The organism is Lawsonibacter faecis (genome assembly GCF_014287675.1).
Taxonomy (GTDB): domain Bacteria; phylum Bacillota; class Clostridia; order Oscillospirales; family Oscillospiraceae; genus Pseudoflavonifractor; species Pseudoflavonifractor faecis.
The window spans coordinates 1-57,671 of sequence record NZ_JACOPQ010000006.1; the positions used below are offsets into that span (position 1 = coordinate 1).

The following is a 57,671-nucleotide window of genomic DNA, read 5'->3' on the forward strand; positions in this document are numbered from 1 at the left end:
TCAAACAGCGACATCCGGAACACATTCAGCGTCGGCACTATCATGAATATGAAAAACAGTACTGTTGCAGGCAGGATGCATAACACCAAAAACCGGTTGCGTCCTTTATGCCTCTCCATATTTGCCGCCCCCTTCTCTCAATTTAAACGGACCCCTGCGCAGAAAGGAACGGGCGGCGGTGAGTAGGTCACTACTCACCGCCGCCCGCCTACTGCCAGTCTCTATACGGTTGAGGGGGAGCGGTTACTTCAGGTTGGCGCGCATCTGGTCGCTGGCGGCCTTGATGCCGTCAACCCACTCAGCCTCAGTGATATTGCCGCTGACCATGCCGTTCATGGGGTCGAAGAAGACCTCGCGGATGCTGGCCAGACCGGCGACGGAGTCGTAAGCGGCGAAGCCGCCCAGGGCCGCCTTGGCGCCGTTGTCGTAGATGGAGTAGAAGAGCTTGTTGTCGCCCTCAAGCTTGTCGGCGATGTCCAGCACGGGCTGGATGGCGCCGCCCTTGGCGAAGATCTCACAGGCGGTGTCACTGTAAAGGAAGGCGATGAACTGCTTGGCGGCGTCCTGATGCTCGGCGCCGGCGGGAATCCAGGCCTGCTCGAACCAGGACACGCTGTACTGATCGCCGCCCTGCTCCACGGCGGGAATGGCGGTCATGCCCCACTCAAAGCCGTCGGCGCGGGGGGAGTCGGCCATCTCGCCCACGATCCATGTGCCGTTGGGCATGAAGAGGGCCTTGTTGTCCAGAACGAGCTGCTGATTCTGCTTGAAGTCCTGGTCGTTGGCCTGGGCGGGGGTCACGGGGTTGGTATAGGTGGCCATCTTGGCGATGATGTCAAAGCAGGTCTGGGCCTCGGGGGTGTCCCAAACGCCCTCGGCGTAGGTGGTGGCCTGGTTGAAGAACTCGGGACCGCCCACGCAGTACATCAGCGCGTAGAAGAACTCCTGGAAATAGCCGGTGGTGGGATAAGTAAAGAGGTAGATGCCCTCGGCCATGGCCTTGTCGCCCAGCTCCCACATCTCGTCCCAGGTGGTGGGAACCTCCCACCCCTTCTGCTCAAAGAGGCCGGCGTTGTAGAACAGGCCGCAGGGGGAGTAGAACATGGGGGCCAGATAGGTCTTGCCGTCGCCGTAGGGGTTGGTGAGGGCGGTGTCGGTAAAACCGCCGGCGATCTTGTCGGAGACCTTCACGTCCTCGCCGGGCACGGTCATGCTCAGCACGTCGGTGATTTCGGCGATCTGGTTGTCCTTGATGAACTGGTCGGTCAGGCCCTTCTCACGGCCGGTGGCCAGATGGACCACGTCGGGATACTCTCCGCCCTGCATGGCGGGCCCGATGACGTCCTCCAGACTCTTGTCGGAGGTGAGCTCCACCTTGATGCCGGTCTGGGCGGTGAAGGCGTCACAGACCTCCTGCCACATGCCGGGATAGGTATCCTCGTAGCCGGAGGCCAGGGCGGCCACGCTGATGGTCACGTCGCTGGCGGTGTTGTCGGGGGTGGTCTCAGGGGTCTTGCTGGGCTCGGTCACAGGGGTGCTGGCGCCGGGAGTGGGGGAAGTCTCGCCGCCGTTGTTGGCGCAGCCGGCGAGCAGGGACGCGGACAGGGCAAGAGACAGCCCCAGGGCCAGGATCTTCTTCAGTTTCATTTCCGTTACCTCCTGAAATTTTGATGTGTTCGATTTTGCCCGTTATCTCATACAGCGGCCTTCCGCGCGCGGGACGGGTGCGCTATTGCGCACCCTGCGCGCCTCCTTGCCCTGCAGTCGAACCGATGGGGAAATGCGTTTCTTCTTTGCCGTATGTTCCCGTTGTCCGGGACCATTATCCTGTTTTTCTTGCCTTTAGTATATCGTTTCTTCTCTTGGGAGTCTTCCAGGAAAGTACACAGTTTTTTTCAAATTTATATATTCCAGCACTCAATTTATCATTTTCCACAACCAGGACCCGCCATTTTGCGCCGCCTTGTCAATTCCTACAAAAGCGCTTCCGAGAACGTCCGCAAAACGCCCTTTCCAAGCGCCGCCGACATTTTTCTTGTTGCAGATTTTTGAGTATGCTATAATCAGATTACACACAGTCCGCGCCGCACGGATACAGGAAAGAACCTGACAAAAAGGGAGGGGCCGTCCCATGAAAGATAAAAAATCTCCCGCTCCCCAGTCCCCGGACACGCAGCTGCTGGTGGACAACGTGGTCGTCCAGGATATGCCTGCGGATTTTCATTTTGAAACCCACATGCACCGCACTGTGGAACTGCTGATCTGCCTCAGCGGAAGCCTGGTGATTACCATTCACGGCAATCACCATCAGGTCTCCGCCGGGGAGTACATGGTCATCTTCCCCGACATCCCCCACCGGGCGGACGTGCCCTGCGACGCGCCCTGCTCCATCCTGCAGACCCACTTCCACAGCAGCTCCTTCTCCGAGCTGGTGGACCGGCAGTTCCCCATGAGCGAGCTGGTGTTCTCCTTCGAGCTCTCTCTGGAAAAGCGCAAGTTTTTCCACAGCAAGAGCTCGCCCCAGCTGGTGGCCTGCCTGGAGGGGCTGCGCAGCGAGCTCTACATTGCGCAGAAAAACGCCCAGAAGATGCTCCAGCTCTACCTCACCCAGCTCAACATTCTCCTCTCCCGGGATTTGAGCGCCCACACCAGCAACGCAGCCATCTACGAAAACCGCTATCTGGTCAACGCCACCACCTTTATCAACGAGCACTATATGGAAAAGCTGACCGTCAACGAGGTAGCCCTGACGGTGGGCGTCTCCCCGCGCTACCTCACCAAGCTCTTTCACGAGCACCTCAATATGGGCGTGTCCACCTACATTACCTATGTCCGCATCAGCAAGTCCATCGACTTCAAGTATCTCAACAGCCAGTATCCGCTGACCGACCTGGCGCTGGATATGGGTTTTGGGAGCCTGCAGCATTTTTCCAAGGTCTTTAAGGAAAAAATGGGCGTATCCCCCAAGCGCTATTTCTCCATTCAAACGGTGGAGTATTAAGAAGACCCCGCGCTCAGCCTGCCAAAGAAGCCCCAAGGAGCTTCTTTGGCAGAAGGCCGCATGACGGATATTCATTTGACTGCGTGGCTTTCTCTGGCGGAGGTTTTTTTGACGGCCTGGGCGGGCGCTTCCCCTGCAAAGCGGCAGGGGAAGCGCCCGCTTTTTTATACGCCGGAAATAAAATAGTGCACATTTTTATAAAAAACACGAATCCAGTGCTCAACGGTGAAAGCGCAATCCAAATATATCCGCTATAGTACGGGTATAGGATCCCCTCCGTCTCTAAATTGGGGGTATCACACTATAAGGAGGAAGGCAATTTGGATACGCCGAGAGACAACCTGCTGCGCCTGCTGCACCGCCAGGGCTATGATACGGTCCCGCTGGAATTTGCGCTTTGTCCTCATCTGGAAGAGGTTTATCAGGCATATGAGCACAGCGACCTCCCCTACAACGAGTATTTTCAGATGCCCTGGAAGCGGATTGCGGATCTGCGTCCGGACAACGACGACCGCACCCGGTTCGCCCACTACCACGCCGCCGCCGGGCTGGACGCCGCCGGCGAGATAGACGAGTGGGGTGTGGGCCACCGTGCCACGCCGACCTCCATGCACATGACCCAGATGTTCTGTCCGCTCCGGGACGCCGACAGCGAGGAGGAGATACAGGCCTACCCGCTGCCCACCTATTCCGCAGCGCAAAACCCCGGCCTCAGTGCTGAGGTCGAGGCGCTGAAGCAGCGGGGCGTCTCCCCCGTGGGCAATATGCAGTGCACCATCTGGGAAACCGCCTGGTACATCCGTGGAATGGAAAACCTGATGATGGACATCATGTCCGAGGACCCGATGGCCGAGATCCTCCTGGACCGGGTCACCGAGATGTCCCTCAGCCGCGCCAAGCTCTACGCCCAGGCGGATGTGGATATCCTCTTCCTCGGCGACGATATCGGGATGCAGCAGACCATCATGATGAGCGAGGAGATGTACACCACCTGGATTAAGCCCAGGCTGAAGAAAATCATCGGCGCGGCCAAGGCCGTCAAGCCGGATCTGCTGGTCTTCTACCACTCCTGCGGGTACATCGAACCCTTTATCCCCCACCTCATCGAGGTCGGCGTGGACGTGCTCAACCCAATCCAGCCGGAGTGCATGGACGTGGAAAAGATTTTTCGGGAGTACGGCGACCGCCTTTCCTTCCACGGGACCATCGGCACCCAGAGCGTCATGCCCTTCGGTACGCCGGAGGAGGTCCGGGCGAATGTGAAGCGCAATCTCGACCTCGCCGGCGACAAGGGCGGCCTCTTCGTGGCTCCCACCCACCTGCTGGAGCCGGAGGTGCCCTGGGAAAACATTCGGGCCTATGTGGAGGCCTGTCAAAACTACACCCGCTGACGCGAAGCCGCTCATGCGGAAAAAGGAGCACAGCCGAAATGAGTCTTACCATCTTGCAGGAGATCTCCGCGCAGCTTCAGCGCGGAAACGCCAGAGCCGTCAGAGAGCTGGTGCAGCAGGCGATTGACGCGGGCGTTCCGGTGGAGTGCATTCTAAACGACGGACTGCTCGGCGGCATGTCCGTGGTGGGCGAGCGCTTCAAGCGCACTGAAATTTTCGTACCTGAGGTCCTGGTGGCCGCGCGGGCGATGAACCAGGGCGCCGCCCTCCTCAAACCCCTCCTGGCCTCTTCCGACGTGAAGTCCTGCGGAAAGGTCTGCATCGGTACCGTTAGGGGCGACCTCCACGACATCGGCAAAAACCTGGTGAAGATGATGATGGAGGGCAAGGGCCTGGAGGTGGTGGACCTGGGTACCGACGTGGAGCCGGAGACCTATGTCCGCGCCGCCGTGGAGCAGGACTGCCGGATCATCTGCTGCTCCGCCCTGCTGACCACCACCATGTCCGTCATGGCCGAGGTGGTCGCCAAGGTCCGCCAGGCCGGCATCCATGACCGCGTGAAGGTGATGATCGGCGGCGCGCCCGTCACTGAGACGTTCTGCGCCCAGATCGGCGCGGACCGCTACACGCCGGACGCCACCACCGCCGCAGACGCGGCGGTGGAGATCTGCCGGACGCTGGCGGAGACCGGCTGACGGTGCTTGCGCGGCATCAAACTTACATAACGGCGCTGAAAGCGGGGAGACGGCAATGCCGTCTCCCCGCTTTCCTCCTGCGCCTCTCTGTTTCAGCGGTTTCCGCGGCTCCCTCAAATTTTGCGTTTCGTACCATTTTTTGTCCAAACATACAATGAAACCGGTACCAATCGTTGTTAAATAACTAACTATTGGAAATCTCTTGAACTCTCTTCTCAACTCGACTATAGTTAAATAAAGTTAGGTATCCAATCAAATTTTGAGGGGGAATCGGGCAATGGAAACACATCTGAGCCGGGCGGAAAAGCTGGAGCTGATCCGCTCCCGGCCCGGCGGGAAGGACCGCCTGCTCTCCGTCCTGCTGGATTTGCAGGCGGCGGAGCCGTCGCACTGTATCGACGAGGAAACCGCCGTCCTGGTGGGGGCGGAGCTCGGCGTCGCCCCCGCCCGCGTGTATGACGCGGTCTCTTTCTACGCCATGCTCTCTCCCGCGCCCCAGGCCCGTTTCACCGTGGAGGTCTGCGAGAGCGCGCCCTGCCACTTTTCCCACGCCGGCCGCGCCGCCGATTTGGCGGAGCGGGCGCTGGGCGTGAGGGTGGGTGAGGACACCCCGGACGGTCTCTTCGCCCTGCGGGCCGTCCCCTGCTTCGGCGCGTGCGACAAAGCCCCGGCGGTCAAGATTGACGGGCATGTCTACGGTCCCCTGGACGAGGCCGGGCTGCGCGCCGTGCTGGCCCAGTACAAGGAGGCGGAATAAATGGCGGATTTCACACCTGTCCTGCTCACCCGGGCGGGCCATACCACTCCCTTCTCCGTGTCGGAGTATATCTCCCACGGCGGGTATTCAGCATTGGAGAAGGCGGTAACGATGACGGGGGAGGAGATCCTGAAGGAGCTGACGGCGGCCCGCCTGATGGGCCGGGGCGGGGCGGGATACCCTGTGGACAAGAAGTGGCGTCACCTCTACGGCGTGGAGGGCGGGCCCAAGTACGTCGTCTGCAACGCAGACGAGGGGGAGCCGGGCACCTTCAAGGACCGTGTGCTCCTGGAGCAGGACCCCCTCTCCGTCATCGAGGGCATGACCATCGCGGGCTACCTCTTCGGCTCCCCCCGGGGCTTCATCTACATCAGGGGCGAATACCGGGACCTCCAGCCCCTCTTTGAGCGGGCCGTGAAGCACGCCCACCGCTTCGGCTACCTGGGAAAGAACATCCTGGGCGTGGAGGGCTTCGACTTCGACATCACCGTGGTCGCCGGCGGCGGCGCCTACATCTGCGGCGAGAACTCCGCCATGCTCAACTCCATCGAGGGCAAGGTGGGCCGCCCCCGGGTGAAGCCCCCCCACCTGGCCGAGGTGGGACTCTACGGCAAGCCCACCCTGGTCAATAACGTGGAGTCCTTCGCCGCCGTGGTGCCCATCCTCAACATGGGCGGCGACGCCTACCACGCCCTGGGCACCGAATTTTCCGGCGGCACCAAGCTGGTCTCCCTCTGCGGGCACGTAAAGCGCCCCGGCACCTATGAGGTGCCCCTGGGCACCCCCATCCGCGCCATCATCGAGGACTGGGGCGGCGGGACCGACAGCGGCCGGGCCGTGGGCTTCTGCCAGCTGGGCGGCCACTCCGGCCCCATCGGCTTCCCCGAGCAGCTCGACACCCCCTACTGCTACAAAGCCGCCAAGGACGCGGGGCTGGGCATCGGCTCCGGCTCCATCGTGGTGATGGACGAGGACGTGGACCCGGTGGCCTACCTCCAAAAGGTCATGGAGTTCTTCGTCCACGAGTCCTGCGGCAAGTGCACCCCCTGCCGCCTTGGCACTACCCGGATGCTGGAGCTGCTCACCGCCTTTGTGGAGGACCGGGCCGTCCCCGGCGACGTGGAGAGGCTGGAGAGTCTGGCCGACAACATCGCCATGCTCTCCTCCTGCGGCCTGGGCCAGTCCGCCGACAAGGCGGTCAAGAGCTGCCTGAAGCACCGCCGCGCCGCTTTCGAGGCCCATATCGTCCTGAAGGGAGGGGTATCTTAAATCATGGAAAACAACCTGATCCATCTCACCATCGACGGCGTGGCCGTGGAGGCCGTCCCCGGCTCCACCATCCTCCAGGCGGCCTCCGCCGCGGGAATCAACATCCCCACCCTCTGCTACCTCAAGCACCTCACTCCCGACGCCTCCTGCCGGATGTGCGTGGTGGAGGTGGAGGGCCGTCGGGGCCTGCCCGCCTCCTGCACCGAGGAGGTCCGGGAGGGCATGGCGGTCCAAACCCATACGGAGAAGACGGCCCAGGCCCGGCGGTTCATCCTGGACCTCCTGCTCTCCAACCACTGCACCGACTGCTTCACCTGCCCCCAGAACGGCGCGTGCCGGCTCCAGGACTACTGCTGGGAGTATGGTGTGGAGCACACCAGCTATCAGGGTAAGCGGGTGGACGCTCCCAAGGACGTATCCAGCCCCTTCTTCAATTACGACCCCAACCTCTGCATTATGTGCCGCAAATGCGAGCGCACCTGCGAGTCCCTCCAGTGCCGGGAGACCATCTCCATCCAGGGCCGGGGCTTCGACACGAAGATGACCATCCCCTTCGGGCGGCGGTGGAAGGATTCCTCCTGCGAGGGCTGCGGCAACTGCGTGGCCGCCTGCCCCACCGGGGCCCTCACCGCCAAGGGCGCGAAAAAGTTCCGCCCCTGGGAGGTCAAGCGGGTCCGCACCACCTGCCCCCACTGCGCCGTGGGCTGCCAGTACGACCTGCTGGTGAAGGAGAACCGCATCGTGGGCGTGGACGCCGCCCCCGGCTCCCCCACCAACGAGGGCCTGCTCTGCGTCAAGGGCCGCTTCGGCTCCTACCAGTTCGTCCACTCCGGGGACCGGCTCAGGCACCCCCTCATCAAGGAGAACGGCGCGTTCCGACGCGCCTCCTGGGACGAGGCTCTGGATTTGGTGGCGTCCCGGATGAAGGGCATCCAGGAACAGTACGGCAGGGACTCCGTGGGCGGCTTCTCCTGCTCCCGGGCCACCAACGAGGACAACTATGCCTTCCAGAAGCTGATGCGTGCGGGCCTGGGCACCAACAATGTGGACAACTGCGCCCGGGTCTGCCACAGCGCCAGCGTTCACGGTCTGGCCACCACCTTGGGCTCCGGGGCCATGACCAACCCCATGGCGGACATCACCGAGGATGTGGACGTCATTCTCCTGGTGGGCTCCAACCCCACCGAGGCACACCCCGTCATGGGCGCCCGCATCCGCCGGGCGGTACGCCGGGGGACCAAACTCATCGTGGTGGACCCCCGGAAAATCGACCTGACCGAGGGCTGCGCACTCCACCTCCAGATCAAGCCCGGCACCAACGTGGCCTTCGCCAACGGGATGCTCAACGTCATCCTCTCCGAGGGTCTGGAGGACAGGGACTTCATCCAAAACCGCACCGAGGGCTTCGAGGCCCTGCGGGAGATTGTGGCGGAGTACACCCCGGAGCGTGTGGGCGAAATCTGCCACATTGACCCGGACGGCCTCCGCGCCGCAGCCAGGATGTACGCCGCAGCCAGGAAGGCGCCCATCATCTACTGCCTGGGCGTCACCGAGCACTCCACCGGCACCGAGGGAGTCATGGCCCTGTCCAACCTGGCCATGGCCGTGGGCAAGCTGGGCCGCTCCGGCTGCGGCGTGAATCCCCTCCGGGGCCAGAACAACGTCCAGGGCGCCTGCGACATGGGCGCTCTTCCCTACCAGTACCCCGGATATCAGAAGGTCACAGACCCCGCCGTCCGGGAGAAGTTCGAGAAGGCCTGGGGCCTGCCCCTCTCCCCCAATGACGGTCTCACCTCCACCGAGATGCTGGCCCTCTCCGCCAGGGGCGAGCGCATCCACGGCCTGTTCATCTTCGGCGAGGACCCCATGGTCTCCGACCCGGACACCGCCCATGTCCGCCGGGCTCTGGAGAATTTGGACTTCCTGGTGGTCGACGAGCTCTTCATGACCGAGACGGCCCAGCTGGCCGACGTGGTGCTCCCAGGCGTGAGCTATGCCGAGAAGGAAGGCACCTTCACCAACACCGAGCGCCGACAGATGCGGGTGCGCAAGGCGGTTTCCCTGGAGGGGGAGATGCGCCAGGACTACGACATCTTCGCCGAGGTGGAGACCCGTCTGGGCCACCCCTGCCGCTATGAGAGCGCAGCCGCCATCTATGACGAGATTGCCTCGCTCACCCCCTCCTTCGGCGGCCTGAGCCACGCCCGCCTCGACGCGGGTGAGGACCTGGCCTGGCCCTGCCCCGCCAAAGACCACCCCGGCACGCCCATCCTCCATGTGGGCAAATTCGCCAGGGGCCTGGGCTGGTTCTACCCCGCCAGGTACCGCCCCTCCGCCGAGCTGCCCGACGGGGATTACCCCCTCATGATGGTCACGGGCAGGATGCTCTACCATTACAATACCAGGGCCATGACCGGCAGGGCGGAGGGCATCTGCCAGGTGGTCAATGAGTCCTACATCGAAATCAGCTCCCGGGACGCCGCCGCCCTGGGCGTCGCCCACGGCGACCGGGTAAAGGTCTCCTCCCGCAGGGGCGAGCTGGAGACCACCGCCAGGGTGGGCGACAAAGTGGGCGACGGCGAGGTCTTCATGACCTTCCACTTCCCCGACGGCAATGTGAACAAGGTCACCAACGCCGTCACAGACGACATCGCCCACATCCCCGAGTACAAGGTCTGCGCCGTGCGGGTGAGTAAGCTTGGGTGAGTCGGTTCGCTTTGGCATTCTCCGCTGGGAGGGGGGCGGCGCCCGCCCGGCGGAGGACGACGTGGTGCGTGAGGCGCCCTACTCCCTCTGGCTGAACGGCACCCTGCTGGAGCGGGGCGCCTGCTCCCCCGGCGGCTGGGAGGACCTGGCACTGGGCCGGCTCTACACCGCCGGGCTGCTCAGCGGAACGGCCGCCGTCCGTTCCCTCAGCGCCGGGGCGGACGGCACGCTCCGGGTGGAGGCGGAGGCGCAGCGCATACCCAGGCCCTTCGCGCCCCTCCCCGGCCTCGCGTGGGAGCCGGAGATTCTCATGGAGGCCGCAGGGCGGTTTCTGGAGGGCTCGCCCCTCTTCCACTCCACCGGCGGCGTCCACAGCGCCCTGCTTACCTGGCCGGGCGGCCAGTGCCGCCGGGAGGACATCGGGCGGCACAACGCCGTCAATAAGGCCGTGGGCGGCGCGCTCCGCATGGGCGCGCCCATGGGCGAGTCCGTGCTCTACACCAGCGGACGCCTCCCGCTCAGCGTGGCGGAGCAGGTCATTCGGGCGGGTATCCCCGTGGTGGTCTCCCGCGCCGCACCCACAGACGCCGCTGTGCAGCTCGCCGCCAGATGGGGCCTCACCGTCATCGGCTTTGCACGCCGCGACCGCATGAACCTCTACACCTCCCCGGAGCACTCGCACTAGCACCATCGCTCGCAACGCACTATCACTACACCCCGGGGCCGATAAGCGGCCCCGGGGCGTTCAGCATGTCAAAGAAGCCCCTCGGGGCTTCTTTGACAGCAGGCTGCATGACGGATGGGGCTCGATTTCTAGAGAAAAAGCCGCCTCATCCGTCATGAGAAGTGTCATTTCTGAGGCGCATGTCCCCAGAAATGACGGATTTTAAATTAGTTCCGCCGTCTGCGGACGGCGGAACTCTGCGAGGCTTTCTCTGCGGAGGGTTTTTTCACAGCCAATACACCCCGGGGCCGATAAGCGGCCCCGGGGCGTTCTTATTTTCCCGCTCTTCTGTTCAATTCCTCCACCAGCCAGGCCTTCCCCTCCAGCAGAGCTCTGTCCTCCGGACGGACCTGCAGGGCATAGCTGAAGCGCCCCAGCAGACGGCGGGCATACGCCGTCGGGTCCCCTTCCCAGCCCACCGAGCGCAAATGCTCCTCCAGACCGAACTTTTTACAGTAGTAAAGCTCCTGCCGCAGTGCGCGCCGGTACTCCGCAGGCACGTCCACCTTTTCATTGACCACCAGCCCGGTGACGCACTGACGCCGGCCAGCGTCCAGATACAGGGTCTTTCTCCTGTTCACCAAAAAACCCTTCTCCCGCAGCCGGGCCTCCGCATAGCGGTACGCCCCCGCCAGCCCGGCATCCCCCGAGAAGGTCAGATCGTCGCAGTACCTGGTATAGGCGATCCCCCGCCGGGCGCACCAGCCGCCCACATCCTCGTCGAAGTCCCGCATCAGGATGTTGGCGACGGCGGGGGAGGTGGGCGCGCCCTGGGGCAGCGCGTCCTGATAGTAACACAGCATGGTCAGCAGAATCCGCAGCGGCTCGGAGAAAACCTCCGCCGGAAACACCGCATCCTTCACCGCGGAATAGTTGACGCTGTCAAAAAAATGGTAGATATCCATCTTGAGCAGCCGCGCCTTCCCCACGTGGGCGGAGGCGTTGCGCACAGTCCCCGCCCCGTAGCGGTAGGCCGTGGCATAGGGGGAGAGCTCCCGGCAGGCCAGCAGATTCCGCGCGATGGACCGCTGGACCCCCTTCAGGGCCTCATCCGGCACGGTGAGGCGCCGGACGCCGCCGTTCGGCTTGGTAAGCTCCACCGTATGGTAATGGGCGGAGAGGCGGTTGCTCAGAGCATATAGGGTGTGCAGGCCCACGCCCAGATCTCTGGCCAGAGTAGGGGCCTCACGGTAGACTATCATTTGATGAGGCCCCTCCCCTCTGACTACGGAACAAAACAAGATGTATGGCGAACGGCTCAGCGGTATTTTGATGCACATGCAGTGTGCAGGAATACCGCTGTGCTGCTTCGGCTGAGCGAAGCGAATACGATAGGGTATCTGCCGCCCGGCGGCGACTCGCCGCCGGTGCCGGGTCTGCCGGACGGACGCTTTTGTTCCGTGGGGCGTATCTGATAACTGTCCTTGAAAGCCGGCCTTTAGACCGCTGTCAGATGCACCCTGACAGCATCATAGCAAAAATATCTTTCCCGTGCAATCATTATTGACGCAAATCCGGGCTTTCATCGCCCAGCCGCGCCAGCAAGGCGGCGATTTTCTCTCCGTCGGCCAGGGTGTAGCAGTCCTCCGGGGGATAGAGGGCCCCGCCGAAGTGAATATCCGGATTGCCTGCGGCGGAGCGGTCCAGGCAGGTTTTTTTCAGGGAGGCGTGGACCTGGCTGCAGCCGGTGTACGCCAGAATCTCCCGGGCGTTGCGGAGCTTCACGCCCCCGCCGGGCATGACTTGAATCCGCCCCGCGCCATACTCCCGCATGGCTTTCACCGTCTCCAGCCCCAGGGGCACGCTGGCCTGCTGCCCGCTGGTGAGGATGCGCGTCACCCCCAGCTCCATCAGGGTGTCCATGGCCGCCCGCCAGTCCGGCGTCACATCGACGGCCCGGTGGAAGACGGTCTCCCGCTCCCCCGCCAGCTCCACCAGCGCCCGGCACCGCGCTTCGTCCACCGTGCCGTCCGGGCGGAGCACCCCAAAGACAATGCCGTCCGCTCCCGCGTCCAGCATGGCCCGGGCGTCGGCCAGCATGGTCTCGAACTCCACATCCGTATAACAGAAGCCGCCCTCCCGGGGCCGCACCATGGCCATTACCGATACGCCGCACTTCTTCGCCACCAATACCTCCCCGATGCTGGGGGTCAGCCCGCCCAGGAAGAGGGCGGAGCAGAGCTCCACCCGGGGCGCGCCCGCCTTTTTCGCCTCCACGGCGTCCCCGGCGGAGCCGCAGCAGATTTCCAGGGTAATTTCGTCCATTTCGATCTTTCCCTTCCCTGTGGTTTTGTGGTATCATCCTACCATGTGAGCAATCAAAATGCAAACGAGGCGCTTTTATGGACGAGTGGACCGATTCTTTATCCGATCTGACCGCACAGCAGCGGTTCTGCATGAAATTTCTGCAAAAAACGCTCCCGAAGAGCGATTTGGACACCTATCCGGCCGGGCTTTTTTTACAATTTATCGATCACGCCCTGTTTCTGCGGGAAAGCGTGTCCTGGTGCGCGGAATTGGACGAGGAGCTTTTTCTCCACTATGTCCTCTGTCCCCGGGTGAACGACGAGGATCTCTCCTTTCACCGCGCCCTCTTTTATGGTGAAATCTGGCCCGAGGTCGCCGGTCTGGACATGGAAAACGCAGTTTTGGCGGTAAACCGCTGGTGCCACTCCCACGCCTCCTACCAGGCCCAGGACGACCGCACCGCCTCTCCTCTCACGGTATTCCGCTCAGGCAGCGGCCGCTGCGGAGAGGAGTCGGCCTTTCTGGTCGCCGCACTGCGGAGCGTGGGACTGCCCGCCCGGCAGGTCTACGCCCCCCGCTGGAGCCACTGTGACGACAACCACGCCTGGGCGGAGGTCCTGGCGGCGGGGAAATGGCGCTTCCTGGGGGCCTGCGAGCCGGAGCCGGTCCTGGACCGGGGCTGGTTCAACACCGCAGCCAGCCGGGCGCTTCTCATCCACTCCCGGACCTTCGGCGCGGGGACAAGCCCCCTCCACGGGGAGCCGCTGGGCGTGGAAAACGGCGTGGCCCGGTATAATCAGACGGCGCGGTACGCCAGGACGGAGGAACGGGTCTTTACGGTGACGCGGGGCGCTGCGCCCGCCGCCGGGGCGAAAATCCGCCTCTATGTACTCAATGAGTCGGCGCTTTATCCCATCGCTGTGCTGACCGCCGGGAGCGACGGCCGCGCCGCCGCCCGGCTGGGGCTGGGGGACGTGTGGGTTCGGGCGGAGCTGGACGGACAAACCGCCGAGGGGCTGAACGCGCTTCACCTGGAGCTGGACGCACGGGTGGACCGGCAGGCATGGACCGACTTCGACTTTCGCGCCCCGGCGGATTTTCCGGTGAATCCCGCGCCCCTGAATGAGGCGCAGAAAAAATTACGTGCGGAGGACCGCGCCTTGGGCGACGCCCGGCGGCAGGCCCGGCTTCAGGGCATGTACGACGCTGGCAGGGCCGCCGCCTGCCCCGGCTGTGATGATCTGATGCGGGAGGCCCGGGGAAACTTCGAGGAAATTTTCCGCTTTCTCAGCCGGGACGCAAATCCCCTGCGGGAAAAGCTGCTGCGCACCCTCTCCCGGAAGGATTTGAGGGACGTGACGGCGGCGGTTTTGGAAGACCATCTCCAAGGGGCCGCGCCCTTCGCCGCGCGGTGGCCGGAAAAAACGTTTCTCCCCTATGTCCTGTGTCCCAGAGTGGCCGACGAGCCGCTGACGGCGTGGCGGGGGATATTGGCACGGGGGAACGGCGGCATTCCCGCCGGAGAAACGGATAATTACGGGAACCTCTACTGGCCGCCGGACGCAGCCGTACGGGCCGGGCGGTGCAATGAGAAGAGCCGTGACGTGCTGGCCGTGGCCCGGCTGCGTGCGGCGGGTATCCCCGCGCGGCTGCGCCGGCCTGACGGCGTGCCGGAGGTCTGGCGGGAGGACGGGTTCCACGCGCTGGAGCCGGAGGAGATGGGGCGGGTCACATTTACCGCGGCTCCCGGTCAGCAGCTCACCTACCGGCTCAACTGGTCCCTCGCCCGGAAAACGGCCGGGGGCTGGAAGCTCCTGGATTTGGACAGGGGGACGGCGGCCACCCGCGGCGGGGCGGACCTGCCGGCGGGCGAGTACCGGGTGATCACCTCGGCGCGGCTGCCGGTGGGAGATCAGCTTGCCTCCATGCGGGAGTTTCCCCTCCGGGCGGGGGAAGAGGCCGTCATCCCCCTGCGGCTGAGGGAGTACGCCCTGGCCGAAATGCTCTACCGCCGCGCCCTGCCGCCCGTCCCGGCGGAGCGGATGGACGGAAATCGGACAGGAAACGCGCTGAATGAGCTGGAGCGGCCCGCGCTCCTCTTCTGGCTGGAGGACGGGGCGGAGCCGACGGAGCATGTGCTGAACGAGCTGCGGGAGCACCAGACTGCGCTCTGCGCCCTCCCGGCGGATATCGTCTTCTTTCTCCGGGGGCGGGGAGCGCTGGAGCAGCGGACCCTGAAGGAGCTTCTGAGGGATTGGCCGGGAATCGGGCTGTACTTTGACGACTGGGCCTACGACGCGGAGAGCCTCTCCCGTTTTCTGGGGCAGGACCCGGACCGACCGCCCCTGGCTGTGGCCTGGGACGGCGGCGGCGCGGCTTACGCCGACTGCGGGTACCGCGTGGGATCGGTGGCCCTTCTGGTGAGGGTGTTGGAGGAGCTGTGCCGTTGAGCGGTATGGGAACTGGGAGGCGCTATGGACATACGTCTGCACTACACTGAGCAAGGCGCGGGAGAGCCGCTGGTCCTGCTCCACGGAAATGGGGAGAGCGGGAATTACTTCTCCCACCAAATGGACTATTTCTCCCGGTTCTGCCGGGTAATTGCGGTGGACACCCGGGGTCATGGGCAGTCCCCCAGAGGGGATGCCCCCTTCACCATCCGGCAGTTTGCAGACGACCTGCTGGAATTTTTGGACGGCCTGGGCATCGAAAGGGTCCGCCTGCTGGGCTTCTCGGACGGCGGGAACACCGCACTGGTCTTCGCCCTGCGCCACCCGGAGCGGGTGGCGCGGCTGGTGCTCAACGGGGCCAATCTGAACGCGGGCGGCGTGAAGCCCTCGGTTCAGATTCCCATTGCGCTGGGCTACCGTATGGCATCCCTCGCCGCCAGGTGGAGCGCCGCCGGGCGGAAGAACGCCGAGATGCTGGGGCTGATGGTCAACGACCCGAACATCGACCCGGAGGAGCTGGCGGCGCTCCATGTCAGGACGCTGGTTATCGCGGGGACAAGGGACATGATTCTCCGGGCGCATACGAGGCTTCTTTACGAGAGCCTGCCCGACGCGGAGCTGGTCTTCGTGGAGGGGGACCACTTTGTGGCGGACAAAAACCCGGAGGCGTTCAACCGGGCGGTGGAGGCCTTTTTGAGGGAGTAACCGCCGGCGGGGCGGCCGCAAGGGCCGCCCCTGTGGATGCGAAAACACCTATAAAATAAGCGAGGCGGGACTGCAGTGCAGTTCCGCCTCGCTCTCTTTTCTGCTTTTTTCTCAGCCCGCGTCCTCGAACTGAGAATTATAGAGGTCGGCGTAGAAGCCGCCCTGGGCGAGGAGCTGATCGTGGCTGCCCTGCTCCACAATGTCGCCGTCCCGCATGACGAGAATCAAATCCGCGTCCTTAATGGTGGAGAGGCGGTGGGCGATGACGAAGCTGGTGCGGCCTTTCATCAGATTGGCCATGGCCTCCTGGATGAGGTGCTCGGTGCGGGTATCCACGGAGGAGGTGGCCTCGTCCAGAATCAAAATCTTGTTGTCGGCCAGAATGGCCCGGGCGATGGTGAGCAGCTGCTTCTGTCCCTGGGAGATGTTGGAGGCGTCTTCGTTCAGCTCCATCTGGTAGCCGCCGGGGAGGGTCTGGATGAAGTGGTGGACGTGGGCGGCCTTGGCGGCGGCCATTACCTCCTCATCGCTGGCGTCCAGACGGCCATAGCGGATGTTCTCCATAATGGTGCCCTTGAAGAGCCAGGTATCCTGAAGGACCATGCCGAAGGCCTCACGGAGCTCGGAGCGGTTGAAGTCCTTGACGTTGTGGCCGTCCACCAAAATGGCGCCGGAATTCACGTCGTAGAACCGCATGAGGAGCTTCACCATGGTGGTCTTGCCCGCGCCGGTGGGGCCGACGATGGCCACCATCTGCCCGGGAGTTACATGGGCGGAGAAGTCGTTGATGATGATTTTATCCGGGTTGTAGCCGAAGCGGACGTGTTCAAACTCAACAGCCCCCTCCAGGCGCTCCAGGGAGGCGGGATTCTCGCAGGTCTGGTCCTCCTCCTCCTCGTCCAGGAACTCAAATACCCGCTCGGCGGCGGCGGCCATGGACTGGAGCATATTGGACACCTGGGCCAGCTGGGTAATGGGCTGGGTGAAGTTCTTCACGTACTGAATGAAGGCCTGGATATCGCCCACCAGGATGACCCCGGACACGGCCAGCACACTGCCCGAAATGGCCACGGCCACGTAGCCCAGGTTGCCCACAAAGTTCATAATGGGCTGCATCATGCCGGAGAGGAACTGGGACTTCCAGGCGGAGTTGAAGAGGACCTTGTTGGTGGCGTCGAACTCCTCCTTGACGGCCTCCTCCCGGTTGAAGGCCCGGACCACGTTGTGGCCGGAGTAGACCTCCTCCACCTGGCCGTTGATATGCCCCAGGTACTCCTGCTGGGCTTTGAAGTACTTTTGAGAGTGCTTCACGACGATGCTGATGAGGAGCATGGAGACGGGCAGAATCACCACCGCAATCAGCGTCATGATGGGACTGATGGTGAGCATCATGATAAAGACGCCGATGACCATGGTCACGGAGGTGATGAGCTGGGTGACGCTCTGGTTCAGGCTCTGGCCCATGGTGTCCACGTCGTTGGTGATGCGGGAGAGGACCTCGCCCACGGTGCGGGACTCAAAATACTTCATGGGCATGCGGTTGATTTTTTCAGAGATGTCCCTGCGCATCCGGTAGGCCATTTTCTGGGAGATGCCGCTCATCAGCCAGCCCTGGACGAAGGAGAAGACGGATGCCAGGGCGTAGAGACCCAGGAGGAACAGGAGAATCTGGGCCAGGCGGGCGAAGTCGATGCCGCCGGTGCCGGCGATTTTAGCTGTGAGGCCGGCGAAGAGCTCGCTGGTGGCGGTGCCGAGAATCTTGGGCCCGAAGATGTTGAATACCGTGGAGCCGATGGCGAAGAGGAGGACGAAAATCAGCGCTACCTTAAACTTGCCCATATACTTGAGGAGCTTGCCCACGGTACCCTTGAAGTCCTTGGCCTTCTCGCCGGGCATCATGCCCCGGCCGGGGCCGCCCATGGGGCCGTGGCGGCGCTGGGCGGTATTGGTCTTGCTCTCACTCATGCGCCCTCACCTCCCAACTCAGCCTCGGAGAGCTGGCTTCTGGCTATTTCCTGATAGGTTGCGCAGGTCTGCATCAGCGCGCCGTGGGTGCCGATGCCCGCGATTTTACCCTCGTTGAGGACCACGATCTGGTCGGCGTGGAGGATGGTGGAGATACGCTGCGCCACAATGATGACGGTGGCGTCCTTCACCTTCTCGTTCAGCGCCCGGCGCAGGACCACGTCGGTCTTATAGTCCAGAGCGGAGAAGGAGTCGTCGAAGAGGAACACCTTGGGGTTTTTCGCGATGGCCCGGGCGATGCTCAGGCGCTGCTTCTGTCCGCCGGAGACGTTGGTGCCGCCCTGGGCGATGGGGCTCTGGTAGCCCTCGCTCTTGGAGTCGATAAACTCGCAGGCTTGGGCAATGGCGGCCGCCTCCCGCATGGCGTCGTCGGTGATGTCCGATCCGCCGAACTTCAGGTTGGACTCGATGTCGCCGGAGAAGAGAATGCCCTTTTGGGGCACGTAGCCCAGCAGCTCATGGAGCTTGTGCTGGGAGAGGTCCCGGATGTCCACGCCGTCCATGGTGATGCGTCCGTAGCTCACGTCGAAGAACCGCGGAATAAGATTCAAAAGGGTGGACTTGCCCGAGCCCGTGGAGCCGATGATGGCGGTGGTCTCGCCGGGCTTGGCGGTGAAGCTGATATGCTCCAGCACGTCGGCCCCCGCGTCTGGATAGCGGAAGGACACGTCCTCGAAGGACACTACTCCCTTCCAGCTCTCCTTCTCGTTGTCCTTCACCTTCCGCTTGTCGCGGATGGTGGGCGCCGTCTCCAGCACCTCGTTGATGCGGTTGGCCGCCACGCCGGCCCGGGGCAGCATGATGGAGATCATGGCGATCATCAGGAAGGCCATTACAATCTGCATGGTGTAGGTGATGAAGGCGATCATGTCGCCCACCTGCATGGTGCCCGCGTCGATGCCGTGGCCGCCGTTCCAGACGATGAGGATGGAGACGCCGTTCATCAGCAGCATCATACACGGCATCATGAATGTCATGACCCGGTTGGTGAAGAGCTGGGTCTTCTTGAGGTCCAGGTTGGCAAGGTCGAAACGCTTCTCCTCGTGCTTTTCCCGGGAGAAGGCGCGGATGACGGGGATACCGGTGAGGATCTCGCGGGAGACCAGGTTCAGCTTATCCACCAGAGTCTGCATCTTCTTGAACTTGGGCATGGCCAGGCACATAAGGACGGCCACCAGCGCCAGGGCGGAGCCCACGGCCACGCCGATGATCCAGCCCATGCCGGTGCGGGTGTGGGAGACCTTGATAATGCCGCCGATGCCGATGATGGGCGCGTAGAGCACGATGCGCAGCAGCATGACCACCACCATCTGCACCTGCTGGATATCATTGGTGGAGCGGGTGATGAGGGAGGCGGTGGAGAAGCGGTCGATCTCCGCGCTGGAGAAGGAAACCACCTTTTTAAACACGTCGCCGCGCAGGTTCATGCCGATCTTAGCGGCGGTGCGGGAGGCCAGCAGGCCCACCAGAATGGCGGCGGCCACCATCAGCAGGGAGATGCCCAGCATCTTGGCTCCGGTGAGGAGGAGGTAGTTCATCTGGATCCGGTTCAGGTCCAGGCCCATGGCGGCGTACTCGTTCTTCACGAAGAGCAGGGCCTTCTGCTCTACAATGAGCTCGGACTGGCCGCCGTACTGAGCCAGAAACTGCCCGGCCATCTCGTTGATCTGTTCCCTGGTAATCACTCCCCCGGCCACCGCGGCGCGGAGCTGGTCCATGTCCATGGCGCTGAACCGGCGGAACTGTTCCATCTGCTCCTCCGTCAGCGTTCCGCCCGCAGGCATGGCGGACGTCTGCCCGGCGTCCGTCTCACTCCGGCCTCTCTTCATGTCGAGCAGCAGCATGGGCATGCCGAAGGCCTCGTCCAGGGCGGCGACAGCGTCCTTGTCCCTCTCAGTGAGGACATAGGTGCCGTCCGCGTCCAGGGTATAGGCGGCGTCCACCAGGGCGGCGTCGGCGTCGCTCATGAAGAGCTCCAAATCCTCCAGTGTGTCGGAGCGGATCCGGTCGGGCGTCACCCGCTCGATGCCCCCCTGCTGGATGCCCACATCCACGATGTCCGACGTGTACTGCGGCAGGCCCAGGTCGCACATGGCCTGAATCACCAGCAGCAGTATAATCGCAAGCACGGACAACTTACATTCTTTTAAATAGCGAAATAGCTTTAGCACGGCATACTCTCCTTTGCCTGTTCGTCTTCAATGATGTCGGAAAGCCGGTTCCACAGATCCACCAGGGTGCGCAGGTCCTCCCCGCCCATCCGGCCCGTCACCCGGTCCATGAACTGCTCCACCCGCTTCGCCGTCCGCTCCCAGGCGGCATGACCCTGGACGGTGACGATAATGTAGGTGTTGCGGCGGTCGGACCGGTCCACGCTCCGCTCGATGAATCCCTTGCGCTCCATCCCCCGCAGCATCCGGGACGCGCCCGGGGGCGACACCCGCATATAGCGGGCCAGCTCCCAGACATACATCCCCTCGGGATGGTCCTCCATGTGCTTGCGGAGCATCCCCAGGCTGAAGAACTCCCCCTGGGTGAGGCCCTCCATCTCCATAACCTGTCCGGTGTTGAGCCGGCCAAAGCGGTGCAGGGCACGGATCAGCTCCTCCTGTATCTCCTTGTTCTCCACAGGGTTCTCACCATCTTTCGTTGCTAACTATTAACGTCGTTATTAATTATCAGCGTTATGATATAATACGCTGTTGCAGTCCCTGTGTCAACCATATTTTGCACAAAAATTGAGCCCTGGGGCCGTGCATCCTTGGCACGGCCCCAGGGCCCGCTGATTGAGGCGCGCTATTCCAACTCGAACGCACCGGTATAGAGCTGATAGTACTTGCCCTTCTGGGCGATTAGACCGTCGTGGCTGCCCCGCTCGATAATCCTGCCGTGCTCCAGCACCATAATGGCGTCGGAATTGCGCACGGTGGAAAGCCGGTGGGCGATGACGAAGACCGTGCGGCCGTACATGAGATTGTCCATCCCCGCCTGGACGATGGCCTCGGTGCGGGTATCGATGGAACTGGTCGCCTCGTCCAGGATCATCACCGGCGGGTCGGCCACGGCGCAGCGCGCGATGGACAAAAGCTGCATCTGTCCCTGGGAGAGGCTGCCCCCCGAACCGTCCACCCGGGTCTCGTACCCCTGGGGAAGCCGGCGGATAAAGTCGTCGGCCCCAGCCAGCTTGGCGGCCTCCACGCACTCCTCGTCGGTGGCGTCCAGATTGCCGTAGCGGATGTTCTCCAGTATGGTCCCCGTAAAGAGATTTACGTCCTGGAGGACGATGCCCAGGCTGCGGCGCAGGTCGCTCTTTCTGATCTTGTTGATGTTGATGCCGTCGTAGCGGATTTTACCGTCGGCAATGTCATAGAAGCGGTTGATGAGGTTTGTAATGGTGGTCTTGCCCGCGCCGGTGGCGCCCACAAAGGCCACCTTTTGCCCGGGTTCGGCGTAGAGGGTGACATCGTGGAGGACCGTCTTGCCCGGCTCGTAGCCGAAGTCCACGTCCGCCAGGCGCACGTCCCCGGTGAGCTTGGTGTAGGTGATGGTGCCGTCGCTGTGGGGATGCTTCCAGGCCCAGATGCCCGTGCGGCCGTCGGCCTCCGTCAGGTTTCCGCCGTGGTCGTACCGGGCGTTGACCAGCGTGACGTAGCCGCCGTCGCTCTCCGGCGTCTGGTCCAGCAGGGAGAAAATGCGCCCCGCGCCCGCCAGGGCCATGACCACGCTGTTGAGCTGGGAGGAGATCTGGCTCACGGGGTTGGTAAAGCTGCGGGTGAGCTGGAGGAAGGATGCGATGGCCCCCAGGCTGAGGCCGCCGCCCACCCCGCCCAGGGCGATGGCGCCGCCCACGATGGCGATGACCACGTAGAGCAGGTTGCCGATGTTGCTCATGACGGGCATGAGAATGTTGGAAAAGCGGTTGGCCTGGGTGGCGTTCCCGCACAGCTCCTCGTTGAGCGCGTCGAAGCCCGCCCTGGCCTGGGCCTCGTGGCAGAAGACCTTGATGACCTTCTGCCCGGAGATCATCTCCTCAATGTAGCCGTTGGCGCGCCCCAGGGACTGCTGCTGGGCGATGAAATACTTGCCGGAGCGGGCGGTGAGGTGCCTGGCGGAGAGCAGCATCACCGCCACCCCCAGCAACACCACCAGCGTGAGCAGCCAGCTTGTGAAGAGCATGGCCAGAAAGACCCCCGTGATGGTCACCAGCATGGAGAGGACCTGGGGGATGCTCTGGGAGAGCATCTGGCGGAGGGTATCGGTGTCGTTGGTATAGTAGCTCATCACGTCGCCGTAGGTGTGGGTGTCGAAGTATCCGATGGGGAGGGTCTCCATATGGGAAAACATCTCGTCCCGAATGGTCTTCAGGGCGCTCTGGGAGATGACCGCCATCACCCGGTTATAGATGAGGGTGGCCAGCACGCCGGCCAGGTACAGGCACGCCATCAATGCCAGCGCCTTGAGCAGCGGGGTGAAGACCGGGGCGCTCCGGAGGAGCAGGGGCGCGATATAGTCGTCGATCAGGCGCTGGATAAAAAGCGAGGAGCCCACGCTGGCCACCGCCGAGAGAAGGATACAGAGGATGACCACGACGAAGCGCCACGGCTTATCTCCCAGGACATAGCCCATGAGCCGTTTGACCGTTTTGCCTGTGGAGGGCGTTTGGGTCTTATTCATCCGCCCCGCCCCCTTTCGTCTGGGAGGAATAGACCTCCCGGTAGATGGCGCTGGACGCCAGAAGCTGGTCGTGGGTGCCCACCGCGTCCACCCGGCCGTTGTTCATTATAATAATCTTGTCCGCGTCCTGCACGGAGGACACACGCTGGGCGATAATAATTTTGGTGGTCCCGGGAATCTCCTCCCGGAAGGCCCGGCGGATGGACGCGTCGGTCGCGGTGTCCACGGCGGAGGTGCTGTCGTCCAGGATTAGAATTTTCGGGTTCTTCAGCAGGGCCCGGGCGATACACAGCCGCTGCTTCTGCCCGCCGGAGACGTTGGAGCCTCCCTGCTCGATGTAGGTGTCGTACCCGTCGGGCAGCTCGCGGATAAACCCGTCGGCCTGGGCCAGCTTACAGGCGTGGACCAGCTCCTCGTCGGTTGCGTGCTCGCTGCCCCAGCGCAGGTTTTCCTTGATGGTGCCCGAGAAGAGGACATTTTTCTGGAGAACCATGGCCACCTGGTCGCGCAGGGCGGCCACGGCGTATTCCCGCACGTCCCGGCCGCCCACCGACACCCGGCCCCCGGTCACGTCGTACAGGCGGGGAATGAGCTGGACCAGGCTCGACTTTGCGGAGCCTGTCCCGCCCAGAATCCCCACCGTCTCGCCGGAGCGGATGGTGAGACTCACCCCGCTCAGGGCGTCCCGCTGGGCCTGGGCGCTGTAGCGGAAGCGCACGTCCTCAAATACGATGCTCCCGTCCGCCACGGTCTCCACCGGGTCCGCCGGGTCGTGGAGGTCCGGCTCCTCCCGCAGCACCTCCACGATACGCTCGGCGGAGGCGCGGGCCATGACAATCATTACGAACACCATGGAGAGCATCATCAGGCTCATCAGAATCTGCATGGTATAGGTAAAGAAGCTGGTCAGGTCGCCGGTGCTGAGGCCGCCGCCCACCACCAGCCGGGCCCCGAACCAGGAGATGAGCACCATACAGCCGTAGACGGAGAACTGCATCAGCGGCGAGTTAAAGGCCAGCAGCTTTTCCGCCTTGGTGAAGTCGCGATAGATGGAGGTGGAGACCTGTCCGAACTTCTCCACCTCGAAGTCCTCCCGCACAAAGCTCTTCACCACCCGGATGCCCCGCAGATTCTCCCGCACCACATTGTTCAGCTTATCGTAGGTGCGGAACACCCGCTCGAAAATGGGGTGGGCGCGGGTCATGATGAACCAGAGGCCCACGCCCAGAATGGGAACGGCGAAGAGGAAGACCGTGGAGAGGGCGGGGCTGAGGGTGATGGAGAATACCAGCGCGCAGATGAGCATGAAGGGCGCGCGCACCGCCACGCGGACGAGCATCTGGTACGCGTTCTGGACGTTGGACACGTCGGTGGTCAGCCGGGTAACCAGGCTGGCGGCGGAAAATTTGTCGATGTTGGTAAACGAGAAGTCCTGAATTCTATCGTACATATCCTTGCGCAGGTTTTTCGCGTAACCCGCCGAGGCCACGGCGGCATAGTGGCCGGACGCCGCGCCGAACAGCAGCGCCAGCATGGCCATCGCCACCAGAATCAGTCCGTATGTCCATATCTTCGTCATATCCGCGCCGTCGATGCCCTCGTCGATGAGGCGGGCCATCAGCAGGGGGATCAGAGTCTCCATGACCACCTCCAGTGCCACGAAGAAGGGGGCCAGCAGGGAGCTTTTCTGGTAGCCGCGGATGCTCCCCATGAGTGTTTTCAGCATAAATGACCTTCTTTCTTGTTTTGCTTACAGTTCTGTACCTAACAATATGGGAGTCAATCAGGACCGCCCACAGAGCATCTGAAAAGCCATGCGCTTCGGGCTTTTCAGATACGCCTCTAAGGCGGTCCTATTCCAGGTTCTTTCGTATCCTCTCCATGATGCAGAAAAACGTATCCAGTTCCTCCTCCGTCAACCCCCGGGACATCTGCGCCTCGGTCTCCGCGATATAGCCGCTGAAGCGCTGGTGGTGTTTCATGCCCGCCTCGGTGAGCACCAGCTTTTTGAGCCTGGCGTCGTAGTCCACGCTCTCCCGCCGCAGAAGGCCGTCGCGCTCCATCAGGCCCAGGATGCCGGAGGCCGTGGAACGGCGGATGGAGAAAAACTCCTCCAGGTCCCGCTGGAAGAAGTCCCCCTCCTCCCGGTGGTCGTAGAGGAACTCAATGATGCGCCCCTGCATGGGAGTGGCGCCGCCGGCGGCACCGTGCAGGACGGCCTGCATCCGCCGGTCCAGCAGATTGGCTGCGGCTTTGATCTCCCTGCCGATATGCCGCTTGCCCAGCTCCATGGATAAGCGCCTCCCTCTTGTTAGGTAGCTAACATAATAACAGGCTTTTCCGCCATTGTCAAGCACAAAGAGGGGATGGCGTGAAAAACGTGGGGATGGCCTTCCATCCCCACGTCGGTCCTGTATTCTTCGCTGAGCTTAAATCCGCTTCCACTCCACGCCGCCCGGGGTGTCCTTGATCTCGATGCCCATAGCCTTCAGCTCGTCGCGGATGCGGTCGGCCTCGGCCCAGTTTTTGGCCTTCTTGGCCTCGGTCCGGGCGGAAATCAGGGCCTCGACCTCCCCGGCGTCCTCGCCGGCCGCTGCCTCCGCCTCCTTCTCCTTCAGCGCGGCGGCCCGGCCCAGCAGGTCCAGGCCCAGCACCTCGTCGAAGCTGGCGATGAGGCTGCGCTTGGTGGCGTCGTTCACATCGGCCTTCAGCACGTCGTAGAGGGCGGTGACGCCCAGGGAGGTGTTCAGGTCGTTGCCCACGGCGTCGATGAAGGCCGCTTTGAACCCGGCAGCCGCGTCCTCGTCCACAGCGCCCGCCTCTCCCAGCGCCGCCACCCGGGCCACCAGCTTCTCATAGGCGGCCTTGGCGTTGTCCAGGTTCTCCCAGGAGAAGGTGAGGCCCTTGCGGTAGTGGGACTGGAGGCAGAAGAGCCGGTAGACCAGGGGGTCATACCCCTTCTCCTCCAGGAGGGAGACGGTGAGGAACTCCCCCTTGGATTTGCTCATTTTTCCGCCGGCGGTGTTCAGATGGTGGACGTGCATCCAGTACTTGCACCAGGGGTGGCCCAGGTAGGCCTCGGACTGGGCTATCTCGTTGGTGTGGTGGGGGAAGGCGTTGTCGATGCCGCCGCAGTGGATGTCCAGCCGCTCGCCCAGATATTTCATGGAGATGCAGGAGCACTCGATGTGCCAGCCGGGATAGCCCACGCCCCAGGGGGAGTCCCACTTGAGGGCCTGATCCTCAAACTTGGACTTGGTGAACCACAATACGAAATCGGCCTTGCTGCGCTTGTTCTGGTCCTCCTCCACGCTGTCCCGGACGCCCACGGCCAAATTCTCCTCGTCGTGGTCGTTGAAGACATAGTACTGCTTCAGCCTGGAGGTGTCAAAGTAGATGTTGCCGCCGGCGTGGTAGGCGTAGCCCTTCTCCAGCAGGCTCTCGATGACCTTGATATAGTCCTCAATCATGCCGGTGGCGGGCTGGACCACGTCGGGGTATTTGATGTTCAGCTTCTCGCAGTCGGAGAAGAAGGCGTCGGTATAAAACTTAGCTATCTCCATGACGCTCTTGTGCTCCCGCTGGGCGCCCTTGAGCATCTTGTCCTCACCGGTGTCCGCGTCGGAGGCCAGATGGCCCACGTCCGTGATGTTCATGACCCGGGTGACGTCGTACCCGTCATAGCGGAGAAATTTCTCCAGCACATCCTCCATAATATAGCTGCGCAGGTTGCCGATGTGGGCGAAGTGGTAGACCGTGGGGCCGCAGGTGTACATGGACACCTTGCCGCTCTCATGGGGGACAAAGTCCTCCTTGGTGCGGGAGAGGGAATTGTAGAGTTTCATGTCAAACCGTCCTTTACCTAATTTTATACGTTTTTGCCCCGGGCCTGTTCATCGATATACTGCTCCAGCCACTCCAGCCGGGAGGAGAGGGCCTGCAGCTCCTTCTGCACGGGGTCGGTGACGTGAATCTGGTCCACACTGGAGGCGTAGTCCACCTTTTCGCCCGCGATGCGCACCACCCGGGCGGGCACGCCCACCGCGGTGGCGTCGGGGGGAATCTCGCTCAGAACCACCGCGTTGGCGGCAATGCGCGCGCCGTCCCCCACCTTGAAGGGGCCCAGGACCTTGGCCCCGGTGGAGACCATCACGTTATTGCCCAGCGTGGGGTGGCGCTTGCCCTGGTCCTTGCCGGTGCCGCCCAGGGTGACGCCGTGGTAGATGAGGCAGTCGTCCCCTATCTCGGCGGTCTCGCCGATGACGATGCCCATGCCGTGGTCGATGACGAAGCGGCGGCCGATGGTGGCGCCGGGATGGATCTCAATGCCGGTCCAGAAGCGGCTCCATTGGGAGACCAGACGGGCCAGAAACAGAAGGGAGCGCCGGTAGAGCCAGTGGGCCAGGCGGTGGTACAGGATGGCGTGTACGCCGGGATAGAGCAAAAAAATCTCAACGCGGCTCCGGGCCGCAGGGTCGCGGGCCTGGTAGGCCCGCAGGGTCTCGCCTAATCTGGTCATAGGATACCTCCTTACGGACGGTTATACGCAGTCACATGGGGTTTTCCGTCCAACAAAAAACGCCCCCCGTGCCAATGGCACAAGAGGCGACTTGCATCGCGGTTCCACTCTCGTTTATCACTCAAAGCCCGGTAACGGCGGCAAACCGGAGGATTTCCACACTCCTCTCGCTCCCGGACGCACTTCACGCGGGGTTCCCGTGGGACCGCTCTCAGCCGGCGACGTTCCCTCTCTGGCCGTTCAGGCCCGCGCTATTCTTTCCGTTCAACGCGATATTCAGTTCAGGGTCTCTCCCATTGTTACAGTATATTATCACGGGGGCGGATCGGTGTCAAGGGCCGCCGCAGGGACTCAACGTCAATCTGTATAGGAGCAGCAAAGAAAAAGAGAGGACGGAAAGGCGGAGCGGGGTTACCGTGAGGACCAGAGAGGCGGATGATGCCTCCCCTTGGGCAGCGGCGGCCGTGGAGCGGCCGGAGAGGTGTATGTCCCCACCCCAACATAATTTTATTTGTCTAAGCCGCAAACTTTTCCACTCTTTCCCCCGTCTAACCGGATAGTTACATGAATCCACCCCTATAACCGGGATTTCTTAAAATAAGTTAAGGAATTGTAATCTATTTGTCATGCATTTCATCTCCGCCTGTCGTATAATGGGAAGCGATTCAGCAGAGAATACAGAAAATCGGGAGGAACCGACATCCATGAGAAAGCATCTGACAAAGCTACTGGCCTTCTGCCTTGTCCTTGCCATGGCGCTGCCGCTGGCGGCCTGCGGCAAAAAGGATACGCCCAACCCCAACCCGGCCCCCACCAACTCCCCCACCGTGGACCAGCCCAGCGACACGCCGGACCCCACCGCCGAGCCCAGCCAGGAGCCCGTCCCCACGGCGGACCCGGAGGATGCGGTGCGCAGCTACTGGTCCGAGGACCAGCTCACCCAGGCCTGGGGTCCCGGGCAGGTGGTGGAGCATCTCTTCTTCCACCCCGTCATCGCCTACCCGGAGTTCGCTTTTTCCAGCGCCGTACCCCAGGACCGCCAGGAGGGCCTGGACGACTGGATGGTCACCGTGGACGAGTTCAATAAAATTCTTCAAAGCGTCTACGAGAAGGGCTACATCCTGGTCAATATGTGCGATGTGTGGAGCGAGTACACCAATGAGAACGGCGAGCAGCGGATGCAGCGCAACACCCTCATGCTCCCCGAGGGGAAAAAGCCCCTGATCATGTCCTTTGACGACGTAAATTATTACGACTATATGCTCTCCGAGGGCTTTATGTCCAAGCTGATCGTCGGCGAGGACGGGGACATCTGGGCCTATGGCGTGGACCCCTTTACCGGCGAGGAAGTCGTGACCCAGGATCTGGACGCCACCACAATCCTGGACAAATTCGTCCGGGAGCACCCCGACTTCTCTCTCAACGGAGCCAAGGGCTGCTTCTCCCTTACCGGCTACCAGGGCATCCTGGGCTACCGGACCCAGAATGATATCGACATCGCCGCCGACAGCCCCGAGCGGCCCGCCTTCGACGCCAAGCGCCAGGCTGAAATTGACGCGGTGAAGCCCGTTATCGCCCGTCTGAAGGAGACCGGCTGGACCTTCGGCTCCCACACCTGGGGCCATATCCGTCTGGCCGCCGAGGGCGAGAAGGCCGACGCCCGCCTGAAGCGGGACACCCTCCGCTGGCAGGAGGAGGTGGGCAGTCTGGTCGGCCCCACCAATATCCTCTTTTACCCCCACGGCGGCCGGCCCGACGGCGACCACGATCAGGGCGAGACCTACGGCCCCCAGTTCGTCTGGCTTCAGGAGCAGGGCTTCCGCATTTTCGCCAGCGTAGGCATCAGCTCCTACTCTCAGATTAAGACCACCATTTCCGCGGTCATCTGCGACCGCCTCCACCCGGACGGCACCACCCTGCGCAGCGGCAAAGCCCGGGAGCACTACCTCCAGTTCTACGATCCCAAGGACATTATCGACCTGGACGTTCGTCCCGACCTGGGCGTCACCTGGTAAAACCGCCCTTCCTGGTGTGCCCCCTGTATGGGCGGCACACCAGAGCCTATCGAAAAAGGGGCTGTTGCAGATCTCTTTCTGCAACAGCCCCTTTTTATCATTCATAATTCCGGCCCCGGAGCTCAAAATAGGCCTGGGGATGCGCGCAGACAGGACACACGCCGGGTGGGGACCCCGTATCTTTTTATCTGCCTGGGACGAGTGAATTGTCCCGGCATCAAGGGTTTTCGCCCCTTTTTGACTAAAACCCTTGTGAACGGCTCCCGGCGCATAAAAAAGCTCCGGCCCGAAGGCCGGAGCTTTTTTATCATTAATAGTTCTGGCCCCGGAGCTCAAAATAGGCCTGGGGATGCGCGCAGACAGGGCACACGCCGGGAGCCTCCTTGCCCACATGGATGTGGCCGCAGTTGCGGCACTTCCACATATACTCGTCGCCGCGCTTGAAGACCATGCCCTCTTCCAGGTTCTTCAGCAGCTTCAGGTAGCGCTCCTCGTGCTCCTTCTCAATCTTGCCCACGCCCTCGAACAGGAAGGCCAGCTTGGTAAAGCCCTCCTCCTGGGCGGTCTCGGCCATCTCCTTATACATCTGGGTCCACTCTTCGTTCTCGCCGGCGGCGGCGGCCTTCAGGTTGGCGGCGGTGTCGCCGATGCCGCCCAGCTCCTTGAACCACAGCTCCGCGTGCTCCTTCTCGTTGCCGGCGGTTTCGGTGAAAATTGCGGAGATCTGCTCGAAGCCCTCCTTCTTGGCCTTGCTGGCAAAATAGGTGTACTTGTTGCGGGCCATGCTCTCACCGGCAAATGCTTTCCAGAGATTGGCTTCCGTCTTGCTGCCCTTCAGTTCCATGTAAATGATCTCCCTTCAAAATTTTTCTCTATGTAAAATATGTTTTGCCCCATCAGTCGGCGTTCTTCCAGAAGCCGTGGAGGTTGCAGTACTCGTACGCGTTCACGTCCCCATCAGCGCTGAAGGCGCGCAGCTCGGGCTTGTCACCGGGTTTGGGGAACTTCAGTACCACGGTGTCGCCGCTCGCAGCGGCGATAAGCTGAATGAAATGCTCGGGAAGCATGGGGTGTTCCACGGAGCCCACCTTGACGGACACGGAATAGCCCGAGCCGTGGGCGGTCTTCTCCACCACGGGGACGTGCTTCTCCAGCGCCCCGTCGGTGGTGTTGGGGACCAGCTCCTCCATCTTCTCGCCGCAGCAGAAGACGGGGACGCCCTTATCCACAACCTTATAGACGATGTTTCCGCAGTGGGCGCAGCGGTAAAGCTTCAGTTCCATAGTCAATTCCTCCTTTGAATGTACGGTATCACATTTTGGCGGAAGATGCAATGAACAATCCGTAAAATGTGTCCGGCCTTCTATCAGTAATAGTTCCTGTTAATAGAATACCAGAGTCTTCCTCAAAATGCAAGCCCTTTTTAAAAAAATTTTACCGCTTTTATTGCGCCGGGCACGGCACATAATAATATGCGGAGAGAGAACCTAACAATCCAAAAATCATTGTTTTGCAGGAGGATACGGAATGAAACGCAACCTGACGCTCCTTGCCATGGCGCTGGCCCTCACCTTCAGCATCACCGGCTGCACCAACGACAAGGCCCCCACTGTGACCCCCAAGCCCACCACCTCCCCCAGTACCAGCGTGGCCCCCAGTACCGCGCCCACCACGACTCCCACCACGACCCCGGGCACCGAACCCACCACCACTCCCGCCACCGACGGCGTGGGCAGCACCAACATGGGCGCTGCCGCCCGTCCCAACGTGAACACCCGCAACGGTGCGTACGACAACGGCACCTACCGCTCCGACGGCGCCGGCCGGGTGGGCAACGCGGTGCGCGAGGGCGCTGAGGGTGTCGGCGACGTGGCCAAGGGCGCCGTGGACGGCGTCGGCGACGTGGTCAAGGGCGTTGGCCGGGGTGTTGAGGACCTGGGCAACGGCATCCGCAACGCTACCCGCTAAAGACGGATAAAGCCAATCAAAATGGGCTGTGGAGTATCCACAGCCCATTTTGATTGGCTTAGAACATATTTATGCCGGCGGGACCGGGGGCTACTCCCCACTGTACTCGTGGGTGAAGCTGATATCAGAGAAGCGGGTCTCGGGGTCCACGCGAGCGCCGCCTTCCCGCAGCTCCAGATGGAGGTGATCGCCGGTGGCCATGCCGGTTTTACCCACATAGCCCACCACCTGGCCCTGGGTCACGCTGTCGCCCTCGGAGACAGTATTGGCGGTCATCTGGGCATAGAGCACGGAATCCCCATCGCCGTAGCCCACCACCACATAGTTGCCGTACTCCGTTCCGTAGGCCGAGAGAAGCACCACCCCGCTGCGTGTGGCGCAGACCGCAGCGCCGCTGTCCGCCCGGATGTCGATGCCGGGGTGGCTGTGAATCAGGCCGGTGATGGGGTGAATCCGGCTGCCATAGGCGTTGGAAACGGTGCGGTAGGCGCTGTCCAGGGGGTAGGCTGGCGCCTCGTCCGCTATGGACAGGGCGTCCCAGTCGATCTCTGCAGATTTTTCGGCGATCAGAGTGGACACTGCAGCCTGCTCCGCACTCTCCCCGCCGTTCCCGGCGGGAGGTTCGGACGGGTCGGAGTCCGTAATTTCCACAGTGGGCTCAGGCTCCGTCACCACGCCGGAGAGGGCGGCAGACTCAGCGGAAGGGTCCGCCGGCCCGTCGGGAGGGGTGCTGGGGGTCTCGTCCGGGCCCGCGGGCTCCCGGGAGGGCAGCATGGGCTCGGAGACCACCACCATCGATTCGCCCGGAGCAGGCAGGTCCTCGGTATAGGCCCCCAGCAGGACGGCGCCCACACAGAGGACCGCCGTGAGGAACACCCCGGCGGCAATCGCGCCCGCCGTCTTCTTTTTAAAATTCATGATAAACTCCAATCTCTGTTTGAGCTGCTTACCGTCATCGCTCATGGAGAGGGTAAGCGCACGGGGGCGGCTGATTCCGGCGGGCCGGGCCGCGGCCAGGAGGGCGCTGCCGTATGCCCTGCGTGCAGGGCCGTCCAGTCTGGCGAGCACCGCCTCGTCGCAGGATAGCTCGCAGTCCCGTCCGATCTCCCGCCGGAGCAGGCGCACCAGGGGGTTGAACCAGTGGAGGCAGACCGCCGCCTCCAGCAGCCATTTATAGAGGGCGTCCAGCCGCCGGCAGTGCGTCAGCTCATGGAGGAGGACCGCACGCAGCTCTTTCCCGCTCTGCGCGTCGCCGGACAGGACCACCATGGGGCGCAGGACGCCCGCCTGGACCGGGGAGGCAAGGGCCGGGTTCACCAGCAGGGTGGGTATGCGGCGCAGGCCCAGGGCGGCGCATACCTCCCGGAAGAGGGTCTGCGCCCCATCGCCGGCCGGGCGGCTCCCCATGCGCAGTTCCCGCAGGTAGCGCCGGTAGCCCAGCGCCGCACGCAGCAGCAGAACGGCGGCCACCGCGGCCCAGATCAGTGCGGCCAGCTCGCCCGGAGTCGGCGCCGGGGCGGCGGCAGGTGTAATTCCGGGGGGCATCCCGCCGGGGGCGGCCATGTCGGGCGCCCCCATCCAGACCCCAGCCGCTATGCCCGCCGCGGGAAGCTCCACCACCAGGGCGCCGCTGAGGCTCGCCCTGGGCGTGAAGGGGACGAGCAGGCGCAGCAGGGGCACCAGCCAGATATAGTACTGCCAGCGGCGGCTGAGCCGCCGGCGCAGCAGGGGCCTCAGAGCCAGCAGGAGCGCAATCAGCACCGAGCCGGAGAGGGACAGGGAAACGAGGGTCTTCATCGCCGCCGTCATCACCCCTGCCCGCCCTTCTCCCAAAAGGCCCTCAGCTCCTCCAGGTCGTCGGCGGTCAGGCAGTCCTGCTTCAGGAGGGAGGACACCAGCCGCCCGGCGTTGCCGCCATAGATCCTGTCCAGGAAGGAGCGGGTCTGGCTGTCGGCGTAGTCCTCCTCCCTGAGGAGGGCCACATAGATATTGAGCCGGCCGCGCTTCTCCACCGCCAGCATCTCCTTCTCCACCAGGCGGGAGAGGAACGTGAGGACGGTATTGGCTTTCCACTCCTTCTCCTGGGCCGCCAGCGCCTCCATGACCTCGGCAAAGCGGGCCCGCCCGCCTCTGGCCCAGACAATGCGCATCAGCTCCAGCTCGGAATCTGAAATGGGTTGTCGTTTTTCCATAGAGAAGCCTCCTATTTTCAACTACAGTCTGTAGGTGTAATTTATATTAACGCTTTGTAGGTGAAGTGTCAAGATAAATTTTGCCGCGACGGAGCGTCGGTGCGGAACACAGGGGGCGGGCGGTCCATGGATGCGGCGGCGGCAAGCCGGGCTGGGCCGCAGGACGCGGGAGTGCTTGTCCCCGGCGCCTGCCTGAGCGGCGTTTCCGGGCAAAAGGGCCCCGGCGTCTCGCTGTGAGACGCCGGGGCCCTTTTGCGGGATGATGGGAGAGAAGACCGGACGGTCACGGTCACACCAGGCCGGAGAGCCGGGCGAGCGAGGCCACCAGGAAGCAGACCGCCATGCCGATGACCGTGGGCACGGCGAAGGAAATCAGGGTCCATTTGACGCTCTTGGTCTCCTTACCGATGGTCATGCAGGTGGTGGAACAGGGCCAGTGTATCAGGGAGAAAAGCATGGTGCACACCGCAGTGAGCCAGGTCCACCCGTTTTGTACCAGGAGGGCCCGCAGGGCGTCCAGGCTGGTGAAGTCGGTAAGGGTGCCGGTGGCCAGGTAGGACATGATGATGATGGGGATGACGATCTCATTGGCGGGAAAGCCCAGGATGAAGGCCATAAGGATAGTGCCGTCCAGTCCCAGAAGCCGGGCGAAGGGGTCCAGAAAGCCGGTGCAGTGGGCCAGTATGCTCAGATCGCCCACCCTGACGTTGGCGAAGATCCAGATCAGGAGACCCGCCGGGGCCGCCACCGCCACCGCCCGGCCCAGGACGAAAAGGGTTCGGTCCAGCACAGAGCGGACGATGACCTGGCCGATCCGGGGCTTGCGGTAGGGCGGCAGCTCCAGGGTGAAGGAGGAGGGGATTCCCTTCAGAATCGTGGCGGAGAGCAGGCGGGAGACCCAGAAGGTGAGCAGGACGCCCAGGAGAATCACCCCCGTGAGAAGCAGCGCGGAGAGCAGTGATTTCCCCGGTCCCGGGGCTGTTCCCACGAAGAACATGGTGATGATGGCGATCAGGGTCGGGAAGCGTCCGTTGCAGGGGACAAAGTTGTTGGTGATGATGGCGATCAGCCGCTCCCTGGGGCTGTCGATGATGCGGCAGCCCACCACCCCGGCGGCGTTGCAGCCAAAGCCCATGCACATGGATGGTCGATTTATGCTACCCGGCTTGCCCTTCTTCAGGACCGGCAAACCGGTAGAAAATGCGGATGGTCTGCCGCTTCTCTCTGCCGTGCTCCGTCTCCTCAAAACAGCCCTGCTCCACCTCAATATGGTCGATGAGCTTGAAAACCAGCTCCCGGGTCAGCTCCCTGACCTCCGTGACGCCGTCCAGGAGCGCGTAAAGCCGTTCCCGGCGGTCCCCGCCCCCCGGGCGCTTTTCCGGGGCAGAGCGCTCGACAGCCTCCAGTTTTCCGGCGAGCTCCGCCTGCTCGGACTCGTAGGCCGCGGTCATTTTAGCGTACCGGTCATCACTGATTTTTCCATCGGCGTTATCCTCGTACAGCTTCATCAGCAGGCGGTCGATTTCGGCGTGCCGCCGCTGCATCTCCGCCGCGGCCCGGGTGCGGCGTTCCGCGTCCGGGCCGCCCTGCTGTTCCGGCTCCGCCAGGGCGGCCGCGATAGCCTCGCGGTCCTCACGGGAGAGCCGAATCTGCCGCCGGATATCCTCCAGCACAGCGTGATAGAGGACGTTGTAGCCGATGAAGTGGTTGGAGCACGCACCGCTCCCGCGGAGCTTATACTGCCCGCAGACCAGGTTGTACCGCTCATCCCTGGAGCGGCTCCCGGTGGTGGACATATTGCGCCCGCAGTCGGCACACCTGGCGACGCCGGAAAAAATGTTTTGAAAGTCCGTCCTGTGCTCACAGCGTCGGCGGCAGCTCTGCCGGGTGACAATCTCAAAGGTCTCCTTATCTATCAGCGGCTCATGGGTGCCGCGGACCGTATACCAGTCCTCCTGGCCATTGCGGATCATCTTGTCGCTCTTGAACGACACCTTCGTCGTCTTGCCTTGGGCGGTATGGCCCAGGTAGACCATATTCCGCACCATTTTATAGATGCTCTGGCTGGTCCACTCTCCCCGCCCGGAGTATTTTCCCGCATCCAGGCCATGCTTTCTGCAGCGGTAGACGATGGGAGACTCCACCCCTCTGCGGTTCAGGTCCCTGGCGACCTCGCTTAAGCGCTCCCCGCCGCGCAGACGCCGAAATATCTCCTGCACGACCGGCGCGGCCTCGTAGTCGACGACCAGGCGGTTTCTGTTCAGAGGGTCCTTTTCATAGCCGTACGGGGCAAAATTCCCGATATAGCTGCCCTCCCTCATCTTGGTCTCGAAGGCGGACCGAATTTTCTTTGAGGCGTCCCGCGCGTACATCTCGTTGATGATGTTCTTGAACGGGGCGATATCCGTATAGGGGCTGTCGGAGTCGTACCCGTCGTTCAGGGCGATGTACCGGACGCCGTGCTCCGGGAAAAACCGTTCGGTATATTCGCCCGCCGTGATGTAGTCCCGGCCCAGCCGGGAGAGGTCCTTGGTAATGACCAGGTTGACAAGCCCCGCCTCAATATCGGCAATCATCCGCCTGAACGCGGGGCGGTCGAAACTGGTGCCGCTGTAACCGTCGTCCACGTATTCGCCGTAAACAAAATAACCTTGCTCCGCGCAGTAAGCCCGTAAGAGCTTGCGCTGGTTTTTAATGCTGGCGCTCTCCTCCTCGCCCTCGTCATCCCTGGAGAGGCGCAGATAGAGCGCGGCCATCATCTCAGTGCGCTTGACGGTTTTCAAGCCCCGCTCCCCTCCTCAAGCCCGCAGTCCGGCCGGACAATTGCAGTTTCCTTCACGGGGACGCTCAGAGGGGCGGGCGCTCAATCTGCGCCGAAAGGAGCTCCCTCAGGAGCTCCTGAATGGGCTGCCCGCCGACATACCGGCGCTCTATCGTCACGGTACAGCGCGGCGTCTCGTAGGTTGTATCCGGTCTGCTCTGATTCATAGCTTATTGATCACCTCATCTACACTCGTATTAAAAAGACCGGGCGGTTATGAGTTGAAGCGGGGTGATCCCTTCAAAAAAAGGGGAGCGTCCGATTAGAACGGACGCTCCCTTTGCCATTGATTATGATCGGTTATATTTGATTGATAAAACGCATCAGAATGGCGGAGACCTCGGCGCGGGTGGCGGTGGCGGCCGGGTCCAGCAGATTTCCGCTCTTACCGGTCAGAATGCCCTGTTCCACCGCCCACTGCATGGCCGAGCGCGCCCAGCCGCTGACCTGATCGGCGTCGGTATAGCCATTCAGCTCCGCTTCGGCCAGGGCGGGTGAGCCCGCATAGCGGTAGAGAATCGTGACGAGCTGTTCCCGGCTGACGGCGTCCTCCATATTTGTGCCGTCGCTGATTCCCTGCTCCACACTCCAGGCCACAGATTTTGCGTACCAGGTCTCGCCGCCGTCGGTGTCCTGTCCGTCCAGACGGGCCAGGACGGTGACCAGCATGGCGCGGTTCATGTTCTCGACGGGGGCGAAGCGGTCTCCGCCGACACCGCCAAAGAGCTCACGCGCGGTGACGAAGGCGATGGCGTCTCCTGCCCAGCCCTGTACCGCCGCTGTGTCCGCAAAGGATTTCGTGTTGTCCGCCACCTTCAGGGTGGCGGAACCCTCCAGGGCCACGGCGACGCCGTTTTCAGTGAGGGCGGTGGTCTTCAAAAGCGCCTCGCCGCCGTCCTCCTTCACCAGGAGCAGAACCGTGCCGGGGGTCGCGTTTTCAGCAGGGACCTCCACCGTGACGGCGGAATCTGCCTTGGGCAGGCTGACCTTGATTTCAGGGGCGGCGCCGGCTCCGGTTCCGGCCTGCACGGTCATTATCGGAAGGGGAATCGCTCCGCCCGCCTCGGCCGCAGCCTCGACGGCCTTTTGGGACAATGTCGCCTCGGCCTTGAACACACCGCCGGCGGACACGGTGGTGGCGCCCTGGGTGCCGTCGGGCCGCTTCTCGCTGGCGGACACGGAGCCGTCCTTCTTGGTTTCAACCACCGCGACGGTGCCGTCCGGGTACTTCGTGGTGGCGGTGACGGCGCCGGTTCTCTTGTTTGTAACAGTGGTAGTAGTAGATCCGTCGGGGTTTTTAACAGTCTGATGGGTCGTGGAACTTCCTCCGGTAATAATGACGCTGTTGTCTGTTACTGCTAGACGATATATGTTCCCGTCTACCACAACATCCGTCGTGCCCCCTGCAACGCCGGTGACCACCAGACTGTGGCTGACTACCGAGACGGTCTCTGTGGTCTGTTCGCTCTGAGCATTAATCTTAACCACGTGCGAATACTTACTGCTGGTGCTGTTGGAGGGGTACAGTGCAAAGTAGGTATCGTTATACTTCGCCACAATGAGGTAATATCCGCCGTCTACGATATCCTCCAGATTCGCCGCCTGAACATAGCCTGGAATTTCAGCGCTGGATTCTTCCCCGGCGGATGCAGGGCGATAGAGCAGGAAAGAGCATGCGGCCTGGAACCCCGCCGTAGTGCCAACCCGGTCGAAAACGTTTTTTCCATCACGGTAAAAATGAAGATATTTGTTTCCGTTGTCCAACAGGTAAAAACTGTTTTCAGCCGATCCAACGGAACACTTAACCGTCGCCGCTGTTGTACAGGATGGATACCCTGCATCCCCGTTGGAAGGCTTCAAATATACCACCGTGCCGTCCGCTGTCTTTGCCGAGATGGTGAACCCGTCGGTGTTGTTACCGGTGAAGAGGTATAGCGCTTTGCTGAGGGAGATTTCAGTGCCGTTATAGCTTGCGTCTGTTCCCAGATTGCCCTGAGCGCCGGTTACGGTAAAGCTCTGATCATCGGTTTCAATCTCCGCAGCAGCAATGAGGGGATCCGCTTCCCTGCTGATCCGATCGCTCTCCACGGGGAAAGACTTCGTCTCCCCCACTGCCAGCTCTACACTCACCATGTTTTCCGGTTCGACACGGATGGCGCAGATAATTCCGCCGCTGGTAAAGCTGGTCTCCCCCTCCTTCAGGCCGGTGTATGTAATGAATGTCGTGTCTTCCATTGTTTTCGTACTTACCGCTACGACGTTGGGGTCGACCGCCGCCAATTCCTCGGCAGAGGGCCCTGGCGCCGCAACCCTCTCTGTGCGCGTGCCATACAGCGGGACGGTCACTGTGCGTCTGCCGTCAATGATGCTTCCATCGGCAATGTCCTCTATGGCAAAGCGATGGTACTCAACCCCATTTCCCTCATAGAGCAGGCCGATGGATCCGTCTTTCAGCTCGGTCAGGCTGGAGTAGCTGTAGCTCCCTTCGGTGACGGAGTAGGTATAGGCCAGGTCCATGGTATTATCTTCGTTCAGCGTAAAGGTATAGATTTTGCCGTTACTACGGGTCCCGGTGCCTGTGGCGGCGGTGGAGACCAATATCGCGGTCTTGCCATCGATGGTCTTGGAGTATTTGATGGCGGACAGCTGGTTGTTGGAGGTCTTGATTGCGCCGGTGTTCACGGGAGAGCCCGCCACCCACTTCTCCTCTTCCGCGCTCCAGGTATGGTCGGTATAGTACAGGGTGGCATAGCCGTCCCGATAGAAGTGCCGGAGGGTGGCGGCGTCGATTTGGACCAGGGCGCTCTCGCTGGACCAGTGGCCGCCGCTGGTGGCGTCGTCAGAGCGGTGCCAGGTCTCGCCGCCGTCGGAGGAGTAGATAAAGCTGGCAATCTGCGAGCTGTTCGCAGTGCCTCCGGTAAATGTATAGCAGGGCAGAACAATGGTCCCGTCTTCCAGGCAAAGCCCCGCCCCGGGCCCTACGCCGTAGAACTGATGCGTTCCGGTGGTTTTTCTAATCTGGGGGTTCAGAATCGTGGGATCAGACCAGGTTTTTCCGCCGTCTTCAGACTTCACCAGCCATAGATAGGTGGCTGCGCGCACATGCAGGTCCGCATTGTAGAAGAACACGTTCTGATGCACCAGCTTATCGCTGCCGAGCTGCCGGCAGTACAGTTTCTCTTTTTCAGCGTTATAAAGGTAATAATGGGCGTCCACGTAATACACCGCGCCGGTGGAGCTGTCCGCGGCATAGACGGGCGCGAAGCCGTCAACAAAGTCCCCCACATAATAGTCGTACCCGCTGTCCGTCTGACCACTCGTGCGGGTATAGAGCATCAAACGCTGCACGCCGTCAATCTCCGTGTAGCCCGTGGAGGCGGCAGGGGCGGCAGGGGCGGTATTCAGGCCGATTCCGCCGGGGAACAGGTCTACCAGTAGATAGACGGTATCGTCATTACCCGCTATCATCACAGGGTCGATAAAGGCGGTGGCATTTAAATTTTTGGCGTTGGTGCTGTCGTTAAAGAAATTTGCGAAACTGTAATTCCAGGTCTCGCCGTTATCCGTGGAGTAGCTGACGATGGTATCCAGGGCGCAGGCGTCGCCGGCATGGTCCCAACGTGCGTCGACGGCAGCCAGGAGGGTGCCGTCGCTCAGGGTTATCAGCGCGGGGATGCGGAAATTGTCGCTGCCGCCGGTCCCCCTGGCAAAGGGCTGGCCCACCGTAACGCCGCCGGCCGGGGCGCCCTCAGCGTACTCCGGCGGCTCCGGCTCAGGCGCTGTCCACTCGCCTCTAACGTAGAGATAGATGGGGAATTTATAATCCCCCCTTGGCCCCCAAAAGTCCGTAATATGGTTGGGATACAATGAGGCACTGTCATTGACGCGATTAAAGTTCAGTATACGCGACGAGGCAGGGGAGGAAAGAGTATAGCTTCCGTTGAGCACAGTAAGCATTAGTTCAGCCGCATTATCGGTAAACATACTATTTCCCAGCGCCAGGTAATAATTGTTGGAAAAGAGCGCAATCCCCCCCTCTGTTTCCTCCGCCCTGAAATGCAGCGCGGACATCTCCAGCTTAGAATTATCTTTGAGATATACCGCAGAGGGTTCGGCGCCATCGAGGTTAAGGACGGCCGTGCATGCGCCGTTGGCTCCGGTCAGGGCGCCGGGACTCACTCCGGCTCCGTTTTCGCTGGCGTAGAGGGCATAGACGTTGCCGTCGCTGTCCCGTGTTACGACCAGATAATCCCGCGCTGTGTCCAGCGTGGACGCCGTGTATTGCGTATAGCCGGGAATAGCAGGCGCGTCAGATGACGCGCCTGCTTCTGCCTGGGCCCCAGGCAGAAGCGCAGACAGCATACATCCACACAGCAGCAATGCGGCAGCCTTTTTCAACCGTGCTCTCATAACAATCATCCTTTCGTTGTCATCTTTGCTTATTTGTCTTCCGGTGCGTACCGCCACCTCCCCCTACCCGCCGGTAAAACGGATAAGCTATTGTATCATCTTTGGTAAAAATTTTCATTCCATTTTATTTATAAAAAAATTTTTCTTTTTATGTGCACTATTTACAAATCATTAAGTTATAATAAATCGATTCTACATATTTTGTACGTCAGGCTCTGAAACAGTCAAAATGTAACCGGGTACCGCCAAGAGCGGTACCCGGTCCAGCAGCCTCTTTTCATGGAGACGGAGGCCCGGCATATGCCATATGCACTCATCGCCCCGGCATTTCAATGGGTGCATATATCAACCAAGCACATGGTCAGCGCTTGCTTGCCGCAGGCCTTGGCCTTCTGGAAGGCGTGGTCCAGGACAAAGGCCACGCGCGGGAGATAGCCGAAGTCCTCCAGCAGGGTGAAGATGGGGAAGAATATCGCCATGGGGGGCAGCATGACGCTCACCACCCAGGCCAGGACCCGGTAGACCCCCAGGACCAGGGCGCCGTGGAGCCAGTCCGGGGCGTTGAAGTATGTAAACAGGTCGGTGAGCCGGTCCTGGACCCAGAAGAGGCCGTCGGACAGAAGCTGGGAGGGATAGTTGGCGCCTGTGATGGTGAGCCAGAAGACCCCCGCCAGCAGGAGCAGCATCACGGGAATGCCCGTGGCCCGGCTGGTGAGAATTTTATCCAGCCGCCGGTCCCGGCGCTCGTAGTCCTCGCGCTGGTAGGTCACCACGTCGTTGCACACGTCCTCCGCCGCCAGCACCAGACAGGAGACGATGCGGTCCTTGAGGGCCTCCCGTCCGACACCCGCCGCCTCCAGCTCCGCCAGCGCGGAGGCGACAGCGGCCTGGACGGCCTCGTCGGCGCGCAGGTCGCAGTCGAGAGTGTCCGCAAGGGCGTCCAGGAGGGACGGGTCGTCGTCCAAAAGACGCAGGGCCACCCAGCGCTCGGGCAGGCGCCCGCCGAGCCGCTCCCGAAGCAGCGGCACCAGCACGGCGGCGGCACGCTCAATAGAGGCCAGATAGCGCACCTCCATCGGCGCGGGCGGCTCCGGGTCCGCCGTGAGAGTGGCCACCGCGTCCATCAGGGCGTCCAGCCCCTCCCCGCGGGCGGCGGCCGCGCCCACCACGGGGACGCCCAACCGGGCGGAGAGGGCCTTCAAGTCTACCCGGATCCCCTTTTTCTCCGCCTCGTCCAGCAGGTTCACGCAGACCACCGTCCGCGGCTCCAGCTCCAGGGTCTGGAGTACCAGGTTGAGGTTCCGCTCCAGGCAGGTGGCGTCGCACACCACCACGGCCCCGTCCGCCCCGCCGAAGCACAGAAAGTCCCGGGCCACCTCCTCCTCGGTGGAGTGTGCCATGAGAGAGTAGGTCCCCGGCAGGTCCACCAGAACGTACCCCCTGCCGCCGTGCTCACACTGGCCCTGGGCGCTGCCCACCGTCTTGCCGGGCCAGTTGCCCGTGTGCTGACGCATTCCCGTCAGCGCATTGAACACCGTGGATTTGCCCACATTGGGGTTGCCCGCCAGGGCAATCACGGCGTCCTCCGGGCTGCTTCTCACGATGGTCAGGCCGCTGTCTGCCGCGCCCGCCCCTGTCGAGGCTTTGGTTAAACCCATTTGATCTATCCTCCTATATGATGTGGTTTTTACGCCAGCGCCGTCCGGCGGAGCGGCAGCCGCTCGGTGAGCGGGCCCTCCAGATGGACGCCCCGGGCGTCTGTGCCCCGGAGGGCGATGACCGCGCCCCGGATGCGGTAGGCCGCGGGGTCCCCCGCCGGGCTCTTGGCCATGCAGGTGACGCGGGTGCCGGGAATCAGTCCGATATCCAGAAGACGCCGCCGCATGGCGCTGTCCGCCTCCACGTCGGCAACGTAGGCGCTCTGCCCCTCTTTCAGGGTACAGAGAGAAAAAAGCTCAGTGGTACAGTTCATATATATCAAAGCTCCTCGCATATGATTTAGTTCACAGCAGCGATTGAAGTTGCTCTAAGGAAACTTTGTTTCCGCACCCTATCATATTGCGCATTGCGCCGAAGGGTGACGGCGGAAAGGGGCGTGGAGCCGGTGGCGGGACAGGAGAGCATGGAGTTTTACACCCAGAAGGGGTATCAATTGCGCAATCAGCAGCCGATAACCGGGGCAATGGAGGATTATCTGGAAATGATCTGCCGCCAGGCTAAAAACGAGGGGTATGTCCGCATCAATTTCCTGGCCGGACTCTTAAATGTGCGGCCCTCCTCCGCCTCTAAGATGGTATACCATCTGCGGGACCTGGAGCTGGTGGAGTTTGAGAAGTACGGACTCATCCGTCCCACGGAGGAGGGGGCGCGGCTGGGGAGCTACCTTCTCTACCGCCACGACGTGCTCCACCGCTTCTTCCGCCTGCTCAACGGCGCCCCGGAGGAGCTGGAGCAGGTGGAGCAGGTGGAGCACTTTGTCAGCGAGGAGACGGTGCGCAACCTGGAGCGGCTGGCGGACTGGATGGAGCGGACGGGCTATGAAGCGCCGGTACGGAAGGGGGAATAGCCGCCGCCGGGAGCGGCCCTGGCTGCCCCTGGGGCTGGTGCTCCTCCTCTTCGCGCTGCTCCTGCCTTTCCTTCTTCCCCAAGAAGAGGAGGAGAAGCCCCCGCCGCCCAGAGCGGAGCTGCTCCTGCCCGACGGGCTGGACGGCCTGCGGCGGGCGCTGGTGCTGAACGCCGCGGCCCTGGAGGGGCGTGTAGGGTACTTCTGGGGCGGCAAGTCGCTGGCCCTGGGCTGGGATGCCCGCTGGGGCGTGCCGACGGTTGTCACGGCGGAGGGGAGCGATACCACCGGGGATAGTGTTCCCTTCGGGTTGGACTGCTCCGGTCTCGTCACCTGGGCGGCGGTGAACGCCGCCGGGACCGCCGACGCTGTAGAGGCCATCGGCAACGGGGTGCGGGACCAGTACGGGAAGTGCGAGGCCGCCGCGTGGAGCGAGGCCCAGCCGGGGGATTTGGCCTTTTTCCCCGACCTGAGCCATGTGGGAATCGTCTTGGGCTGGGGGCCGTCCGGCGGCCTGCGGGTGCTCCACTGCTCCAAGACCCTGGGCGGCGTGGTGGTGAGCGAGGACGGCGGCGGGATCGGGTTCTCGCTGGTGGGACGGCCCGCGTTCTACGCATTTTACGCCGGGGAAGAAGAGGAGTAGTTCCCATTCAGGCGGGATTTACAGGCTGTTCACAGGTTTTTCAGGCTACTTTCAGCTTTTTCTGGTATACTTCTTTTGTTCCAACGGAAACAGACGGGCGCCATTCCCGGTCTGTTCTCCCATTGAAAGGAAGGGTTACCATGCTGAAACGAAAGCTGATTCCCCTGGCGCTGACGCTGGGGCTGCTCCTCTCCTGCGCCGCCTGCGGGGAAACCGCCGGCGGCACGGCTTCTCCGTCCTCCACCCCCAGCGCCTCCCCCTCATCCGCCCCGGCGGCCGGCGAGACGTCCATTGTCCTCTCCGACGGCGGGGTGACGGTGGACGGCGCCGCCGCCTCCACCGACGCCGGCAGCGCCGTCTATGTGGGCGCGGAGATCATATACTACGAGGCAGGCCGTGACGAGTCCTACGGCGCGGGCGCCGAGGCCGACGGGCATACCGCCGGGGAGGCCGCGGAGCAAACCGTGGTGACCATCACCCAGCCGGGGACCTACCGGGTGTCGGGCACGCTGTCCGCGGGCCAGCTTGCCGTCGACCTGGGCGAGGATGCCCAGAGCGATCCCGACGCGGTGGTGACGCTGATTCTGGACAACATGGACATCACCTGTGCGGTGGCTCCCGCCGTCATCTTCTACAGCGTCTACGAGTGCGGCAGCGCCGATACCGAGACCGCCGCGGCCACGGTGGACACCTCTGCCGCCGGGGCCAACGTCATCATCGCCGACGGTTCAGTCAATCATGTGGACGGCTCCTATGTTGCCAAGATTTATCAGGAGGGCACGGAAAAGAAGCTCCACAAGTACGACGGGGCCTTCTACTCCAAAATGAGCATGAACGTCCAAGGTGAGGCCGCTGGCGACGGCGAGCTGTACATCACCGCCGCCAACGAGGGGCTTGACAGCGAGCTCCACCTTACCATCAACGGCGGCAATATCTCCATTACCGCCCAAAACGACGGCATTAACACCAACGAGGACGGGGTATCCGTCACCACCGTCAACGGCGGCAGGCTCTACATCAACGCCGGCCTGGGTGATGAGGGCGACGGCATCGACTCCAACGGCTACCTGGTCATCAACGGCGGCGAGATCGTCACCCTGGCCAACGGCAGGAGCGGCGACGGCGGATTGGACGCCGACCAGGGCATCTACCTGAACGGCGGCTCGGTTCTGGCCCTGGGCAGCCGCAACGACGCCGCCAGCACCGACTCCGCCCAGGCATATATGGAATTGGCGTTCAGCTCCACCCTGCCCACCGGGAGCGTCGTCTCCATCACCGACGCGGAGGGGAACGAACTGGTAAGCTATACTGCCGAGAAGGAGTTCGCCACCCTCACCTACACCGCCCCCGCCCTCCGGGACGACGCTGTCTACCACGTCTATCTGGATGGGGTGCAGCAGCAGTTCACCGGCCACAGCTTCGGCATGGGCGGCGGGATGATGGGCGGCCAGGAGCCACCCGAGGGCTTCGAGCACGGCCAGGAGGGCGAGCGGCCAGATCTGCCAGAGGGCATGGAGCCGCCCGAGGACTTCGAGCCCGGACAGCAGCACGATGGGACCGGCATGCCCCGGGGTACCGCCCCGGCGGACGACGGGGACAGGACCCCGCCCGGCGGCGCGCCTGACGGCTCTGGCCGCGGCGGCGGACGGGGAGACCGGGGCGAAACCCTGGACCCCTCCGCGGAGTTCAGCCTCTCCGCCGGCTCCCACAGCTTTTCCGGCGTCGGCGACAGCACCCTGGGGTAAACGTCCGGTTCCAGCCCGGCTGAAAAGCGACGTTTCCCTGAACCTTTTTCCGTACTTCCTCTGGATATTGTATAAAACTACCGCCCGGACCACATCCTAATGGTCCGGGCGGTAGTTTTTTCCTGCCCTACTATTTCGTGTTCTACAAGAGTTTGGCGGAATGTGATATCTTTTGTCGTATTCTGTTGAAGAAAGAGGTAAATGGTATGGCAAGGAAAACAGTGGAACGCAACATCTCCTACGACGATGTGAGAGGTCTTTACTACGTCTATATGGACTACGGCAGCGATGAGGGCGGGCACCGGATCAAGCAGTACCGCACCTGCCCCAGTCTCTCCACGGCCCGGCGGCTCCTGCGGGAGTTCCGGGCGGAGCTGGACAATCACCGCCAGGTTGCCCCCCGGGCCGTCACCCTGGACCAGTGGCTGGAGTACTGGATGGAGCAGGTCATCCTGCCCAACCGTGCGGAGACCACGGTATACGGATACCGCAAAATCATTGAAAACCATCTCTCCGACGCCCTGGGGGATGTCCCCATACAGAAGCTGACGCCCCAGCATCTGCAGACCTACTATACCGCCCTCATGCGGGACAAGGGCCTCTCGGCCAACACGGTGCGGCGGCACCACGATCTGCTCTCCGCCGCCCTCCATATGGCCATGCGGCAGGACATGATTCTCCGCTGCCCCACGGAGCGGGTGGAGCCGCCCCGTGTAATCCCCCACGAGGCCAAATACTACGGTCCGGAGGAGCTCAAGCGGCTCTACGCCCTGGCAGAGGGGACCTGGCTGGAGCTCATCGTAAAGCTGGCGGGAATGCTGGGCCTGCGGCGGGAGGAGATCTGTGGGCTGCGCTGGTGCAGCGTGGACTTCGTCCAGCGCAAGCTCCACGTCTGCGAGGCCCGCACCGCCGCAGGGGCCCGCATCATCCAGAAGGAGACCAAGAACCGCTCCTCCAACCGCATTCTCCACCTGACAGACGAGCTGGTGCGCCTCCTCAAGCGGGAGCGGGCCAGGCAGGCGGAAAACCGCCTGGCGCTGGGGGAACGGTATGAGGACTCCGGCATGGTGGCGGCGGACCGCTTCGGCCGCCCCCTCTCCCCCAACGCGGTCTCCCTGGCCTTCACCCGGTTCATCAGCAAAAACGGCCTGCCCAAGATCACCCTCCACGGCCTGCGGCATACCTTCGCCACCGTGGCCTCCGCCCAGGGCGCGCCCCTCTTCGACATCGGCAAGGCCCTGGGGCACTCCACCCCCTCCACCACCGGGCGCATCTACACCCATCTGCTGGACCAGAATCATGAGGCGACGCTGGCGCGGGTGGCAAACGCGCTGAAATGAGGCTGACTGGCGGGGCGTGGGGACGGACGCGGCACGTCATGCCCCTGCCTGACGCCTTGCATTCGTGAAAAATAAATCGTATGATGGGTGCAATAATCCGGGCCGCACATGTGTGTTATGGATAGAAGGGAGAGGAAGCCATGACCGGTCAATTTCAGAAGGATTCGCCTTTCTCCTATGCATTTGATCACTACACGGACACCGTTTACCGCGTGGCCGTCCACAACACCCGCGACGCCCACGATGCCGAGGACGTGACCCAGGATGTCTTTGAGAAGCTGCTCCTCTGCCGCAAGCCCTTTCAAAATGAGGAGCATCTGAAGGCCTGGCTCATTCGGGTCACGCTGAACCTGTGCAAAAATCTCCGCAGGGACCGGCGGGAGGTGGCTCTCACCGAGGATCTGCCCGCCCCGGAAGGGGCGGACGGCTCGGTGCTGGACGAGGTGCGCCGCCTGCCGGAGCGCTACCGCAACGCCATCTATCTCCACTACTTCGAGGGATACACCGCCGCCGAGATCGCGGAAATGATGGGCGGCACGGTGAATACCGCCCTCTCCCGGCTCCGGCGGGGCCGGGAGGAACTGCGGAAACGGATGATCGGAGGCTTTGAGGATGAATAGACACGACTACATAGCGGAAGTGGACGCCCTCCACGCCCCTCCCGAGCTGCGCGCGCGCATCGCCGCCCTGCAAAGCGCCCGCGCGCCCAAGCCCCGCCGCTGGGGCCGCTGGCTCTCCTTGGCAGCCTGTCTGGTGCTGCTGGTGGGCGCGGCCGCCAGCCTGCCAACGATCCTGCGTCAGCTCAATCTGGGCGGACAGCTGGACCCGCCTCCCGTGGCAACCGACCCCGTCATGAGCCAAGACCCGCAGCAAGCCCCCATCCCCGACGAGGAGCTGACCGCCCTTTTGGCGGCGGAGTTCCCCGAATCCGAGGCGCAGGATTCCTGGGAGCTGCTTCTCTCCCGGCCCGGCGACGGGCGTACTCTCGGTGTATTGCGCTACGCCTCCGCATACCACGCCGGCGGATACGGAAACCTACTGATCGGAATATTCGACAATGAAACTCGTACCCTCTCCGAGCCGGTCAAATTTCTGCGGGGCGATCGCGGAACAATCTTCGCCTGGAACGACGCCCAAACGCTTCAGTTCTATATTCTGTGCACCTCCATCTACGAGGCGCAGGGATGGCAGGACTGTACCGCCGCCCTCTTCACCTTTAACGGCAGTCAGCTGGGCACCGTCCGCAAGCTGCCCGAAATAGCGCTGGAATCAGGCGCAGACCTTCCTGACGGTGCTGAAACCATGTTCGACGATGAAATAAACGCCGACTTTTGGGCGGACCACAAGGGCGTGGTCAACGGCGCAGGCCTGGATATCTACCACCGGGACCCGGAAAAGGGGTTCTACAGCGACGATGCGTGGATTTTTGACTGCTACCTCCCCCTGGGCACGCCGATGGATGACACTGCTACCGTCCCTGTGGAGCTCCCTCAGCCCGGCGAGGGCTTTGAGTCCTACACCGGCTCCCCCCTGCTGGCGCTGACCGTGGAGCCCTCCGGCGGCGGCTCCCCCGAAGATATTGCGGTGGAGCGGGTGCTCACCTTCGACTTCACCGAAACGTTCCCGAACTATACGCCCGGCAGCTGCCCTCTCGTCACAGACCGCTACGTCCTGCGCAATACCACCGGGCGGGACCAGAGTCTTACCCTCTTCTACCCCTTCGCCGGCAGCTTCCAGCGTGGGGAGAACAGCTTCATCCCCACGGTCACCGTGGACGGCGCGGCCGTCCCCCGGACCAACCTGAAGGCCGGCGCTGTTCTCAGCCACGGCGAGAACTGGAGCATCCCCACCTGGGAGGAGTATGCCGCCGCGCTGGACGGCGGCAGCGCCTACCTCCGGGACTGTCTCTCCCCCGCCCAGATGCTGATCCGGGACCTACCCGCCCATACCTACATCGTGCGGGATATCCAGGGCCTTGGGGACAACCCAGACCTCCGGGACCCAGCGTCGGCCACCCTGGCCTTCGACCTGGTTCTGGCCGACCCGGAGCACACTCAAATCCTCACCTACGGCATCGACGACTCCGGCCAGGTGGGGAGCGACAATCCCCACTTCGATTTCTATCTGAGCGCCGACCGAAAGCCTGTTCAGTACGTCATCCTCGTGGGGGGCGATCTGGAAAGCTTCAGCGTCACCGGCTATCAGGACGGCGCCTGCACCCCCGGCGACGAGGTGAGCAGCCTCACCGCCCGCCTGTCCCCCGCTCCCGCCACCGCCGTGGCGGAGGGCACCCTGGGCGCGGCGATGTACCACATTGTGGACGCCTATTTGAACAGCAGCAATTATACCACCATTCTGGATATGAGCGGAGAGCTGGACAGGTCGGTTTTCATTGATGCGGCTGCCATCCTGCTCACCACCTCCGTCCGGGGCCGGGGCATGGTGGACAGCGGCTACGGCGCCAGCCTGGGCGGCGAGGTATTTGTCGATCCCCGTTATGCCTCCGGGCGGCTGGAGACCATTTTGGACGACGTGTTCCTCTCCGGGCGGGTGCTCTACTATTACGACCATGTCTCCATCCCGGCTGGGGACTCGGTGACGGTGAAAAGCGTCTTCCACCACGGCAGCCACGACGGAAGAGGGCTGGAGGGGCCGGAGGACGCCGTTCTGGGCTTCGACTTCTCCCCGGCGCTGGGAAGCAGCGTTGTCCCGGAACAATTTCAGGTGCAGATCATCCCAGATGGCTCCAGAAGTGTGATAAGCACCAATCTGGAGCTGCTCCAGGACTCCGATCACGGCATTACTTACCTCGCAGACCCCAAAATTGAACGCTGCTTCTTTGAGATGCAATAATCGCGCAAGCCGCTGCCTGTACGGAAGCAAGCCGGGGACTCAATTTTTTACTGGACTCCCAGCGCGCAACGTGGTAGGATACCTATTGTTGTCTTACTATCCATTTCAGGGGGGAGTCCTGATGCAAAAACGCGGCTTCAAGCTCTATTGGAAGCTCTTCACCGCCACCTTTCTGCTCTCCGCCTTCACCTTCGGCGGAGGGTATGTCATCGTGCCTCTGATGAAGGGTCGCTTTGTGGACGACCTCCACTGGCTGGAGGAACAGGAGATGCTGGATCTCACGGCAATCGCCCAGTCCGCCCCCGGCCCCATCGCCGTCAACGCCTCCATCCTGGTGGGCTGGCGGGTGGCGGGGCCGCTGGGGTCTGCGGTGGCCATTCTGGGCACCGTTCTGCCGCCGCTGATCATTCTCTCGGTCCTCTCCCTCTTCTACGCCGCCTTCCGCTCCAACCGGGTGGTGGCCGCTCTGCTGAAGGGGATGCAGGCGGGCGTGGCCGCCGTCATCGCCAGCGTGGTCTGCGACATGGCGGGAAATATCCTCAAGGAGAAGAAGCTCCTGCCCGACCTCATCATGGCCGCCGCCTTCCTCGCCACCTGGTTCTTTGGGGTAAACGTGGCCTGGATTATCCTGGTCTGCGCCCTCACAGGCATAATCTACACCTTCCGGCACAATCGCCGGGGCGGAGAGGAGGCGCAGACATGATCTATCTCCAGCTCTTCTGGTCCTTTTTTCAGATTGGCCTGTTCAGCTTTGGCGGCGGATACGCCGCCCTTCCCCTCATCCAGCAGCAGGTGGTGGGCATCCACAGCTGGCTCACCATGTCGGAGCTCACCGATTTGGTGACCATCTCACAGATGACTCCCGGCCCCATCGCCATCAACGCCGCTACCTTTGTGGGGACCCAGATCGGCGGACTGCCAGGGGCGGTTGTGGCCACGCTGGGATGCGTCCTCCCCTCCTGCGTCATCGTCTCCCTGCTGGCCTTCCTGTACTACCGCTACCGCAGCCTCACCGCCATTCAGGGCGCCCTTTACGGCCTGCGGCCCGCGGTGGTGGCCCTCATTGCCTCGGCGGGGCTGTCCATTCTCCTCACCGCCCTGTGGGGCGAGGGGGGCTTTGCCCTCGCCATGCCGGACGTCGCCGCGGCCGTCCTCTTCCTGGGCGGGTTCTTTGTCCTGCGGAAATGGCGCAGGACCGACCCCATCCTGGTCATGCTGGGCTGCGGTGTGCTGGGCGCGGCCGTCTATCTGCTCATCCCGGGGCTGATGTGACATCCGGATACCGGCCGGAAGCACAGGACATAAAACAGATATGGATTCCAAAAAAGAGCGGCGGCCCTATGGGCCGCCGCTCTTTCGTCTTCTGATTATGCCGTTTTCCTCTTGGAGAGCTTGATCGCCGCGGCGATGACGCCGAAGAGGAAAAAGTAGACAAACATATTCCGGGGATAGAACCAGGTGTACTCCGCCACGCCTATGACCGAGATACCGCAGAAAGCGCCCACGCCGGCGGCCAGGATATTTTTGGCCGCCCGGTTGGTGCTGGAGTAGAAGCTCTTGACGCCCGCCTTGATCTGGTGAAGCACCATGGCGAGGTAGGTAATGGCCCCGAACACGCCCAGCTCGCCCCACATCTGGAGGTAATTGTTGTGGGTGTGGATGGGGTAATTGCCGTCGTACATCGTAGGATAGACCTGAAAGACCTGCTTCATCACGTCGGTTCCCAGGCCCACGCCCCGCAGGCCGTAGTCCCGGATGAGGTAGGTGGTGTCCTGGTAGATGGCGAAGCGGTACTGGGTGGAGCTGTCCTTCAGGTTGCCGATGGTGAGAATGCGGTTTATGATGCTCTCAGGCAGGATGGGCAGGGCGGCCAGGCCCAGCACCAGGAAGAGGGGCAGGAACCGCCAGTTGATCAGGATCAGGAACACACCCAGGGCGATAACCAGTCCGATCCAGCAGGATCGGGACAGCGTGAGGCCGATGGCCACCAGACAGGGCACGATGGAGCCCAGGGCCAGCACCCTCCCCCGCCAGGTCCTGGCGTTGAGGAGCAGCGCCGCCTGGAAGGGCATGAGCATAACCAGGATTTCCGCGAAATTGTTGGGGTTATCGAAGTAGGAGTAGACGCGCCCGGGCATATCGGGGTTGAGGCGCATATCCTGCTGGGAGGGCACCACCTCCACACCCACATAGCCCTGGTAGCACCCGTAGAGGGCGGCCACCACCAGGCCGGCCACGACGACGGCCAGCATCAGCTGAAGCTGCTCGGTCTTCTGGACCGTACTGACCGCCATAAGGGTGATGAGGAAGGCGATGACGTAGAAGACCAGGAAGCGCAGGGAGATGTTCTTGGCCTCGCTGGTGAGGCCGTAAAGGACGCCCTCGGAGAAGTCGGTACCCAGGCTGCTGAAAAAGCCGTACACAATGAAGCCCATGAAGAGGGTGAAGTAGGGCCCCAGCTTTGTAAGCTCCAGCCGATGCTTCGGGCGGGCCATGGCCCCCGCCAGGAAGAGGAGAAACACCAGAATCATGCACCGCAGGGCATAGCCGTTGTCCCAGCTCCCGTGGGGGACAATGAGCATGATGAGCATGGTGAAGCCCACAAAGAGGAAGCCCGCGCCGCCTACCGCGGAGGCGAAGCGGAAGGCGATGCTGCCGTCAAAGAGGTTTTTCCCCAGCCTGTAGATCCACTGGACGAAAAGAACGGGCAGGTTGATGATTGTGGTCAGGACCCGGCAGGTGATGCTGACGGGCCAGGACTTCGGAAGGTTCCCCTCCCGCCATGCGAACTGGCAGATCCGGCTGCCCGCCACCCCCCGGCGGACGGCCAGTCCGATCCGGGCGAAGAGTTTCCCCGGTACGCTCTCGTCCCAGCCGCTGCGCAGGACGGCCCAGAGCGCGGCAAAGAAGCGCACGAGGGCGCTGTTTTGTGCGATAGACATAGGCAAAGCTCCTTTAGGGTGTTTCAAAGCACGGGAAGCGGGCGCTCCGTCAGCGGCCCGCCGCCTTCTCGTATACCTGATAGGTGGCCTGGGCCATCTTGTGGACCTCGAAGCGGTCCTCCACGGCCTTCAGGGCGTTCCGGGCGCACTGGGCGCGGAAGTCCGGCTCCTCCATCATCCGCTTGAGGGCTGCGGCCATGGAGTCCGGGTCCTCATACTTTACGGCAAGGCCGCATTTCGTCTCGTCGTTGACGATATCCGGGTTGCCGGCCATGTCGGTGGCCACCACGGGCAGGCCCGCGGCCATGGCCTCCACGATGAGGAAGGAGAGGGCCTCGTGCTGGGAGGAATTCACATAGAGATCGCTGGCCTTATAGAGGTTCTTGATGTCCTTGCGAAAGCCGATGAACTTCACACAGTCCTCCAGCCCCAGCTCCTCTGCCTGGGCCTTCCGGGACTCCAGCAGGGGGCCGTCCCCGGCCAGGACCAGGGTGAAGGGTACGTCGGAGATCTCCCGCAGCCGCTTGACGGAGCTGAGCAGATAGTGGTGGCCCTTGTCGTCGGCAAAGCGGGAGGCGCAGAGCATGACGAAGCGGTCCTCGGGGATGCCCAGCTCGGCGCGCAGGGTGGACTCGCTCCGTTCCCCCGCCCAGGCGGCAGGGTCCACGGCGTTGAAGATGACCTGGATGCGGTCGCCGCTCCAGCCGTTTTGAATGAGCTGGCGCTTGCCCAGGTTGCACACGGCGATCATCTGGTCCTGACGCCTGTCCATCCACCTGTTGGACAGGCGGGTGACGGCATTGTTGGCGAGGACGAAGTGGTTGGTATACACCACCCGGATATGCCTGTTGTACTTCTTGGCCAGCAGGGCGGTATAGTGCTCCCGGAGGTAGTGGCAGTGGACCACGTCGATGTCCCACTCCTCACAGAGCCGGGCCAGGGCCCTGGCGGCCTTGAAGTCAAACCGGCTGGTCATCTCGATCTGGCGGCAGGGCACGTGGGCCTCCTCCATCCGCTCCACCAGAAGCCCCGCCTCGTGATAGGCGAAGCAGGCGTTGACCTTCGTGCCGTTCAGGTACTTCACCAGCGTCTCCACGTAACGCTCGGTCCCCGCCTTTCCGGCGTGGTTGAGAAGGTAGAGGACGTTCAGCATAGAGAGCTCCCTCCTACGTTTTCATCAAAAGCAAAGCGGGCGGCCAGTGGCCGCCCGCCGTTTTTCTATTTTACCCCAAAGAGGGACGATTGTCCACCTTGAAATTTACGACATAGCCTTCAGGCACCTCACGCATGTATCACCTGAAAATTAAAAGAATCCGCAATACACTCAAATGTATCGTCCCGAAAATAAAACAGATAGTGCTTGCAGTTTTCTGTCGCCTGTCCGCTTACCTGAATCGAGTCCGGAAATTCGCTTTCCCAGCCGGAATCCTCCAATTGGTAAAATTCTCCCCAAGCGATACCGTACTGCTTAAATCTCGATTGGCCATATTGATAAAAGCCTTCATCATTCGGCACGCCAACCCGATATTGACAGCAGTTGTGAAAAGTCAAAAGTCCTTCATCGCCATAAACAAATTCCTTGAATTGAAATGGATTTAGCCGAAAGCGCACAATGACATCGGTATCATCGACAGCAATTTTGACGTCCGGCACATTTGGTTCGGCATTCCAACCGTGATTCAATTTTATAAAGCGCAAATTTTTTCCCCCATTACAGCGCGGCCTTCAGCGCCTGCGTCATGTCCGTGCGCTCCCAGGGCAGATCGATGTCCGTGCGGCCGAAATGGCCGTAGGCGGCGGTCTGGCGGTAGATGGGCCGGCGCAGGTCCAGCTTGCGGATGATGGCGGTGGGGCGCAGGTCGAAGACCTTCTCTACGGCGGCGGAGAGCGCCTCGTCGGAGACGGCGCCGGTGCCGAAGGTATCAATCAGCACAGAGACGGGACGCGCCACGCCGATGGCGTAGGCCAGCTCGATCTGACACCTCTTTGCAAGGCCCGCGGCCACGATGTTCTTGGCCACGTACCGGGACATATAGGCGGCGGAGCGGTCCACCTTGGTGGGGTCCTTGCCGGAGAAGCAGCCGCCGCCGTGGGGGGCGCTGCCGCCGTAAGTATCCACAATGATCTTCCGCCCAGTGAGGCCGGAGTCGCCCTGGGGCCCGCCCACCACGAAGCGGCCGGTGGGGTTGACGTAGAACTTGGTGTTCTCATCCAGCAGCGCGGCGGGAATGGTGGGCTTGATGACCAGCTCCACCATGTCCTTTCTAATCTGCTCCAGGCTCACCTCCGGGCCGTGCTGGGTGGAGATGACCACCGTATCCACCCGGACGGGTACGCCCGCCTCGTCGTACTCCACGGTGACCTGGCTCTTGCCGTCGGGCCGGAGGTAGTCCACCCTGCCCTCCTTGCGGACCCGGGTGAGCCGCTGGGCCAGCCGGTGGGACAGCGAGATGGCGACGGGCATCAGCTCGGGGGTCTCGTCGCAGGCGTAGCCGAACATCATGCCCTGGTCCCCGGCGCCGTTCTCCAGCTCGGCGTCGGCGCCTCCCTCTTTGGCCTCCAGGGACTTGTCCACGCCCATGGCGATGTCGGGGGACTGCTCGTCGATAGACGTGATAACAGCGCACGTGTCGCAGTCGAAGCCGAACTTGGCCCGGTCATAGCCGATGTCCCGGACCACGCTGCGGGCGATGTGGGGGATGTCCACATAACAGTGGGTGGTAATCTCGCCCATCACGTGGATGAGGCCGGTGGTGACGGTGGTCTCGCAGGCCACGCGGGCGGTGGGGTCCTTCTCCAGAATCGCGTCCAGAACGGCGTCGGAGATCTGGTCGCAAATCTTGTCGGGATGGCCCTCGGTGACGGATTCAGAGGTAAAGAGTCTGTGTGCCATGTTTTTCCATTCCTTTCTTTTGGGGCGGAGCGCGCACAATAAAATGCGGCCCTCCGATAAGGGAGGACCGCACAGCTTGTTACGATTACCGCCTTATCGCTGTTAGCAGAACCACCTTGCGCCTTGACGCAGGTTGGTGTGAGGTCATGGAGCTAACTCTCTCGCTCACTCTTGATAATGGGGCTATTCAATTGTTCTGGACCTATTTTATCAGATTTTTCGTCTTTGTCAACGGGATGAGACTAGACAGATTGCACGAAATGTACAGGCCTTGTCTGGTAAACGGCAATACGCCCGGCGGCGCGGTATTTTTTCGTCCGGCAGGCAGTTTTTTTGCAGGAATCCGCACGGATTACAGGGAATATCCGCGCCGTCCAAACGGAAAAATTCCCGCCATTGGCCGTGTTGACCTTTTTATACAAGGCCTGGGTTTTATCTCATCCTTTCTCCATGTACAGCCCCAAAAGGAGGACAAGCGCCGACGCAGCCGCCAGCGCAGCCCACTTCCACGCCCGTTTCAACTCAAGCCTTCCAGCCGTTGAGGTACTCCACCTGTTCGGATGTGAGGGCGTCGATGGAGAGCCCCAGGGCGGCCAGCTTCACCCGGCCGATCTGGTCGTCAATCTCATCGGGCACGTTGTAGACCCTCTTCTCCAGGCCGCCGCCGTGTCTCACCAGCCACTCCAGCGCCAGGGCCTGTACGGCGAAGGACATATCCATAATCTCCGCCGGGTGTCCGTTGCCTGCCGCCAGATTGACCAGCCTGCCCTCGCCGATGACATTGAGGACCCGCCCGTCAGGCAGGATATAGCCCTCGATGTTCTCCCGGCGCAGCTCCCTCTTCACCGCCATGGCCGCAAGGCCGGCCACGTCCACCTCGCAGTCGAAGTGGCCCGCGTTGCAGAGCAGGGCGTTGTGCTTCATCCCGGCGAAATGGGCGGGGGTGATGACCCCCTTGCAGCCGGTAACGGTGACGAACACGTCTCCAATTCTCGCCGCGTCGTCCATCTTCATCACCCGGAAGCCCTGCATGGTGGCGTCCAGGGCCTTGAAGGGGTCCACCTCGCAGACCACCACGTCGGCCCCCATGCCCTTCGCCCGCAGGGCCACGCCCTGGCCGCACCAGCCGTACCCCGCCACCACGACGGTCTTGCCCGCCACGATGAGGTTGGTGGTGTGCATAATGGCGTCCCAGACGGACTGGCCGGTGCCGTATTTATTGTCATAGTAGTGCTTGGCCTTGGCGTCGTTCACGGCCATCATGGGGCAGGGCAGAATCCCCTCCCGCTCGCGTGCGCGCAGGCGCAGAATGCCGGTGGTGGTCTCCTCGCAGCCGCCCAGAAGGTTCCCGCCCAGGTGGGCGTGGCTCCCGCCCAGCAGGTGGACCAGGTCCCCGCCGTCGTCCACGATGAGGTGTGGCCTGTGGGAGAGGGCCTCCGCCAGATGGGCCTCGTACTCCTCCGGGCCCACGCCGTGGATGCCGAAGGTCTCCACGCCCATAGAGGCGAGGCCCGCGGCCACGTCGTCCTGGGTGGAGAGTGGGTTGGACCCGGTGAGGCGCACCTCCGCCCCGCCCTTCTGAAGGACCAGACCCAGGTTGGCGGTTTTGGCCTCCAGGTGGACGGATACGGTAACCCTCAGCCCGGCAAAGGGCTTCTCCCGCTCAAACCGCTCCTCAATGCCGGAGAGGGCGGGCATAAAGTCCCGTACCCACGCGATCTTTCTGCGGCCGCACTCGGCCAGGGACATATCCTTTACAATGCTCATACTGGGCCACCTCACAAATATGATACAGGGCGCGTCCGCCGGACGCGCCGCCGGTTTTCATCAGTCTATCATACTTTCCCGCCCCCGGAAAGATTGTTCACAGATTTTTTATTTACTTTGCGATGGAAAGCGGGTAGAATTGGTATGTTGTCCAAGAAACGTTGACGACTGAATCTGACTGAGGAGGGGTCGCTTTGCGCTCCATCGATTCCTGGCTAGACCGCTTTGCCTACAAGCATCCCAGGTTCGGCATCCCGCACCTGATGACCTACATCATCATCGCCAACTCCGCCATCTTCCTGCTGGATCTGTTTTCCAACGGGCTGAGCGTCTCATCCCTGCTGGGCTTCCAGCCC

At 62.5% G+C, this 57,671-nt stretch carries 46 protein-coding genes, 3 pseudogenes and 1 riboswitch (1 of these 50 running past the window's edge); of the genes and pseudogenes, 21 read left to right on the forward strand and 28 right to left on the reverse strand.

What is annotated here, in order from left to right; genetic code table 11:
* Together H8S62_RS18040 and H8S62_RS08810 are read right to left on the reverse strand one after the other, a co-directional pair.
* Positions 1-119 (reverse strand): annotated as a pseudogene (locus tag H8S62_RS18040) (sugar ABC transporter permease); the annotation flags it as partial.
* A 124-nt stretch (positions 120-243) separates the two neighbouring features.
* On the reverse strand, positions 244-1,647 hold the full coding sequence (locus H8S62_RS08810; protein WP_186919060.1) for a carbohydrate ABC transporter substrate-binding protein: 1,404 nt from the start codon (positions 1,645-1,647) through the stop codon (positions 244-246).
* A gap of 484 nt (positions 1,648-2,131) precedes the next feature.
* Here H8S62_RS08810 and H8S62_RS08815 point away from each other — a divergent pair, with 484 nt between their 5' ends.
* The 7 genes from H8S62_RS08815 to H8S62_RS08845 all read left to right on the forward strand — a co-directional run bounded on the left by H8S62_RS08815 (position 2,132) and on the right by H8S62_RS08845 (position 10,504).
* The gene (locus H8S62_RS08815) at positions 2,132-3,001 is read left to right on the forward strand and encodes a helix-turn-helix transcriptional regulator (protein ID WP_155147072.1); all 870 of its coding nucleotides are present in this window, start codon (positions 2,132-2,134) and stop codon (positions 2,999-3,001) included.
* Positions 3,002-3,321: 320 nt separating this feature from the next.
* Positions 3,322-4,392, forward strand: coding sequence for a uroporphyrinogen decarboxylase family protein (locus H8S62_RS08820; RefSeq protein ID WP_186919061.1), 1,071 nt, complete (start codon positions 3,322-3,324; stop codon positions 4,390-4,392).
* A gap of 38 nt (positions 4,393-4,430) precedes the next feature.
* Positions 4,431-5,087, forward strand: a complete 657-nt coding sequence (locus tag H8S62_RS08825) for a corrinoid protein (protein ID WP_186919062.1) — start codon at positions 4,431-4,433, stop codon at positions 5,085-5,087.
* Between the two features lie 277 nt (positions 5,088-5,364).
* Positions 5,365-5,844: an NADH-quinone oxidoreductase subunit NuoE family protein gene (locus tag H8S62_RS08830; RefSeq protein ID WP_155147078.1), complete on the forward strand. Its 480-nt coding sequence runs from the start codon at positions 5,365-5,367 to the stop codon at positions 5,842-5,844.
* The gene (locus H8S62_RS08835; RefSeq protein WP_186919063.1) at positions 5,845-7,113 is read left to right on the forward strand and encodes a complex I 51 kDa subunit family protein; all 1,269 of its coding nucleotides are present in this window, start codon (positions 5,845-5,847) and stop codon (positions 7,111-7,113) included.
* Between the two features lie 3 nt (positions 7,114-7,116).
* Positions 7,117-9,819, forward strand: a complete 2,703-nt coding sequence (gene fdhF / locus H8S62_RS08840; protein ID WP_186919064.1) for a formate dehydrogenase subunit alpha — start codon at positions 7,117-7,119, stop codon at positions 9,817-9,819.
* Positions 9,812-10,504, forward strand: coding sequence for a formate dehydrogenase accessory sulfurtransferase FdhD (locus tag H8S62_RS08845; protein WP_186919065.1), 693 nt, complete (start codon positions 9,812-9,814; stop codon positions 10,502-10,504). The genes fdhF and H8S62_RS08845 overlap by 8 nt, the downstream gene beginning before the upstream one ends.
* Before the next feature lie 311 nt (positions 10,505-10,815).
* On the opposite strand, the gene H8S62_RS08850 is transcribed toward H8S62_RS08845, so the two are convergent.
* Both H8S62_RS08850 and H8S62_RS08855 read right to left on the reverse strand, forming a co-directional pair.
* Positions 10,816-11,745, reverse strand: coding sequence for a reverse transcriptase family protein (locus H8S62_RS08850; RefSeq protein ID WP_186919066.1), 930 nt, complete (start codon positions 11,743-11,745; stop codon positions 10,816-10,818).
* A gap of 298 nt (positions 11,746-12,043) precedes the next feature.
* Entirely contained in the window at positions 12,044-12,808 is a 765-nt protein-coding gene (locus tag H8S62_RS08855; protein WP_155147089.1) for a copper homeostasis protein CutC, read from the reverse strand.
* A 77-nt stretch (positions 12,809-12,885) separates the two neighbouring features.
* Between H8S62_RS08855 and H8S62_RS08860 the strand changes: the two genes are divergently transcribed.
* Positions 12,886-15,240 carry a transglutaminase-like domain-containing protein gene (locus tag H8S62_RS08860; protein WP_186919067.1) on the forward strand — a complete coding sequence of 785 codons (2,355 nt, stop codon included), beginning with the start codon at positions 12,886-12,888 and terminating at the stop codon, positions 15,238-15,240.
* A gap of 24 nt (positions 15,241-15,264) precedes the next feature.
* A complete protein-coding gene (locus H8S62_RS08865) occupies positions 15,265-15,945 on the forward strand; it encodes an alpha/beta fold hydrolase (RefSeq protein ID WP_186919068.1) in 681 nt (226 codons plus the stop codon).
* Positions 15,946-16,056: 111 nt separating this feature from the next.
* Here H8S62_RS08865 and H8S62_RS08870 read toward each other — a convergent pair whose 3' ends face one another.
* The 8 genes from H8S62_RS08870 to cysE all read right to left on the reverse strand — a co-directional run bounded on the left by H8S62_RS08870 (position 16,057) and on the right by cysE (position 27,163).
* Positions 16,057-17,910 carry an ABC transporter ATP-binding protein gene (locus H8S62_RS08870; protein ID WP_155147094.1) on the reverse strand — a complete coding sequence of 618 codons (1,854 nt, stop codon included), beginning with the start codon at positions 17,908-17,910 and terminating at the stop codon, positions 16,057-16,059.
* Positions 17,907-20,141 carry an ABC transporter transmembrane domain-containing protein gene (locus H8S62_RS08875; protein ID WP_186919069.1) on the reverse strand — a complete coding sequence of 745 codons (2,235 nt, stop codon included), beginning with the start codon at positions 20,139-20,141 and terminating at the stop codon, positions 17,907-17,909. The genes H8S62_RS08870 and H8S62_RS08875 overlap by 4 nt, the downstream gene beginning before the upstream one ends.
* Positions 20,135-20,599 (reverse strand): MarR family transcriptional regulator, encoded by a 465-nt coding sequence (locus tag H8S62_RS18045; protein ID WP_155147096.1) that lies wholly within the window; start codon positions 20,597-20,599, stop codon positions 20,135-20,137. The genes H8S62_RS08875 and H8S62_RS18045 overlap by 7 nt, the downstream gene beginning before the upstream one ends.
* Positions 20,600-20,766: 167 nt before the next feature.
* Positions 20,767-22,644, reverse strand: coding sequence for an ABC transporter ATP-binding protein (locus H8S62_RS08885; RefSeq protein WP_155147098.1), 1,878 nt, complete (start codon positions 22,642-22,644; stop codon positions 20,767-20,769).
* Positions 22,637-24,370, reverse strand: coding sequence for an ABC transporter ATP-binding protein (locus H8S62_RS08890; RefSeq protein ID WP_186919070.1), 1,734 nt, complete (start codon positions 24,368-24,370; stop codon positions 22,637-22,639). Before H8S62_RS08890 ends, H8S62_RS08885 begins: the two co-directional genes overlap by 8 nt.
* A 127-nt stretch (positions 24,371-24,497) precedes the next feature.
* Positions 24,498-24,935: a MarR family winged helix-turn-helix transcriptional regulator gene (locus H8S62_RS08895; RefSeq protein ID WP_186919071.1), complete on the reverse strand. Its 438-nt coding sequence runs from the start codon at positions 24,933-24,935 to the stop codon at positions 24,498-24,500.
* A 138-nt stretch (positions 24,936-25,073) separates the two neighbouring features.
* Positions 25,074-26,489 (reverse strand): cysteine--tRNA ligase, encoded by a 1,416-nt coding sequence (gene cysS, locus H8S62_RS08900; protein WP_186919072.1) that lies wholly within the window; start codon positions 26,487-26,489, stop codon positions 25,074-25,076.
* 23 nt (positions 26,490-26,512) lie between these two features.
* On the reverse strand, positions 26,513-27,163 hold the full coding sequence (cysE, locus tag H8S62_RS08905) for a serine O-acetyltransferase (protein ID WP_186919073.1): 651 nt from the start codon (positions 27,161-27,163) through the stop codon (positions 26,513-26,515).
* Between the two features lie 704 nt (positions 27,164-27,867).
* Between cysE and H8S62_RS08910 the strand changes: the two genes are divergently transcribed.
* A complete protein-coding gene (locus H8S62_RS08910; RefSeq protein WP_186919074.1) occupies positions 27,868-29,178 on the forward strand; it encodes a polysaccharide deacetylase family protein in 1,311 nt (436 codons plus the stop codon).
* A 97-nt stretch (positions 29,179-29,275) separates the two neighbouring features.
* On the opposite strand, the pseudogene H8S62_RS18700 reads toward H8S62_RS08910, so the two are convergent.
* The 3 genes and pseudogenes from H8S62_RS18700 to H8S62_RS08920 all read right to left on the reverse strand — a co-directional run.
* Positions 29,276-29,353: pseudogene (locus H8S62_RS18700) on the reverse strand (rubredoxin-like domain-containing protein); the annotation flags it as partial.
* A gap of 135 nt (positions 29,354-29,488) precedes the next feature.
* Complete coding sequence (rbr, locus tag H8S62_RS08915; RefSeq protein WP_155147110.1) at positions 29,489-30,022, reverse strand: rubrerythrin; 534 nt, start codon at positions 30,020-30,022, stop codon at positions 29,489-29,491.
* Between the two features lie 52 nt (positions 30,023-30,074).
* Positions 30,075-30,461 carry a desulfoferrodoxin family protein gene (locus H8S62_RS08920; protein ID WP_186919075.1) on the reverse strand — a complete coding sequence of 129 codons (387 nt, stop codon included), beginning with the start codon at positions 30,459-30,461 and terminating at the stop codon, positions 30,075-30,077.
* Positions 30,462-30,705: 244 nt separating this feature from the next.
* Between H8S62_RS08920 and H8S62_RS08925 the strand changes: the two genes are divergently transcribed.
* Positions 30,706-31,146: a hypothetical protein gene (locus tag H8S62_RS08925; RefSeq protein WP_155147114.1), complete on the forward strand. Its 441-nt coding sequence runs from the start codon at positions 30,706-30,708 to the stop codon at positions 31,144-31,146.
* A gap of 90 nt (positions 31,147-31,236) precedes the next feature.
* Here H8S62_RS08925 and H8S62_RS08930 read toward each other — a convergent pair whose 3' ends face one another.
* The 8 genes and pseudogenes from H8S62_RS08930 to H8S62_RS08965 all read right to left on the reverse strand — a co-directional run bounded on the left by H8S62_RS08930 (position 31,237) and on the right by H8S62_RS08965 (position 42,541).
* Complete coding sequence (locus H8S62_RS08930) at positions 31,237-32,979, reverse strand: M23/M56 family metallopeptidase (protein ID WP_186919076.1); 1,743 nt, start codon at positions 32,977-32,979, stop codon at positions 31,237-31,239.
* Positions 32,955-33,338, reverse strand: coding sequence for a BlaI/MecI/CopY family transcriptional regulator (locus H8S62_RS08935; protein WP_186919077.1), 384 nt, complete (start codon positions 33,336-33,338; stop codon positions 32,955-32,957). Before H8S62_RS08935 ends, H8S62_RS08930 begins: the two co-directional genes overlap by 25 nt.
* 289 nt (positions 33,339-33,627) lie before the next feature.
* Positions 33,628-34,482 (reverse strand): annotated as a pseudogene (locus H8S62_RS08940) (nucleoside recognition domain-containing protein); the annotation flags it as partial.
* Positions 34,483-34,495: 13 nt separating this feature from the next.
* The gene (locus H8S62_RS08945; protein WP_243255527.1) at positions 34,496-36,121 is read right to left on the reverse strand and encodes a recombinase family protein; all 1,626 of its coding nucleotides are present in this window, start codon (positions 36,119-36,121) and stop codon (positions 34,496-34,498) included.
* Between the two features lie 64 nt (positions 36,122-36,185).
* Positions 36,186-36,326 (reverse strand): hypothetical protein, encoded by a 141-nt coding sequence (locus H8S62_RS08950; RefSeq protein ID WP_155147121.1) that lies wholly within the window; start codon positions 36,324-36,326, stop codon positions 36,186-36,188.
* Between the two features lie 133 nt (positions 36,327-36,459).
* The gene (locus H8S62_RS08955) at positions 36,460-40,026 is read right to left on the reverse strand and encodes an S-layer homology domain-containing protein (protein WP_186919078.1); all 3,567 of its coding nucleotides are present in this window, start codon (positions 40,024-40,026) and stop codon (positions 36,460-36,462) included.
* Between the two features lie 872 nt (positions 40,027-40,898).
* Positions 40,899-42,227, reverse strand: coding sequence for a ferrous iron transporter B (locus H8S62_RS08960; RefSeq protein WP_155147125.1), 1,329 nt, complete (start codon positions 42,225-42,227; stop codon positions 40,899-40,901).
* Between the two features lie 29 nt (positions 42,228-42,256).
* Positions 42,257-42,541: a FeoA family protein gene (locus tag H8S62_RS08965; protein WP_155147127.1), complete on the reverse strand. Its 285-nt coding sequence runs from the start codon at positions 42,539-42,541 to the stop codon at positions 42,257-42,259.
* Between the two features lie 123 nt (positions 42,542-42,664).
* On the opposite strand from H8S62_RS08965, the gene H8S62_RS08970 reads away from it, so the two are divergent.
* The 8 genes from H8S62_RS08970 to H8S62_RS09005 all read left to right on the forward strand — a co-directional run bounded on the left by H8S62_RS08970 (position 42,665) and on the right by H8S62_RS09005 (position 50,985).
* On the forward strand, positions 42,665-43,135 hold the full coding sequence (locus tag H8S62_RS08970) for a metal-dependent transcriptional regulator (RefSeq protein WP_341481035.1): 471 nt from the start codon (positions 42,665-42,667) through the stop codon (positions 43,133-43,135).
* Entirely contained in the window at positions 43,107-43,775 is a 669-nt protein-coding gene (locus H8S62_RS08975) for an NlpC/P60 family protein (RefSeq protein WP_186919079.1), read from the forward strand. Before H8S62_RS08970 ends, H8S62_RS08975 begins: the two co-directional genes overlap by 29 nt.
* Positions 43,776-43,915: 140 nt before the next feature.
* Positions 43,916-45,520 carry a carbohydrate-binding domain-containing protein gene (locus H8S62_RS08980; RefSeq protein ID WP_186919080.1) on the forward strand — a complete coding sequence of 535 codons (1,605 nt, stop codon included), beginning with the start codon at positions 43,916-43,918 and terminating at the stop codon, positions 45,518-45,520.
* Positions 45,521-45,726: 206 nt separating this feature from the next.
* Positions 45,727-46,860: a site-specific integrase gene (locus tag H8S62_RS08985; RefSeq protein WP_186919081.1), complete on the forward strand. Its 1,134-nt coding sequence runs from the start codon at positions 45,727-45,729 to the stop codon at positions 46,858-46,860.
* Between the two features lie 140 nt (positions 46,861-47,000).
* Complete coding sequence (locus H8S62_RS08990) at positions 47,001-47,480, forward strand: RNA polymerase sigma factor (RefSeq protein ID WP_186919082.1); 480 nt, start codon at positions 47,001-47,003, stop codon at positions 47,478-47,480.
* On the forward strand, positions 47,473-49,713 hold the full coding sequence (locus tag H8S62_RS08995; RefSeq protein WP_186919083.1) for an anti-sigma factor: 2,241 nt from the start codon (positions 47,473-47,475) through the stop codon (positions 49,711-49,713). Before H8S62_RS08990 ends, H8S62_RS08995 begins: the two co-directional genes overlap by 8 nt.
* A gap of 121 nt (positions 49,714-49,834) precedes the next feature.
* On the forward strand, positions 49,835-50,416 hold the full coding sequence (locus tag H8S62_RS09000) for a chromate transporter (RefSeq protein WP_186919084.1): 582 nt from the start codon (positions 49,835-49,837) through the stop codon (positions 50,414-50,416).
* A complete protein-coding gene (locus H8S62_RS09005) occupies positions 50,413-50,985 on the forward strand; it encodes a chromate transporter (protein ID WP_155147140.1) in 573 nt (190 codons plus the stop codon). The genes H8S62_RS09000 and H8S62_RS09005 overlap by 4 nt, the downstream gene beginning before the upstream one ends.
* Positions 50,986-51,080: 95 nt before the next feature.
* Here H8S62_RS09005 and H8S62_RS09010 read toward each other — a convergent pair whose 3' ends face one another.
* From H8S62_RS09010 to metK, 4 genes are all read right to left on the reverse strand, one after another.
* Positions 51,081-52,655 (reverse strand): O-antigen ligase family protein, encoded by a 1,575-nt coding sequence (locus tag H8S62_RS09010; protein WP_155147142.1) that lies wholly within the window; start codon positions 52,653-52,655, stop codon positions 51,081-51,083.
* A gap of 49 nt (positions 52,656-52,704) precedes the next feature.
* A complete protein-coding gene (locus tag H8S62_RS09015) occupies positions 52,705-53,808 on the reverse strand; it encodes a glycosyltransferase family 4 protein (RefSeq protein WP_155147145.1) in 1,104 nt (367 codons plus the stop codon).
* Between the two features lie 128 nt (positions 53,809-53,936).
* On the reverse strand, positions 53,937-54,353 hold the full coding sequence (locus tag H8S62_RS09020) for a hypothetical protein (RefSeq protein WP_155147148.1): 417 nt from the start codon (positions 54,351-54,353) through the stop codon (positions 53,937-53,939).
* A 13-nt stretch (positions 54,354-54,366) separates the two neighbouring features.
* Positions 54,367-55,548: a methionine adenosyltransferase gene (gene metK / locus H8S62_RS09025; RefSeq protein ID WP_155147150.1), complete on the reverse strand. Its 1,182-nt coding sequence runs from the start codon at positions 55,546-55,548 to the stop codon at positions 54,367-54,369.
* A 90-nt stretch (positions 55,549-55,638) separates the two neighbouring features.
* A riboswitch (SAM riboswitch) is annotated at positions 55,639-55,729 on the reverse strand.
* Between metK and H8S62_RS09030 the strand changes: the two genes are divergently transcribed.
* Positions 55,695-56,090, forward strand: coding sequence for a hypothetical protein (locus H8S62_RS09030; protein ID WP_186919085.1), 396 nt, complete (start codon positions 55,695-55,697; stop codon positions 56,088-56,090). It overlaps the preceding riboswitch by 35 nt.
* Here the strand turns inward: H8S62_RS09030 and H8S62_RS09035 are convergent.
* The gene (locus tag H8S62_RS09035) at positions 56,071-57,315 is read right to left on the reverse strand and encodes an adenosylhomocysteinase (RefSeq protein ID WP_186919086.1); all 1,245 of its coding nucleotides are present in this window, start codon (positions 57,313-57,315) and stop codon (positions 56,071-56,073) included. The two genes, H8S62_RS09030 and H8S62_RS09035, sit on opposite strands and share 20 nt — an antisense overlap.
* A 194-nt stretch (positions 57,316-57,509) precedes the next feature.
* Here H8S62_RS09035 and H8S62_RS09040 point away from each other — a divergent pair, with 194 nt between their 5' ends.
* Positions 57,510-57,671 carry the beginning of a rhomboid family intramembrane serine protease gene (locus H8S62_RS09040; protein WP_243255529.1) on the forward strand. The gene runs 729 nt beyond the window's last position, so only the first 162 of its 891 coding nucleotides appear in the window; it begins with the start codon at positions 57,510-57,512; its stop codon lies off the right edge, out of view.

What these genes read in the sequence shown, in the direction of transcription:
- H8S62_RS08810 (WP_186919060.1), bottom strand. Translation starts at nt 1,647, where the DNA reads ATGAAACTGAAGAAGATCCTGGCCCTGGGGCTGTCTCTTGCCCTGTCC.
- H8S62_RS08815 (WP_155147072.1), top strand. Translation starts at nt 2,132, where the DNA reads ATGAAAGATAAAAAATCTCCCGCTCCCCAGTCCCCGGACACGCAGCTG.
- H8S62_RS08825 (WP_186919062.1), top strand. Translation starts at nt 4,431, where the DNA reads ATGAGTCTTACCATCTTGCAGGAGATCTCCGCGCAGCTTCAGCGCGGA.
- H8S62_RS08830 (WP_155147078.1), top strand. Translation starts at nt 5,365, where the DNA reads ATGGAAACACATCTGAGCCGGGCGGAAAAGCTGGAGCTGATCCGCTCC.
- H8S62_RS08835 (WP_186919063.1), top strand. Translation starts at nt 5,845, where the DNA reads ATGGCGGATTTCACACCTGTCCTGCTCACCCGGGCGGGCCATACCACT.
- fdhF (WP_186919064.1), top strand. Translation starts at nt 7,117, where the DNA reads ATGGAAAACAACCTGATCCATCTCACCATCGACGGCGTGGCCGTGGAG.
- H8S62_RS08850 (WP_186919066.1), bottom strand. Translation starts at nt 11,745, where the DNA reads ATGATAGTCTACCGTGAGGCCCCTACTCTGGCCAGAGATCTGGGCGTG.
- H8S62_RS08855 (WP_155147089.1), bottom strand. Translation starts at nt 12,808, where the DNA reads ATGGACGAAATTACCCTGGAAATCTGCTGCGGCTCCGCCGGGGACGCC.
- H8S62_RS08860 (WP_186919067.1), top strand. Translation starts at nt 12,886, where the DNA reads ATGGACGAGTGGACCGATTCTTTATCCGATCTGACCGCACAGCAGCGG.
- H8S62_RS08865 (WP_186919068.1), top strand. Translation starts at nt 15,265, where the DNA reads ATGGACATACGTCTGCACTACACTGAGCAAGGCGCGGGAGAGCCGCTG.
- H8S62_RS08870 (WP_155147094.1), bottom strand. Translation starts at nt 17,910, where the DNA reads ATGAGTGAGAGCAAGACCAATACCGCCCAGCGCCGCCACGGCCCCATG.
- H8S62_RS08885 (WP_155147098.1), bottom strand. Translation starts at nt 22,644, where the DNA reads ATGAATAAGACCCAAACGCCCTCCACAGGCAAAACGGTCAAACGGCTC.
- H8S62_RS08890 (WP_186919070.1), bottom strand. Translation starts at nt 24,370, where the DNA reads ATGCTGAAAACACTCATGGGGAGCATCCGCGGCTACCAGAAAAGCTCC.
- H8S62_RS08895 (WP_186919071.1), bottom strand. Translation starts at nt 24,935, where the DNA reads ATGGAGCTGGGCAAGCGGCATATCGGCAGGGAGATCAAAGCCGCAGCC.
- cysS (WP_186919072.1), bottom strand. Translation starts at nt 26,489, where the DNA reads ATGAAACTCTACAATTCCCTCTCCCGCACCAAGGAGGACTTTGTCCCC.
- cysE (WP_186919073.1), bottom strand. Translation starts at nt 27,163, where the DNA reads ATGACCAGATTAGGCGAGACCCTGCGGGCCTACCAGGCCCGCGACCCT.
- H8S62_RS08910 (WP_186919074.1), top strand. Translation starts at nt 27,868, where the DNA reads ATGAGAAAGCATCTGACAAAGCTACTGGCCTTCTGCCTTGTCCTTGCC.
- rbr (WP_155147110.1), bottom strand. Translation starts at nt 30,022, where the DNA reads ATGGAACTGAAGGGCAGCAAGACGGAAGCCAATCTCTGGAAAGCATTT.
- H8S62_RS08920 (WP_186919075.1), bottom strand. Translation starts at nt 30,461, where the DNA reads ATGGAACTGAAGCTTTACCGCTGCGCCCACTGCGGAAACATCGTCTAT.
- H8S62_RS08925 (WP_155147114.1), top strand. Translation starts at nt 30,706, where the DNA reads ATGAAACGCAACCTGACGCTCCTTGCCATGGCGCTGGCCCTCACCTTC.
- H8S62_RS08935 (WP_186919077.1), bottom strand. Translation starts at nt 33,338, where the DNA reads ATGGAAAAACGACAACCCATTTCAGATTCCGAGCTGGAGCTGATGCGC.
- H8S62_RS08950 (WP_155147121.1), bottom strand. Translation starts at nt 36,326, where the DNA reads ATGAATCAGAGCAGACCGGATACAACCTACGAGACGCCGCGCTGTACC.
- H8S62_RS08960 (WP_155147125.1), bottom strand. Translation starts at nt 42,227, where the DNA reads ATGGGTTTAACCAAAGCCTCGACAGGGGCGGGCGCGGCAGACAGCGGC.
- H8S62_RS08965 (WP_155147127.1), bottom strand. Translation starts at nt 42,541, where the DNA reads ATGAACTGTACCACTGAGCTTTTTTCTCTCTGTACCCTGAAAGAGGGG.
- H8S62_RS08975 (WP_186919079.1), top strand. Translation starts at nt 43,107, where the DNA reads ATGAAGCGCCGGTACGGAAGGGGGAATAGCCGCCGCCGGGAGCGGCCC.
- H8S62_RS08980 (WP_186919080.1), top strand. Translation starts at nt 43,916, where the DNA reads ATGCTGAAACGAAAGCTGATTCCCCTGGCGCTGACGCTGGGGCTGCTC.
- H8S62_RS08985 (WP_186919081.1), top strand. Translation starts at nt 45,727, where the DNA reads ATGGCAAGGAAAACAGTGGAACGCAACATCTCCTACGACGATGTGAGA.
- H8S62_RS08990 (WP_186919082.1), top strand. Translation starts at nt 47,001, where the DNA reads ATGACCGGTCAATTTCAGAAGGATTCGCCTTTCTCCTATGCATTTGAT.
- H8S62_RS08995 (WP_186919083.1), top strand. Translation starts at nt 47,473, where the DNA reads ATGAATAGACACGACTACATAGCGGAAGTGGACGCCCTCCACGCCCCT.
- H8S62_RS09000 (WP_186919084.1), top strand. Translation starts at nt 49,835, where the DNA reads ATGCAAAAACGCGGCTTCAAGCTCTATTGGAAGCTCTTCACCGCCACC.
- H8S62_RS09005 (WP_155147140.1), top strand. Translation starts at nt 50,413, where the DNA reads ATGATCTATCTCCAGCTCTTCTGGTCCTTTTTTCAGATTGGCCTGTTC.
- H8S62_RS09010 (WP_155147142.1), bottom strand. Translation starts at nt 52,655, where the DNA reads ATGTCTATCGCACAAAACAGCGCCCTCGTGCGCTTCTTTGCCGCGCTC.
- H8S62_RS09015 (WP_155147145.1), bottom strand. Translation starts at nt 53,808, where the DNA reads ATGCTGAACGTCCTCTACCTTCTCAACCACGCCGGAAAGGCGGGGACC.
- metK (WP_155147150.1), bottom strand. Translation starts at nt 55,548, where the DNA reads ATGGCACACAGACTCTTTACCTCTGAATCCGTCACCGAGGGCCATCCC.
- H8S62_RS09030 (WP_186919085.1), top strand. Translation starts at nt 55,695, where the DNA reads ATGGAGCTAACTCTCTCGCTCACTCTTGATAATGGGGCTATTCAATTG.
- H8S62_RS09035 (WP_186919086.1), bottom strand. Translation starts at nt 57,315, where the DNA reads ATGAGCATTGTAAAGGATATGTCCCTGGCCGAGTGCGGCCGCAGAAAG.